We start from the raw sequence: 55,172 nt of genomic DNA, 5'->3' as shown, positions 1-55,172 counted from the left end.
ACCGCGTAGAAGCCGACGTAACCGAGGTCGAGCAAACCAGCTTGTCCCACAACGACATTGAGCCCGATCGCGATGATTGCGACCATGGCGAACTGCGCCATCGTGACACCAAAGCTAGTGCCCGGCGTGTTCACAAAACTTGGTGTGTACAAGGGTAATAACGCAAGAAGGCCGAAGGCGACGACCCCGAAGCCCCATTTCTGGACGCGGGACAGCCGGGCCCAGCGCTCTCGTAGCGCATCACCTGGCGCGAGCAGTGCTTGACGTAAGCGTTCTCGGCTCCGGACCCTGTCGTCGTCGCGATGAGTCATCACGCACGCGCCCTTCCGAGACTTTCGCCCAGTATTCCGGTGGGACGGAAGAGCAGGACGAGAACCAACAACACGAACGCCACCACGTCACGCCACTGGGTCCCGAAGACCGCCTGCCCGTAGTTCTCCATGACACCCAGGAGCAGACCGCCGAGCAGTGCGCCGCGAAGATTGCCGATCCCGCCGAGAACGGCCGCCGAGAAGGCCTTGATGCCGAGGACAAATCCCCCGTAGTAGATGACTCCCTGCGGCAGCTTCAGCGTGTACAGCAGCGCCGCCGCGCCGGCGAGCAAACCGCCGATCAGGAATGTGGTGAGGATGATCCGCTCGCGGGAGACTCCCATCAGCGTTGCGGTGGTTGGGTCTTGGGCGACGGCGCGGATCCCGCGGCCGAGCTTCGTGCGGGTGATCGCCAGGTCGGTCAGCACCGCGAACGCGATCGCCGCGAAGATGATGACGAGCGTGGTGTTGGTGACGGTGGCACCGAATATTGTGAACTGAGTCTTGGGTCGCACCAGCACGATCGGCTGCTGCGCGTTGTTTCCGCCGTATCCGTCGAGGATCTTCGGCAGAATGAAATGTACGAATTCCTGCAATACGAAAGACATTCCGATCGCTGTGATCAAGAAGGTCAAAGGACGGGCATTGCGGCGGCGAAGCGGCCGGTACGCCACCGCTTCGAGTCCCATGGCGGCGCCGCCGGACACCAGCATCGCGAACAGCATCGCGACGCACAGGTAGAAAACCGTCAGAACGGTGCCCTTCTGATATGCATTTCCGCTCGGGTCGAAACCCAGGATCATGTTGAGGCAGAAGTAGGCGCCGAACATGCCCAGCATGAAGATTTCCGAGTGCGCAAAGTTGATCAGGCGAAGTACGCCGAACACCAAGGTGTAGCCAACCGCCACCAAGGCGTAGATCGCACCCCAGGACAGGCCGTCGACTGTCAGCTGCCAGAAGCCGCGTCGAAGCCCTTCCAGATTGAAGTGGATGTTGGCGGCCGAGCAGGTGTACGCAGCGACGCACTCTTGGATCATTGGCCGGCGGACTCCCCGTGCATCCGGTTTACGTGAAGCTCGCCGACGCGATTACTGGACCTTGTAGATCCAGATCAGGGTGGTGGTGAGCTCCCCCGTATCTGACCACTGGTACTTGCGGGCCACTCCCTGGCCGTTGTACGTCTTGACGAAATCCAGCAGGTCGGCTCGGGTGACCTTCCCCGAGTCGATTCCCTTCAGCATGATCGTCCCGAGGTCATACCCTTCGGTGCTGTAGGTACCGGGTTCCTGGTTGAACTTCTTCGTGTACTCGTCCGCGAAAGTGCCGGTTGCGGGGCCGCATGGGCAGGACAGAATCGCATCCTTCGACGACTCTCCGGCCTGCTTGACGAACTCGGGGTCCTTGGTGCCGTCGGCGCTGACGAATGCCGCGGTCACCTCCCCGTTGCGAAGCTGCTGAACAAACGGCGCGGCCTGCGAGTAATAACCGCTGTAGAAGATGGCGTCCGGCGCGATGCCCTTGATCTGCGTGACGGTCGCCGACAAGTCCCTATCCTCTTTCTTGACCGAGATGTTGCAGCCGGAGTCTGCGACCGGGCCCAGCGTCTGACGTACGGCCTGCGCCAAGCCCAGACCGTATTCCGACCCGTCGTCGACGACACAGATCTTCTTGAACGCCAACGTGTTCTTGAGGTAATTCGCTACCGACGGACCTTGCACGCCGTCATTGGCAAGCCCCCGGAAGAAGGTCTTCCAACCGTTCGCGGAGAGCGTGACATTGGTTGCCGAAGCGGTCGCCGCCACCAAGCCGTTGTCGTTGAAAACGCTGCCTGTTGCCTTCGTCTCACCGGAGAACGCAGGGCCGACGAGACCGACGATGCTCGGGTCCGAGACGATCTGCGGCGCAATGCCACTGGCCTTATCCGGAAGGCCTTCCGTATCGAAACTCTTCAGCTGGACCTGGCAACCGGGATTGGCCGAGTTGTGCTTGTCGACCGCCAGCTTTACGCCGTTGATGATGTTGATACCCAGTGCCGAGTCCGGCCCCGTCAGTGCGCCGGCCATCGCGAGAGCGACCGGCTGACAGGTGGCCTTCCCGTCGCCGGCGGGGTCGGCCGCAGTCGCGCCGGTCTCGCTCTTGACCTCGCCGCCGTTCTCATCGATCTGGACCTGCTGCACGATCTTCAGCTGACCGTTCCCTGAACTCTGAGTGCCACCGCTACTGCTACTGGTGGGGCCACTGCTGCTGCTGTTGTTGCCCTGACTTTGTTTGCCGCATCCGGTCATGCCCACGGCGAGCAGTCCGACCGCACCCACAACAACAGCACTCCGCATCACGTGACCGCGCACGTGTCACCTCCAGATCAGATTCCTGTTCGGCGGCGCGCAAGCGCTCAGCGACCACCCAGCGTGTCCGCGCCCTCGGTAGAACATAGCCAACTGAGCGCGACACTGCGCGGTGTTGACCAACCAAAAGCGCGTCTCGGCGCATATTCGGCCTATCCGGCCGACGGCGCGTCCTTCGGCGTGTCCAGCGTCTCAAGCACCACTTCGGCGACACGCTTCATCGTGGTGCGGCGGTCCATCGCCGCCCGCTGGATCCACCGGAACGCCTCGGGTTCGGTCATCCCCTGCTTGCCCTGCAACAAGCCTTTGGCCCGTTCGACGAGCTTGCGGGTCTCCAGCCGGTCGGACAGCGAGGCGACCTCGCGCTCCAGTTCGGTGATCTCGCTGAAGCGGCTCACGGCGACCTCGATTGCGGGCACGAGGTCGGTGGCCGAGAAGGGCTTGACCAGGTACGCCATCGCGCCGGCCTCACGGGCACGTTCCACCAGCTCGCGCTGGCTAAACGCGGTGAGCACGACGATCGGCGCGATCCGCTTCGAGGCGATTTCCGCCGCCGCGTCGATGCCGTCGCGCCGCGGCATCTTCACGTCCATGATCACCAGGTCGGGCCGCAGCGACTCAGCAAGCTCCACGGCCTCTTGCCCGTCGCAGGCCTGGCCCACGACCTCATACCCTTCTTCTTTGAGCATTTCAGCCAAGTCGAGCCGGATGAGCGCCTCATCTTCGGCGATGAGGACGCGGCGCGGTGTCGGCGCATCCGCCGGTGACTCGGTCATGGCTGCCATTGTGTCGTGACTCGCGACGCGCGGCGACCTCGGGGCTCGGCATGCGCATCCTCTATCGTGGAGTGCTGCTCGCCCTCGTATCCCAACTGGCAGAGGAAACGGATTCAAAACCCGTACAGTGTGAGTTCGAATCTCACCGAGGGCACTCGTCACAGCAGCTCACCCGCTATTTTGGTCAGTGGCACAGCGGCTAACCGGGGAACCGTCCGCAGAGCGTGCGCAGTAATTTCAGCCGCGTCGTCGAAAGCGTCCGCAATCCGGCCCAAATCGTCGGGGAACAAATGGCCGTAACGGTCCAGCGTCAGCACCGCCGTCTTGTTTCGGGTCGGTCCATGTGCCGGTCACCTGATCGGACACTTGCTTGTTCAGCCAATGTTGCGCGTCGGTCTTCCGTGCGAACCCTTTGACATGCTCACGGCCCTGGTCATCGACATACCTTGCCCGCCAACGACTTCCCTTGCCGTGGTTCACGCTCGGCACCGTCTGGGTGTTGCCGTTCTCGTCGCGGACAGTCTTGGTCCAGCGGTCCTCGACGCCCGGCCATCGCGGACGGCATCGTGTGGGGAATCCCGCAGCCGCACAGCATCTTCGACATCCAACAAGACGCCACCGTGGTGGCTCATGATGGGAGTCCTCCGCCGAAGGACACGGCACTTCGGCGGAGGACCCGTCAAACGCTAGACGCGCGGGGGAACTGTTCCGCCAGGCGCAGACCCGCGAGCCCCATTCGCGTCGTTGCGCCGCCGCAGCCCCGCCAGACCCGCTAAACCGAGCAGGCCAGCAAGACCCCACAACCCATTGTTTCCGCTGTCATCGTTGTCGTTGTCCGCTGCGAGCGTCGTCGTCGACGTCGCTACCGGCGCAGCCGGTGCATCCGCGACCGGAGTGGCGTTAGCCACACCCATGCCGCCGAACATCAACCCCACCAAGGTGAGCGAAGTAGCAAGAATTTTGTGCATGGTCGTATTCCCCCAATTTCTAATGAGATTCCCTGCCAGTCACGGTCTCGGACTGGGGGAGCGACGAACGCCGCCAACGGCTTAATTACCCAAAAGGCAATGCCCCAAACCAAACCCAAACCACAGACAGACAGGACACACCATGACCACATGGGGACAAGGCTCCACCCGCGGCGGCCGCAAAGCCCGCGCCGCCGCACTAGAACGCGACGGCTACCAATGCCAACTCGACCACCCGGCTGCACCGGCCACGCATCTTTCGCAGACCACCGCGTGAACATCGCCAGCCGCGGAGTCACACGCACACAAGCCACCGACCCCGACGACCTACAAGCGGAAGATCAGGCAGGAGACAGCGGCCGCCGCGCCAAAGTCAACACCGAACGCCAAGCCGCAAACGGCTACCGGCGTCACCACATCCGGGCAAAATCACGTGACGATGGACACCAGCGCACCCGTGTGAACAACCCAGGCTGATTTAGTGATCGTGTCCGGGTTCGTAACGGCTCTTGGCCAGGACCGAGCAATCCCTGCCCCCCGGCCTCTTATCTGCTACCCGCGTGGTGCATCGTTCCAAACTCCGCACGCCACCCAGCACGATGACGGGGCCGGGGCACTGGGACTTAGTCTCGGCGGGCATGAATGCCAAGATGACGATGACCTGCTTCGCGTACAAATGGGAGTTATCCGCCGTCGGCTACTACCGGGGCATCTTGATCACAGCCGAGGCTGTGCAGGCGGACCCCGGCGCCTCCAACATCACGACAGCGCCCGACGGCTTCGGCTTCGACAAGCCCAAGAACAAGACATGACGGGCTTAGTCGAACTCTTCAACGCCAGGTGACGAGGCTAGAAGCGGCCTGACTGACAATTCGGCCAGGCGGTGGCCGGGAATAAATCTGACGGCCGAACGGATTAAGCTCTAACGATGGCCGCCGAGGTGAACGAGTCGGCAGCAGGCCCGATCGCACGGACCTTCTGTGGTCCGCCGATGCGCCTTCGCCCGCAGACCGAGGCTCGCAACCGGCACTATGCCGATCGCGCGAGGCGCAGCCGCAAGGTCCTCAACATCACCGCCGGGATCGCCGCCGTCGTCAGCACCAGCTTCTCGGTCATGCAGATCGTCACCGAGCCCGAACTATGGCGGATCTCGCTGATCAATCTCATCGCCGCCGCCATCTTCTTTTGTATTCCCGTGCTGCACAAGTACGGTGAGATGTTCTCCGCGCTGGTGCTGATCATCACCTCGTACGTCTCGCTCACGATCGTGACGTGGAGCGTCGGAACGGGCTCTGGTCTACAGTTCTACTTCCTCGTCGCTGCCACCGTGGCCGTCCTCGTGTTGGGCATCGAGCACATCCTGCTTGCGTGCACGCTCGTGGCGATCGGCGCGGCCATCGTCATCACGCTGCAATTCACCGTGCCAGTCGACACCGGTCTTCAGCCGCCCTGGGCGATTCCGGTCGGCTTCGTCGTGTCGGTCGTTTCGGCATGCGTAATGGTCGTCGCGACGGTCTGGTACGCGCTGCGAGAGATCGAACGCGCCGAGGAGGCAATGGAAGAGGAGTACTACCGCTCTGAGTCCTTGCTCGCGAACATCCTGCCCGCCACCATCGCGACCCGGCTGAAGAACCCTGCCACCACGATCATCGCCGACAAATACGACGATGCCTCGGTCCTGTTCGCCGACATCGCCGGCTACACCGCCCGGGCCAGCGAGTCGACACCCGCCGACCTAGTCGAGTTCCTGAATCGGCTCTACTCCGAGTTCGACCGGCTAGTCGAAAAGCACGGCCTGGAGAAGATCAAGACGAGTGGCGACTGCTACATCGTGGTCAGCGGTGTCCCCGAACCCCGTCACGATCACCTCGAGGCGCTGGCGTGCCTCGCACTGAACATGGCTCACGTGATCCAAGGCCTGGAAGATCAAGTCGGACAAGCGGTTCCGGTGCGGATCGGGATCGGCGTGGGTCCGGTGGTTGCGGGAGTGGTAGGCACCCGCCGGTTCTTCTACGACGTGTGGGGGGACGCGGTGAACGTCGCCTCACGGATGGAGTCCACCGGCGTCGAGGGCAGGATTCAGGTCCCCCACCAGGTATACGAGCGCCTCACGGACACCTTCCATTTCGAGCATCGCGGAGACGTCGAAGTCAAAGGCAAGGGCGTGATGCGCACCTGGTTCCTCGACGCTCAGCGCGACGACGACCCCGCCGAGAAACCGGCGTTCCTCCCGGCGTAGGCCGGCAGCTAGTACGCGGGCTGTTCAGCCGGCCGGCGGGGCGGGTGGAACTGCCCCGGGCGGCAGCGGCGCTGGCGGTGGCGGCGCCCACGCTGAATCGGGGAGATTCTGCCCCTCACCCACCGGGAGGGTCGTGCCCGGCGGCGGCGCTGTCCCCGGCAACGGCTCGGCGAGCTGCTCGTGCGGCATCTGGCCGAGCAGGCCGCCCTTGTAATCGCCCGACTGGAACTGGCCCCACAACCGGTGCATATAGTCACCCGGCGCGATGACCGCATTCTCTTCGCCGGGTGCGTAGTCCCTCACCGGTCCTTGTCCGGGGACAGAAGGCCTCTCGTACTGCGGCAGAAGGTACTGGTTGAACAGCGGGTTCAGGTTGACCGGAGCGCCAGCTGGGCCTCCCGGCGCCTGTGGTACCGAATTCTGCGACAGCACATACTCATTCGCCGTCGAGCCCGAGGTGTCGGGGAACGACTGCAGCCCGGCGATCGGGCCTGCGCCACCGCCGTTCTGGGCCAAACCCTGAAGGATGTTCACCTGAGGGTCGACGCCCGCCGGTGGGGCCGAAGGCACGTACTGCGCGCCGTTTCCACCGGCGAGCACTTCCGTGCCTTCCGGAATTCCCGGGTTGGGCACATCAGGCGGGGTGTCGGCGGCGGCCGTGGCCGCCGAGGCCAGTGCCCCGGCGACCAACGACCCCAAAATCGCCGCGCCCGCGACTACTTCTCTTGCTTCCCAGGTCTTTCCGCGACCCACGATCTAGACGACCTTGACGACGCCGTAGTACGCGACGATGTCGTCATTGTCGGCGGTCGAGCTCGTCAACACGGCGTAGGACCGCAGGAACGACTGGCCGACGCAACCGTCGATCTTGATGTGGATGTCGCGAAGCGTGACGCGCACCGGCGCCTTCTTGTAGGACTTCTTGTCCACCGAGACGTTGATGACCTCACCGGGCTGCGGGTGCACCTCGATCTGGCCCTGAATCGGGAACGTCAGGCCGGTCGGGATGTTGCCGATCGCCGTCGTCGTAATGCCAAGGCCGATCGAGCCGTTCAGCTTGACCGTGTTCAGCGAGATGCCGCAGCCGATCTGGTAGCCGGCTTCCAGCGTGCCACCCGTCAGGGTGCCCTTGCCGCCGCCCGTCACCGTGCCGGTGAACGTGCCGCCGGCGAGGTATTCACGGGAAGACAGCGCAGTGGTCAGTGGCGGGATCGCGAGCTGCGACTCGTCCTTGCCGACGACGTTCAGCGTCCAGCCGTCCGGGGAGTTCGCGATGCCCGGGACCTCGGACCCGACCGCGCCGGTGTCCGGCGGAGGGCCGGCGTCGGGATCTGGGTCGGCTGAAGCGAGCGGCGCCGCGCCTACAGAAATGAAGGTGCAGACAGCTGCCAGGGTGGCAAAACGGTTCATCATGCGTGAAGGCGCCTCTCGTGTTCTGTATTCAAGGGAACTGTCTGGTCGGATGATCAAGGGGTTATACGGCCTTCGTCACACCCATGTAGGTGACGACGTCGTCCGTGTTCTCGGTCGAGCTGGTCAGAGTTGCGTACGAGCGGATGAAGGATTGGCCGACGCAGCCGTCCACTTTGACGCGGAATCCGGTGATCGTGACGCGCGAGCTGGTGCCCTTGAACGACTTCTTGTCGACCGGGACGATCGTGACGGTGCCGGGCTTCAGACCGACCTTGATCTGGCCCTGCAGAAGGGTGCCACCGTACTGGCCGCCGAGGGCCAGGCCGGGCCCGAGGCCGGTGAGCGTGGGGGTGATGCCGACGCCGCCGAGAAGCTCGACCGGGCCGCCGACGATGCCGCAGCCGATGTAGTAGCCGGCCTCCAGCGTGCCGCCGCCCAGCTTTGTGCCACCGCCGCCGGTGACCGTGCCGGTGAATGTGCCGTCGACGAGGTACTCACGCGAGGACAGCGCGGTGGTCAACGGGGCAACCGGCTCCATCGACTCCTTACTGCCGGTGACGTTGAGCGTCCAGCCGTCCGGGGTCTTCAAAACGCCTGGAGGCGACGACGGCATCGGGCCGTTCGGCGGCTCTGAGACGGGCACTGGCGCGGGGGCTGGGTCGGGGTCGGCCATCGCCAGTGGCGCCGAACCTACCGGGAGCAAGAAGCAAGCAGCAGCCAAGGGGGCGAAACGGTTCAGCATCGTGTGATGGCGCCTCTCGTGTCCGTTACTAAGAAACTGTTCCCGTGGATCATTAGATGCACAGGTGTCTAAACGGTAAACAACACCACAACAGTTGACCCGCGATTTCTATCTAATCAGGGATCTTGCATGCTCTCGGGTCGCGCGGTAGGTCACGGCCCGGCATCGGCCCCCCACAGGTTCGACGTACAGTTTCTTAGGCTTACGCAGTCATTTTCTTAGGTTAGTGAACTCGATGGCCCGGCTGCGGACACCGCGCGTTCAAAATGCGTTCAGGTGCCAGACAACCTCCGCGACGACCATTCGGCCGCGGGGAGTTCAACTCATGCCGGGGAGGCATCAACTATCTTGGGCAGCATCATGACGACACATACGTACGGTCGCGCCTTGGCGACCTCACTTGTCATCTTCGGCATCGGGCTGGGATTCGCCCCCGCCGCATCTGCCGATCCCGCCGACGACGCCGATCCGGGCGCCGGGTCCGAGGTACGGGTGCCGGCTCAGGCAACATTCAGTTCGCCAGGCTCGGGCGACGCTACGCCGGAGGCAGTGGTGGCGTGTCAGCAGTTCGCCGCCGGACTGGACGTCGCGGCCACCAACTATTCGGATTTCGCCAACAACATCGCCGGTGACGCTCCGCCGAACTACGGAGATCCCATCGTCTCCGACAGCAATGTGACGGGCCGGACGGCGCTGCGCGCCGCTGCCGCAAACGCGATGGAGGCGGCGGGGACCCCGGGGCTGGCCCCCGAGATCGCCGGTCCGATGAATGCGTGGTCGGGCGGAGCCACCAGGCTGCTGATCCTCATGGGGGTACACGCCCCCGTCGACGCGATCAACGCAGCGGCGACTGACCTGAACAACAACACCACAGACGTGCAGATGGCGTGCGTCAACGCCGGCACGAAGGCCTGAGCGAACTAGAGCAGCTTCGACAAAAACTCTTGCGTGCGTTGGTGTTTAGGCTTACTGAGCACTTCGCGGGGATTGCCGCTCTCGACGATCACTCCGTCGTCCATGAACACCAGCTGATCGGCAACCTCGCGGGCGAAACCCATCTCGTGGGTCACCACCACCATGGTCATGCCTGCGCGCGCGAGGTCGCGCATCACCGCGAGGACATCGCCGACCAGTTCGGGATCAAGCGCGGATGTCGGCTCGTCGAAGAGCATGAGCTTGGGGTCCATCGCGAGCGCCCGCGCGATCGCCACGCGCTGCTGCTGACCACCTGACAACTGCGCGGGGTAGGCATCCGACTTTTCCGACATCCCCACCTGCGTCAACAGCTCACGAGCCGTCTCGCGGGCCGCGGATCGCTTGCCCTTCTTCACGTGGACGGGCGCTTCTGTGATGTTGGAAAGTGCTGTGCGGTGTGGGAATAGGTTGAAGTGCTGGAACACCATACCGACGTCGCGGCGTTGCCGTGCAGCGTCACGCGGCGGCAACTCGTACAGCTTGCCCCGCCGCTCGCGGTAACCGACGAGTTCGCCGTCGACGTACAGGCGGCCGGCGTTGACGGTTTCGAGGTGATTGATGCACCTCAGGAACGTCGACTTTCCGGAGCCCGAGGGCCCGATGATGCACAACACCTGACCACGCTCAACCGTGAGCGTGACACCCTTCAGCACCTTCAGGGCGCCAAAGTTCTTGCACACCTGTTCGGCGACAACCATCGCCGTCACAGATGCTCCTCGGTGACACCCTGTGCCTTCGCCAGGTTCTCCAGCTGCTTGGACGTCAGCTTCCGCGACGCACCTCGGGAGAAGTACTTCTCGAGGTAGTACTGGCCCACCATCAGCACGCTGGTGATTGCCAAGTACCAGGTGGAGGCGACCAGCAGCAATGGGATCGGCTGGTACAGCCGGACGCCGATGTCATGCGCACGGCCATAAAGCTCGAGCGAGAACGGCACCGCGGCCACCAGCGATGTGGTCTTGAGCATGCTGATGACCTCGTTGCCGGTCGGCGGAATGATCACCCGCATGGCTTGCGGAAGAATGGTGCGCCGCATCGTCATCCACCATGACATGCCGAGAGCCATCGACGCTTCTGTCTGGCCCTCTGGCACGGAACTGATTCCGGCCCTCATGATTTCGGCCATGTAGGCGGCTTCGTTGAGAGCAAGTCCGATCAGCGCCATCTGGAAGAACAACGCGAGACCGGCGATGTGGAGGTGGACAAATGTTGGGCCCCAAGGGATTCCGAACTGCAGGTTTGGGTACAGGACGGGAAACAGCCCCCAGAACACCAGTTGGACGTACACGGGGGTGCCTCGGAAAATCCAGATGTACCCCCAAGCGACCGATCTGAGGACATAGTTCGGTGATAACCGCATGACTGCCAGGGCGACACCCAGCACAACGGCGATCGCCATTGAATAGATGGTCAGCTGGAGGGTGTACCACGCGCCCTCGGCAACCGTTGGGTCGAAGAGGAATTTGCGATAGGTGTCCCAGTGGTACACCGGATTGGTTTTGGCGCCCCACAGGAACAGGCCGAGGAGGGCGAGGATGACCGCCGCCGCCACCCATCGCCACGGGTGCCGCAGCGGTACAGCGTTGATCGGCTGCGGCGTCGGCTCCTCCGCAGCCACAGTCAGCTGACGGCCCCGTTGATCGTGGGCTTGGGGATGGCACCTTTGTCAACGTTCCACTTGGCCAGGATTTTTTGGTACTCGCCTGTCTGCATGATGTGTTCCAGCGATTTCACGAGCGCCGGACCCAGTTTCGATCCCTTGGGGATAGCCCACCCGTACGGCGCATTCCCGAACTGCTCTCCTGCGGCCTCGAGCTTTCCGCCGCTGTTCTTGATCGCGTCTACGGTTACCGGGTAGTCGGCGGTCATCGCGTCGGCTTGGCCGACCGTCAGGGCGTTGGTCGCGGCGTCCTGCAGGTCGAACTTGAGGATTTCGATCTTCGGCTGGTTCTGCTTCAGGCACGCGTCGTTCTTCGTATTCAATTCGGTTTCCTGGATTGTGGCCGACTGCACGGCAACCCTTTTGCCGCACGGGTTGTTGGGATCGATCGGCGCTCCGGGATGCTGGGCCCACAAGGTCGACGTCGTGAAGTAGTCGACGAAATCGACCTGATTTTGTCGCTCCTTGGTGTCCGTGAACGACGACATCCCCATGGTGTACGTCGTACCGATCGACGGAATGATGTTGTCGAATTTCGATTCGCGACAATCCAGCGTCACACCAAGCGGAGCCGCGACGGCGTTGAGCAGATCCACGTCGAAGCCCACGATCTTGTTGTTGTCTTTCCACTCGTTCGGCCGATACGACGGGTCAACGCCGACGATCAGCTTCCCGGACTGCTTGATGTCGTCAGGCAACAGGTTGGCGACGTCGTCGACCTTGGCCGGCTTGGCGGCTGGGTCGCAGGGCGGCCCGTCGTAGCCTTTGGTGCTGCAGCCCGTCAGCGGCAGGGCCGCCCACATCGAGACCACCACTGCCACTCGCCATCCGCGTGAAATTCGCACGATTGCCTCCTCCTGCGTCTCGTGGGAACCCTACGGCCCGCGGGCGTTCACGGCGAGGCATCGATGTCGTTACCGAAATCCTTCTGCTTGCACCTGGGCTGTGATTCACTCATGCAATGACCGCACCGACCCCGCCCATACTCCTCAAGCACATGTGGAAAACAACCCTGGCCTCGGGAATCCTGTCGCTGATCCTTGGTATTCTCGTGCTCTGGCTTCCCGGAGCTTCGATCGTCGTGGCCTCAATTCTGTTCGGTATCTACCTCTTGATCAGCGGCATCGTTCAGGTGATCTTCGCGTTCAGCCTGCACGTGTCGGCGGGCGGCCGCGTCTTGCTCTTCATCAGCGGTGCAGCGTCGTTGATCCTCGCGGTGCTTGCGTTCCGCCACATCAACGACGCCGTACTTCTGCTGGCGATCTGGGTGGGCGTGGGCTTTATCTTCCGGGGCGTGTCGATGACGGTCTCGGCGATCAGTGACCCCGACATACCTGGCAGAGGCTGGGAGATCTTTTTCGGCCTGACCAGCCTGGTGGCGGGAATCTTCCTGCTGGGTTGGCCAATGGACTCGCTACCGGCACTCGTGTGGGCGGTGGGCGTCTGGCTCCTGGTGATTGGCGTGTTCGAGATCGTGTCCGCGTTCGGCATCCGGAAGGCGGCCAACAACGTCGCGTCATTAGTTGGAGCACGTACCCCGGCCTCGGAGACCTGACGCTGGTGACGGAGCCGACGAACGAAGCCGAGAAGCCACCGCCACCACCGATCCCGAGTTCTTTCCCTGCGTCGCCCGCGGATCCTGCGCAACCGCCGGCACCGCCCGGCGCTGTCTACCCGGCGCCCCCGCCGATGCCGTACGAATATCACACTGGCGCACCCGCCGCACCGCGCAATGGGCTGGGAACCGCGGCGCTGGTACTCGGGATCATCGGTCTGCTGGTCGGCTGGGTACCGATCATCGGCACAGCCATTGGAATCATCCTCGGCATCATCGCGATTGTGCTGGGAGTAGTCGGTCGTGGCCGTGCGAAGCGGGGCGAAGCCTCCAACGGCGGGGTGGCTCTCGGCGGCCTGATACTCGGGATATTCGCGATTGTCATTGCGATTGTTGCGTTCGTTCTTTTGTATCTGCTGTACAAGGAGGCCCGGGGCCCAGAGTTTCTGGACTGCGTAAACAAGGCCGGCGCCGACACCGCTGCTCAGCAACAGTGCCAAGAGCAGTTCGAGCGGAATCTGAGTTCGGTCTTCGGCATTCCAACGACGGCCGCTCGTTAGTCGAGCTGCAGCTGCCGCCGTCGGGGCACGAATTCCAGCGACAGCAGTACCACGAGTGCGGGCAGGACGTGGCGCGTTGACACCAGTGCGTAACGACGGCCGCCGAGCGCGTGGAACTTTCGAAGATAGCGGTAGAGCGACTCCAGCGCGATAACCGAGTCACCCATATGGATCACGGTGTAGAAGAACGTTTGTATCGGCCCCCGACTCGCGTCGTCGAAGATATCGGGGAACGCCGCGAAGGCAAGCGAGAGCCGTTGACCGCCAGCAGCTTTGGCCGCAGACATCATGTCGACGCTGAGCCGCTCGTCGATGCCATTGGGTGCGCCAGGACGGCGCCACGGCACGTCAAGCGTCACGTCGCGCCCACCGCCTGCAATTGCGTAGCGATGGAACCCTTGCACCTTGCCTGACTCGTCGCGGGCGATGATCACCTGGATGCCCGGATACCGTCGTTCCAGCGCCGCGTCGAGGATCATGGAAAACCCCCGCTCGGTGCGCGCGCCACTATGGGAGGCGAAGAGAACCTCCGCCAACTCGGCTTGCAAAGCGCAGTCGATGTCCTGCTCTGCGACCACCTCGGTGGTTATCCCGAAGTTGTGCGTGCGCTGCACGGCCTGACGCAGATTGCGGAACTTGCGCCCCACCATGTCGAATGAACCGAGATCGATCACCACGTCACGCCCGATCGGGACGTGAAGCATTCTCTGGCCCACCACAGTGTCGTTGCTCCACAACGCTGTTCGGCGCTCGCTGCAGCCCAACACCATGATGCGCCAGCCGCGAGCGTGGCACATCGCCACGAAATCAGCTATTAGCTGCGGAAACTGGTACTCGTCGCCGAGCGGATCACCACTCACCACAGCGAAACCGAAACGCGTCCGGTAGGCAAGCGCAGCCTTGGCGTCCGCACTGAAAAAGTAGGACTTCAGCGCCTGCATCGCGAACGGCGCCAACGGATCACCCTGTGTCGCGTTCACCAGACGCCAGACCCGGGGTAGCTCGCCCGGTTGCGGTCGTGCCGACGTTGGCCACATCAGCACCCAGGCCGCACCTGCGATGAGCAGACTGCCGAACAGGTCGTAGGACAGAATGTGGGCCGCCAGACCGACAATCAGCACCATCAAGGCGGACGTCGCATGCGCGGCGGTCACCGGACGACCGAGGAAAATCCCGCGCGCAATCAACGCCACGGCGGCGAGGATGGTCAGCGACCAGCCGAGCCGTCCCGCCGCGTCCCAGTCTGGATGGGCTCGGTCGCGGGCGAATAACACGACGAGCCAGCAGAACCCCGAGAGAACGGCGAGCGAACCGACCCACCGGGCCGCCGGCCTGTCGACGCTGACGACAACGCGTTCGCGGGCGGGGATTCTCGCGAGTTTGACCGGCTCGGACATCAGGTAGAGGGTACGCCCTGCGTAGCCTTCGAGCTGGGAAAGTGCTTAATTATCCCCTCCTGTACGACGGTCGCGATCGGGCTGCCCGTTCGGTCGAAAAAGTGTCCCATCCCCAGCCCGCGGGACTCGGCCGCCACCGGAGATGTCGTCGCATAGAGGACCCAGTCGTCGAAGCGCACCTGGCGGTGAAACCACACCGAGTGATTGACCGTGACGGCGAAGATGCGATCGAAACCCCAGGACAGTCCGTGCGTGGTGATGATCGAATCGAGCACCGTCGTATCCGAGGAGTAGACCAGCGCCGCGTTGTGCAGCACGGGGTCGTCGGGCATCACGCCGTCAGCTTTCATCCACACTCTGTTGTGCGGGAGCATGCCTCCCTTCTTCCGCAGGATCCACGCCGGGTCGTTCGCGTATCGCCATTCGATTGGCCGCGGCGCGCTGACGAAGGCGGGAACCACCTTCTCGTAGCCCACGAACAGCTCTCCGATCGGAGGTAGGGATTCGGGTGGCGGCACGTCGGGAAAGGCGGCGCCGTGTTCGAGCCCGCGACCGCCTGATAGATACGAAACCATTGCAGACGAAAGGAGTTTCCCGTCTTGTACGGCGTCAACCCGGTGGTTGGCGAATCGTCGTCCGTCACGCAGGTTCACGACGTGGTATTCGATGTCAGACTCAGGATCACCGCCGTCAACGAACGTCACGCTCAGTGCGGCGAGCGGCACTTCGGTGGTGACGGTCTCCGAAGACGCGACCAGCGACTGGGCCATCAGCTGGCCGCCGAATGTCCGGATCGGGGATTTGGCGGGGTGAGAACCTGTGAAGGTGTAGTCGTCGACGCGCTTCAGATCCAGGGTGGCGAGCAGTTGCTCGAAGTCCGAGGCGCCCACCGAATCCCCCTATAGATCTTCCTCTCCGATCCGGTGCACGTGGATCAGGTTGGTCGAGCCTACTGTGCCCGGTGGGGCGCCGGCGACGATGACCACCAGGTCGCCGCGCTTGTACCTGCCCAGTTCCAGAAGCGATTTGTCCACCTGGCGAATCATGCCGTCGGTGCTCTGCATGTGCGGCACGATGAACGTCTCGGTCCCCCACGTCAGCGCCAGTTGACTGCGCACCTCCGGCAGAGCGGTGAAGGCAAGCAACGGCAGAGGTGTATGCAGCCGCGCGAGGCGCTTTACGGTGTCGCCGGACTGGGTGAACGCCACCAACGCCTTGGCATCCAGTCGTTCGCCGATGTCACGGGCCGCATACGAGATCACCCCGCGCTTGGTGCGCGGCACATGGGTGAGAGGTGGCGCCGCCGTCGAGTTCTGTTCGACCGCCGCGATGATCCGAGACATTGTTTTGACGGCCGCGATCGGGTGTTTGCCCACCGATGTCTCTCCGGACAGCATCAGCGCGTCGGCACCGTCGAGCACCGCGTTGGCGACATCGGACGCCTCGGCACGGGTGGGCCGCGAATTTTCGATCATCGACTCGAGCATCTGAGTCGCGACGATCACGGGTTTGGCGTTTTCCCTTGCCATTTGGATTGCGCGCTTCTGTACGAGCGGCACTTCCTCGAGAGGCAACTCGACGCCGAGATCACCGCGGGCGACCATCACCGCGTCAAACGCCAGGACGATGGCCTCCAGGTTGTCAATCGCCTCGGGCTTTTCCAATTTGGCGATGACGGGAACACGCCGGCCGACGCGGTCCATCACGTCGTGCACGAGCTCGATATCGGCCGGGGACCGGACGAAGGACAGCGCGACGAGGTCGATGCCGAGTCGCAACCCGAATTCGAGATCCTGAATGTCTTTCTCGGACAGGGCCGGTACCGACACATTCATTCCGGGGACGGAGAGCCCTTTGTTGTTGGACACCGGCCCGCCCTCGGTGACCGTGCACACCACGTCGTCGCCCTCGACCCGTTCGACGAGCAGCCCGACCTTGCCGTCGTCGACCAGCAGGCGATCACCCGGCGCCGCGTCGTTGGCGAGCTGGGTGTAGGTGGTGGACACCCGGTCATGCGTGCCCTCGCACTCGTCGACCGTGATCCTCACGACGTCGCCGTTCGCCCAGAAGGCGTGCCCGGCCGCGAACCGCCCCAGCCGGATCTTGGGGCCCTGCAGGTCGCCGAGTATGCCCACGGCGCGGCCGGTTACGTCGGAGGCGGCGCGGACTCTGTCGTAGGACGCCTTATGGTCGGCCTGGTCGCCGTGGCTGAAGTTCATCCGGGCCACATCCATCCCAGACTCGACAAGCTCACGAACGGTCTCGTCAGAACTGGTAGCGGGCCCGAGTGTGCAGACGATCTTTCCGCGTCTATTCACGGATTCCGAGCATAGTCCCGCTGCGGATAACTGACAGCGAACGGTGCACTACCCGCCGTAAAGGGGTATGAGCGGAAAGCCCGGCAGATTGCGCGCCACCGTCCAGGCGAGGGTGGTCACCACGGCGACGACCGCGAGGGCGACGGTGATGGCCGGCTTCTTCGTGTGCCGACGCCACAGGATCCAGGCCAGCAGCGCCGGGATCCCGATGAGGAGGAACACGTTATCGACCACCGCGGCCCCGAGATGCGCGTGGAGCAGGTCATTTGTCATACGTAAGCCGCCACACGCCGGGCAATTCCATCCGGTGAGCACTTTGAACGGGCATACCGGGAACACTGAGGCGCGATTGTGTGGGTCGACGACACCGACGTACGCAACGGCCCCGGCAACGACTGCACCCGTTGCCAGGGACGCGTAGAGCTTTCGTCGGCTGGCGCCAGCCTCGGCCGTCATGGCTTCAGCATGCCACTGTTACCGGAAGCGGCCTCTCAACCTGGGGAATCGCCGACGCCGCTGAGATCTTTCGGACTCAGACTTCGCCCCGAGCTCGACCGCGGTCGTGGATTCCGCGGCTGACTGCTCTACCGGTCCGTCGTGTTCGTCTGCTGGTTCGGCGTCTTCGGCTGCGCCGTCGTCCGACTCAGCCTCAGCCGGTTCGTCTTTCGGGTCTTCTTTCGCGTCTTCGGTGTCCTCGTCGGCTGCCGCCTCAGGCTCGGCCTCACCAGCTTCGTCGTCCGCGTCTTCTGTGTCTTCTGTTGACTCATCAGCCGCGACTTCGGCTTCGGCCTCGACTGGCTCGTCGCCCGGTTCGTCGTCCGCGTCTTTGGTTACCTCGCCGGCTGCCGCTTCAGGCTCGGCCTCACCAGCTTCGTCGTCCGCGTCTTCTGCGTCTTTGGTGTCTTCTGTTGACTCATCAGCCGCGCCTTCGGCCTCGGCCTCGCCTGGCTCGTCCCCCGCGTCGTCGGCGACGTCATCATCTGCCGCCGCAGACTCGACCGGTTCGTCCTTCGCCTCTTCCTCAGAACCTGGCTCGGGCGAATCCTCAGCAGATTCCGAAGATTTGTCTGCCGACCCGGATTCGTCGGCCTCCCGATCGGTTTCAGCCGCGCTGTCGCCAACCGCTTCGTCGTCGTCCGCGGCCGCGGCAGCCACACCTGCCACCACACCGCTCGTCGACCCCGCGGCGACAAGCTCCTTCGCCCACGCGACCAACTCCGAATCCTTCTCCCCTAGTGCCTCTTTGGGCTCGTCAGGTTCTTCGGCTTCGGACTCGCCGCTGTCTGGTGCGCGAGGTTTGCCCGCCAACGTTTTCGGATCTTCACGCCCCTTCGGGGCCAACACGATGTACACAACTGCGCCGATGAATACGAAGGTCGACGTGAAGGAGTTGATTCTGATACCGGAGATCAGTGTGGCTTCGTCCGCTCGCAACCCGAGCGCCCGCAGTTCGATCAAGAACCGGCCCACACAATACAACGCAACATAGAGCGCGAATAGGCGACCGTGACCGAGCTTGAAAAGTTTGTCGGCGTAGATCAACAGCACGAAAACCAGGACGTTCCAGAGCAGCTCGTACAGAAAAGTCGGGTGCACGGGGTGTGGTTCGGCCAGCTGCCCCGTCGACACACCGTCCATCAGGCCGATGTTGCCTGCGGCATCGCGCCGCTCGTAAATCTCCAGTCCCCACGGTAGCGATGTCGGGCGGCCATACAACTCCTGGTTGAAGTAGTTGCCAAGCCGTCCGATCGCCTGCGCGAGCACAATGCCTGGTGCTATCGCGTCACCGAACGCCGGCAGCGGGATACCCCGGAAACGGCAACCGATCCAGGCGCCCACGCCGCCGAGCGCAACAGCGCCCCAGATCCCGAGGCCACCGTCCCAAATCCGTAGCGAGGCAAGGAAACCAGCGCCTTCGGGCCCGAAGTACTTGGGCCAGTCGGTGATGACGTGGTACAACCGGCCACCGATCAGGCCGAAGGGAACCGCCCACAGCGCGATGTCGTAGATGACCCCTTTTTCCCCTCCGCGGGCTACCCATCGTCGGTCGCCAATCAACAGGGCCGCGATGATGCCTGCGATGATGCACAGCGCATAAGCGCGAACCGGGAAATTCCAGTCCAACACCGGAATGTGAACGTGCCACACACCCTGGGGAGGGCTGGGGAACGACGCCAGCAACCTCGTCATGCCGAAATCCTCTGCCGCACTCCGTCAGCCAACTCCTCGGTCAGCGTGCGAAGCCTTGCGATCTGTCCATCGCCGAGCGCGGCCACCAATGCCGAGCCGACGATCACCCCGTCGGCATATGCCGCGATCTCCGCCGCTTGCTCCCTGGATCTCACGCCCAGCCCCACTCCGACCGGAATGTCCGACACCCCCTTCACCCGCTGCACCAACTCGGGGGCGGCGTGCGATACCGCGTCCCGCGCTCCGGTGACGCCCATAGTCGAAGCCGCATAAACGAACCCACGCGAGGCCTCCACTGTCGACGCCAACCGCTGTGGCGTCGACGAGGGCGCCACCAGAAAGATCCTGTCGAGCCGATGATCATCCGACGCGGCCAGCCATTGCCCGGCTTCTTCGGGAATGAGGTCTGGGGTGATCATGCCCAACCCGCCTGCCGCCGCCAAATCCCGGGCGAATGCGTCAACACCGTAATGCAGCACCGGATTCCAGTACGTCATCACCACCGCGCGCCCCCCGGCGTCGCTGATCGCTTCCACGGCCTGCAGTGAATCGCGTACGCGTACTCCACCACGCAACGCGACTTCGGTCGCTGTCGCAATGGTGGGTCCGTCCATCCCCGGGTCGGAATACGGAATTCCGACTTCGATGATGTCGCAACCCGATTCGACCAGCGCGGTCATGGCGTCGATCGACGTCGCCACGTCGGGGTACCCAGTCGGCAGATAGCCGATCAACGCGGACCGATCATGCTGGCGGCACGAAGCAAAGAGCTCTGCCAGCCGTGCGGGTTCAGCCACGTGCGATGTCCTCGTCGTCGAGCAGGCCGAACCACTTCGCCGCGGTCGCGACGTCTTTGTCGCCGCGCCCCGACAAATTGACGATGACGATTCCCCCGGTTCCGATCTCGGCCGCCAACGGCAGCGCTCCAGCCACAGCGTGGGCCGACTCGATGGCGGGAATGATGCCTTCTGTTCTGCACAGGACGCGGAATGCATCCATCGCCTGGGCATCGGTGATCGGGCGGTATTCCGCGCGGCCGATATCCTTGAGGAGCGCATGCTCGGGGCCGACGCCCGGATAATCCAATCCTGCTGAAATCGAGTGGCTTTCGATCGTCTGGCCGTCTTCGTCCTGCAGCAGATAGGAGAACGACCCCTGGAACGCGCCCGGTGACCCGCCGGTGAAAGTTGCTGCGTGCCTCCCGGTCTCCACGCCGTCGCCGGCAGCCTCGAAGCCGATCAACCGCACACCCGGCTCGTCGATGAAAGTGTGAAATATGCCGATCGCGTTGGATCCCCCGCCGACACAGGCGGTCACCGCATCGGGCAATCGGCCTGCCTGAGAGAGGATCTGCGCGCGCGTCTCCAACCCGATCACGCGTTGAAAGTCGCGGACCATCATTGGGAACGGATGCGGCCCGGCGGCAGTGCCGAAACAGTAGTAGGTGCTGTCAGCGTTGGTCACCCAGTCGCGAAATGCTTCATTGATCGCATCTTTGAGGGTTTTCGAGCCTGACGTCACCGGGATGACGTCGGCGCCCAGAAGCCGCATCCGGGCAACGTTGAGCGCCTGCCGGTTCGTGTCGACCTCGCCCATGTAGATCACACACTCAAGGCCAAGCAATGCGCACGCGGTCGCGGTCGCGACGCCGTGCTGGCCCGCTCCGGTCTCGGCGATCACACGGGTCTTGCCCATCTGCTGCGCGAGCAGCGCCTGCCCGAGAACGTTGTTGATCTTATGGGAACCGGTGTGATTGAGGTCTTCGCGTTTCAGGTAGATCCGCGCACCGCCGGCGTATTCGCTTAGCCGAGCCGCCTCGTAGAGCGGCGAGGGCCTGCCACTGTAATGCGTCTGCAGCCTGTCGAGTGTGTCGAGGAATTCCTGGTCGGCGCGCGCCTTTTCGTAGGCCGCGGTGACCTCCTCGATGACAGCCATCAGCGCCTCGGGCACGAACCGCCCACCGTAGACGCCGAAATGCCCGCGGGAGTCCGGATCATGCGCAGTCGGCTCGGCGATCGCCGAGCTGGACTTCGGCAGGTCGGTGATGGTCGGGTCGTGGTCCAACGGGCTCATCGGATGAACAACTAGCGGGCCGATCTCGGACACGACGGGTGGGTGCCTGCCGTCACCAGGTCGGCCACTGCGCCGCGCGGATCGCCGCTGGTGACCAGGCCCTCCCCGACCAGAACCGCGTCGGCTCCGGCACCGGCATACGCCAACAGGTCCGCCGGACCACGAATACCCGACTCCGCAATGCGAATCACGTCTGTCGGCAGGCCAGGCGCGATGCGCGCGAAGCAATCACGGTCGACCTTGAGCGTCTTGAGATCTCGCGCATTAACGCCGATCACCCGCGCTCCGGCCTGCAACGCCCGATCTGCCTCTTGCTCGGTGTGGACCTCGACCAGCGCAGTCATCCCGAGAGACTCGGTGCGGTCGAGCATCGCCGCCAGCACCTGCTGCTCCAGCGCCGCGACGATCAGCAGCAGCATGTCCGCACCGTGCGCCCGCGCTTCGTGGATCTGGTAGGGCTTGATAATAAAGTCCTTGCGCAACAACGGAATCGACACTGTGGCGCGAACCGCGTCGAGGTCGTCGAGTGAGCCGCGGAATCGTCGTTGCTCGGTGAGCACACTGACGATTCGTGCGCCGCCCTCCTCATACGCGCGGGCGAGTTTCGCCGGGTCGGCGATCGCCGCCAACTTACCGCGCGAGGGGCTGGCTCGCTTGACCTCCGCGATCACGCCAATGCCCGGTTCACGCAACGCGGCCATCACGTTTCGCGATGGCGGAGCTTTTTCAGCAGCGGCTTTGACCTCGGCCAGCGGCACGACCGACTCACGTGCGGCAACGTCGGCACGAACTCCGTCGAGAATGGAGTCGAGCACGTTTGCCGAATCCATGCGGGTCGGCTCCTTCCTCCGCAACCTAGCCGACATCCGGTCGAACATCGAAAGGGTAGCCGCCGTGCGGTTGCCGCCCCTCACCGACCCTCGCTACCCGAATCGGTGGTTGGGTCACTGCCCTCGTCGAGCGCGTCCCACATCACCCGCTCCGACATCGTCTCGTCGGGGGTCCCGCGTGCCGCCACAGTGCTGCGGCGGGTCGTGCGTGACGCGTACTTGTCCGAGGCCGCCGGGCCCGTGACCGCGACCCGCGTCAGCAGCACTGCGGACGTCAGCGTCATCACCGCGGCGGCCAGCGTCAGCACCGCGCCCCACGGCTCACGGGAACTGCCGATCAGCGAGACCGCCGGCACGTCGGTGAGATGGGCCGCCCTCGGGGCGACGTCAGGCGTCGTCCACAGCGTGATCGCCAGGTACGCGCAGCCCGCGCTCACCAGCGCCACCAGCACGGCGAGTATCCGCAAAGGCCATCGCCGCACCGCCAGCGCGGCGACCGCCGCAGCCAGCAGCAACACGGCAAACGGAATCAGCGCGGTGGACCACGCCGCACCGGTCAGGGTCGTCACGCGGGGCTGGCCGAGGCCCTCGGACGACGTCAGCACGACCCACGGCACCCTCGAGGCCGCCCACAATTCGATGGCCGCCAGCACCAACAGCAGCTGCGCAGCGCGGATCACGGAGATTTGAGCGTTTCAGCGGCCGCGATCGCGTTCAGCACGGTTTTGGCTTTATTGGTGGCCTCCGTGTGCTCGTACGGGCCATTGGAGTCGGCGACAACCCCGCTACCGGCCTGCACGTAGGCGGTGCCGTCACGCATCAGTGCGGTGCGGATGGCGATCGCGAAATCGGCGTTGCCTGCGAAGTCGAGGTAGCCGACCACCCCGCCGTAGAGCCCGCGACGGGTCTTTTCGACCTCCTCGATCAGCTCCATGGCGCGGACTTTCGGGGCACCTGACAGCGTGCCGGCGGGGAAACACGCAGTGAGAGCGTCGAGCGCGGTCCGGCCCTCGGCGAGGCGACCGGTGACCGTCGAGACCAGATGCATCACGTGGCTGTAGCGCTCGATGTGGCTGTAGTCGTCGACGCGCACCGTGCCCGGCACGCAGACCCGTCCGAGGTCGTTGCGTCCAAGGTCGACCAGCATGAGGTGCTCCGCGCGCTCCTTCTCGTCGGCCAGCAGCTCCTTTTCGAGGAGGACGTCTTCCTCCTCGGTCTCGCCGCGCCATCGCGTGCCCGCGATCGGATTCGTGCTTGCCCAGCCGTCTTTCACGGTGACGAGCGCCTCAGGGCTTGAGCCGACGATCGAAAAGTCCAGACTGCCATCGTCTTTCGGGATATGCAGGAGATACATGTACGGGCTTGGATTGGACGCCCGCAGTATCCGGTAAACGTCGATCGGCTCGACATGGGTGTCCATCTCGAACCGCTGCGACGGGACGACCTGGAATGCCTCCCCGGCCTCGATCTCGCCGACGAGGCGGTCGACGATCTCCGCGAACTCCTCTGGCGTGCGTTGCGAGCGGTGCAACGGTTCTGGGCGGTCGAAGGTGGCGACGGTGGAGGGCAACGGCTGCCCGAGCGCCGTGGTCATCACGTCGAGCCGCGCGACCGCGTCGTCGTAGGCCCAGTCGACGCGTTCGTCGGTGCCGTTCCAGTTCACCGCGTTCGCGATCAGCGTGATGGTGCCTTCGTGGTGGTCGACCGCGGCGACGTCGGTGGCCAGCAGCAGAACCATGTCGGGCACGTGCAGGTCGTCGACCGCCAATTCGGGCAGCCGCTCCAGCCGCCGCACCATGTCGTAGGCGAAGAAGCCCACCAGGCCGCCTGTCAGCGGCGGCATACCGGGCACGGGAACCGAATGAAGCAGGTCCATCGTGGCGCGCAGCGCGTCGAGAGGGTTGCCACCCCTCGGCGCGTCCGTCGGCGCCGCGCCGATCCACGCAGCTTGGCCATTGCGCACGGTCAGCGCCGACGGCGCCCCGGCGCCGATGAACGACCAGCGCGACCAGGACCGCCCGTTCTCAGCGGACTCCAGCAGGAATGTGCCTGGCCGATTGGCGCCCAGTTTCCGGTAGGCCGACAGCGGTGTCTCGCTGTCGGCAAGGACCTTGCGGGTGACGGGGACGAACCGGTGCTCGTCGGCCAGCGCGCGAAACTGCTCGCGCGTGGTCGTCACAGTCAGGTCGGCGGTCGACGTCACGTGAGTATCTTCCCACCTTGCGGGTATGCGCCCGGCCGGGCGTAGCGTGTTCACTCATGAAACGTGGTGACCTAGTCGAAGAGTTCGAACTTCCCGATCAGACCGGCACACAGCGCACACTCAGCGAGTTGTTGGCCTCAGGTCCGGTGGTGTTGTTCTTCTATCCGGCCGCGGGCACAACCGGCTGCACCCGCGAGGCGTGCCACTTCCGGGATCTGGCAAAGGAATTCGCCGACGTCGGCGCATCGCGGGTTGGTATCAGCACGGACGCGGTGGCAAAGCAGGCGAAGTTCAGCGAGACCAACAACTTCGACTACCCGGTGTTGTCCGATGCTGACGGCGCCGTGGCCTCGTCGTTCGGCGTGAAGCGTGGCTTGCTGGGCAAACTGATGCCGGTGAAGCGGACGACGTTCGTGATCGACACCGATCGCCGCGTGCTGGAGGTGATCTCGAGCGAGGTCAATATGAACACGCATGCGGACAAGGCGCTGGAGGTCCTGCGGGCGCGTCAAAGCGCGTAGCTCAATCCTCTTCGGCGAGCAGCACGTCGGTGTCGAAGCAACTGTGATCCCCGGTGTGGCACGCGGCCCCCACCTGATCGACTTCCAGGAGCACTGTGTCGCCGTCGCAGTCCAACCGGACCGAGTGCACGTGCTGGGTGTGGCCCGACGTCGCTCCTTTCACCCAGTGTTCCTGCCGCGAACGCGAATAATAGGTCGCCTCACGGGTTTCCAGCGTGCGAGCCAAGGCGATGTCGTCCATCCAGGCGACCATCAGCACCTTGCCGGTGGCTCGCTCCTGGGCGACCGCGGCGATCAAACCGTTCGCGTCGCGTTTGAGCCGCGAGGCAATGTCGGCGTCGAGTGTCATCGCTGCCGTCTCCTCTTCGCGCAAGCGCTCATCGCACTGTGATCCCTTCTCCCGCCATCGCCGCCTTGACCTGCGTGATAGTCAGCTCCCTGAAGTGGAAGACACTTGCGGCGAGCACGGCGTCGGCTCCTGCAACAACCGCGGGAGCGAAATGTTCCACCGCGCCCGCGCCGCCGCTGGCGATGACGGGCACCGTGACGGCGGCGCGCACCGCGCGCAGCATCGGCAGATCGAAGCCGGCCTTGGTTCCGTCGAAATCCATGGAGTTGAGCAGGATTTCGCCTACTCCCAGGTCAGCGCCGCGCTGAGCCCACTCGATGGCGTCGATGCCTGTGCCATTACGTCCGCCGTGAGTCGTGACTTCCCAGCCCGAGGCCGTCGACGCGCCGCCGTCGGGGACCGTGCGCGCATCGACGGACAGCACGATGCATTGCGAGCCGAACTGCCGGGACAATTCGGCAAGCAGCTCCGGGCGTGCGATCGCGGCGGTGTTGACGGACACCTTGTCCGCACCCGCGCGTAGCAGCGTGTCGACATCGGCGACCGACCGGACGCCGCCCCCGACTGTGAGAGGAATGAACACCTGGTCCGCGGTGCGGCGCACCACATCCAGCATCGTGGCCCGTCCCGAGGACGAAGCGGTGACGTCAAGGAAGGTCAGCTCGTCGGCGCCTTCCGCGTCGTAGGCGGCTGCCAGCTCGACGGGGTCGCCGGCGTCGCGCAGATTCGCGAAGTTCACGCCCTTGACGACCCTGCCGCCGTCGACGTCCAGGCACGGGATGACACGAATTGCGACGTCGGCCATCAGTAGTCACCCGGATCGCCGAGATCGCGCAAGATGTCCAGAATCTGTGCGTGACAACGCGCGTCGCCAGCAAGCACCGACCCCGAGTGCGACGACCAGGCATTGCCGGCTATGTCGGTGACGACGCCGCCCGCGGCACGCACCAACGCCACACCGGCAGCGTGGTCCCAGACCTTTCCACCGAAACTGATTGCACCACCTAGGTTTCCGGCTGCAGCCCACGCTAGGTCGATGCCGATGGCGCCATGAATGCGGATACGCGACGACACGCGGCTGAGGTGTTCGACGACCGCGAGCCGATATCGACCGGGCAGCCGACCCCGCGAGTCCACATTGAAGGTGCCCAGGCCGACGACCGCGTCGGCTAGTTCAGAGGGCGCCAGTGGCGCGAGATCCACACCGTTGCAGCGCAAACCCTGTCCGACGATGCCGGTCAACCGTTCATTGGTGAACGGCATCCAGGTGAGACCGGCTACCGGTTCACCGTCGCGCATCAGGCCCAGCAGGATCGCCGCCAGCGGCAGTCCGGCAGCGTAGTTGAACGTGCCGTCGATCGGGTCGAGGATCCACACCAGGGGCGAATCGACGTCGGCGCCGCCGAACTCCTCGCCGTGAACCTTGATTCCGGTCGCGGACGTCAACGCTGCACCGACCTCACGCTCGATAGCAAGGTCGACCTCGGTCGCGAAGTCGTTGCCTTTCTTGCGAACTGCCGAGTCGGCACCGCGGCCTTCGACGAATCGTGCCGTTGCCATATCGAGGATCGCGGCGGCCTCGGCGACCAACGTGCTCAGGTCGCTGTCGTCTGGCGACATGCCCGGCTACCGCCTTACCGCTGCGAGCGCCTGCGGCAGTGTGAATCGCCCCGCGTAAAGCGCTTTTCCGACGATCGCGCCCTCGATTCCGATCTCGGTGAGGGTAGCGATCGCCTGGAGGTCGTCGAGGCTGGAGACTCCGCCCGAGGCAATCAGCGGTGCGGCGGTGCATTCCGCGACACCGGCGAGCAGGTCCAAGTTAGGGCCATTGAGGGTGCCGTCCTTGGTGACGTCGGTGACGACGAAGCGTGAACAACCTTCTCTGTCAAGGCGTTCCAAGACAGTCCAGAGGTCGCCGCCGTCGGTCTCCCAGCCACGGCCGCGTAGGCGGTGCTCGCCGTCGACGATCTGCACATCTAACCCGACCGCTACCTTCTCGCCGTGCTCGGCGATGACCTTCGAGCACCACGTCGGGTTCTCGAGTGCCGCGGTTCCGAGATTGACTCTCGCGCAACCCGTTGCGAGCGCGGCCCGCAACGACTCGTCGTCACGGATACCGCCCGACAGTTCCACACTGACGTCGAGGGTGCCGACGACGTCGGCGAGCAGTTCCCGGTTCGAGCCACGCCCGAACGCCGCGTCGAGGTCCACGAGGTGAATCCACTCGGCGCCGTCGCGCTGCCAGGTCAAGGCGGCGTCAAGTGCCGAGCCGTATTCGCTCTCGCTGCCGGCTTTCCCCTGCACCAGGCGAACCGCGCGGCCCTCGACGACATCGACGGCGGGCAGCAGGATCAGCGGGCTCATAGGCCCCGCACCCAGTTGCTCAGCAAAAAGGCACCGGCGTCGCCGCTCTTCTCCGGGTGGAACTGCGTGGCCGCGAGGGCGCCGTCCTCGACGGCAGCCAGGAACGGGACGTGATGACTCGCCCAGGTCTGCACGGCGTCGCTGTTGCCCTCCCAGCGCTGTGCCGCATACGAATGCACGAAATAGAACCGGGTATCGGCGTCGAGGCCGTCGAACAGCCTGCTGCCGACGCCGGCCTGGACGACATTCCATCCTATGTGCGGGATCACCGGCGCGTCCAAACGGGTTACGGCGCCGGGCCATTGGCCGCAGCCCGCGCTTTCAACACCGAACTCAACCCCACGATCGAACAGGATCTGCATCCCCACGCACACGCCAAGCACCGGACCCCTGGCCTTGAGCCGCTCGGCGATGATCTTCTCGCCGCCGATCGCGCGCAGGCCCGTCATACACGCATCGAACGCCCCGACTCCGGGCACCACCAAACCGTCGGCGGCCGCCGCGGCGCCGGGATCTGCGGTGACGTCCACCGTCGCCCCTGCCCGCTCCAGCGCGCGCTGCGCTGACCGCAGGTTGCCTGATCCGTAGTCAAGCACCACCACGGATTTAGTTGTCACAGCGTGCCTTTCGTGGACGGCACGCCACTGACGCGGGGATCGGCTTCGACCGCTTGGCGCAATGCTCGCGCCACTGCCTTGTACTGGGCCTCGGTGATGTGGTGCGGGTCGCGCCCGTAGAGCGTGCGGACATGCAACGCGATGCGGGCGTTCATCGCCAACGACTCGAAGACGTGCCGGTTGACCACGGTGTGGTAGGGCACGCTGGAACCGGCAATCGTGAAGTGGCGCAGGTGATCCGGTTCACCTGTGTGAACGCAGTACGGACGGCCTGAGACGTCGACGGCGGCGTGCGCGAGGGTCTCGTCCATCGGGATGTACGCGTCGCCGAAGCGGCGGATGCCAATCTTGTCGCCCAGCGCCTGTCCCAGCGCCTGGCCGAGCACGATCGCGGTGTCCTCGATCGTGTGGTGTCCCTCGATCTGTACATCGCCCTTGGCCACAACGGTCAGGTCGAAACTGGCGTGGCTACCGAGCGCGGTGAGCATGTGGTCGTAGTACGGCACACCGGTGTCGATGTTGGTGGTGCCGGTTCCGTCCAAGTCGAGCTCGACGACGATGTCGGACTCTTTGGTAGTGCGCTCGATCCGCGCACGACGGTTCTCGGTCATGATGCTCCTATCCCGGCGAGCTGGGTGGACACCAGGCGTGAACTGGCGGTCAGGAAAGCGTCGTTCTCGTCGGGAAGCCCCACGGTGACACGCAGATATCCGGGGATACCGACGTCGCGAATCAGGATGCCTGCGTCCAGATAGCGCTGCCACGTCGCGGCCGCATCGGCGAATTCACCGAACAACACGAAGTTCGCGTCACTTGGGACGACACGAAAACCCATGACGCTCAGCGCTTCCATCACGCGTTCGCGTTCGGCGATCAGCGCTGCGACGCTGGCCAGCGTCTCGTTGGCGTGCCGCAGCGCGGCGCGCGCGGCGGCCTGTGTGGTCACGGACAGGTGGTAGGGCAGCCGCACCAAGAGCATCGCCTCGATCACCGCGGGCGCCGCGATCAGGTAGCCGAGCCGGCCACCGGCGAACGCGAATGCCTTGCTCATCGTGCGCGTCACGACAAGCTTCGTCGGATATTCGTCGATCAGGCCGATCGCACTTGGCGCCGAGGAGAATTCGCCGTAAGCCTCATCGAGGATGAGGATGCCGGCGCCCATCGCATCGAGTAACCGACGGAGGTCGTGCAGTGTGACACTTTGAGCGGACGGATTGTTGGGGCTTGCCACAAACACCACATCGGGACGGTGCTCGACGATCGCGGCCACCGCCGTTTCGGTGTCAAGGCCGAAGTCCTCCGCACGCCGGGCCTCCAGCCAGCGGGTCTGCGTGCCGTCGGAGATGATCGGATGCATCGAATACGAGGGCACGAAGCCGATCGCGCTGCGGCCTGGTCCGCCGAACGCCTGCAGCAACTGCTGGAGCACCTCGTTGGAACCGTTGGCCGCCCAGAGATTTTCGACCTCGACACCCACGCCGGTCTGGCGGGTGAGGTATGCCGCGAGATCACGGCGCAGCGCCACGGCATCCCTGTCGGGATAGCGGTGGAGGTTCACGGCCGCGTCGCGCACCGACTCCGCGACGTCGTCGACCAATGCCTGGGTGGGCGGATGCGGATTCTCGTTCGTGTTGAGCCGCACCCGCACATCGAGTTGTGGCGCGCCGTACGGCGACTTGCCGCGCAGGTCGTCACGCAAGGGCAGGTCCTCCAGCGTGACCTTCTCTCCGGGAATGCTCATCGCTGCGCCTCGAACCGTCTGCGTACCGCCTCGCCGTGCGCGGGCAGATCCTCTGCCTGCGCGAGCGTGATCACATGACCGGACACGTCTTTCAGCGCGGCTTCGTCGTACTCGACCACGTGGATGCCCCGCAGGAATGTTTGCACCGACAATCCGCTCGAGTGCCGCGCGCACCCCGCCGTCGGAAGCACATGGTTGGACCCCGCGCAGTAGTCGCCGAGGCTCACCGGCGAGTATGCACCCACGAATATCGCACCGGCAGAACGGATTTTCGCGGCCACGACGGCAGCGTCTGCCGTCTGGATCTCCAAGTGTTCTGCAGCGTAGGCGTTCACGGCCCGAACACCCGCGTCGATGTCGTCGACGAGCACGATTGCCGACTGGCGCCCGGTGAGCGCGGCCGTTACCCGCTCCCGATGCTTCGTTGTCTCCAGTTGAACCACAAGCTCTTTCGAGGTCGCGTCCGCGAGCTCCTGACTGGGCGTCACCAGTACGCTGGCGGCCATCTCGTCGTGCTCGGCCTGGCTGATCAGGTCGGCGACGACGTGGGCTGGGTCGGCGGTGTGGTCGGCGAGAATCGCGATCTCCGTCGGCCCCGCCTCGGCGTCGATGCCGACCTGCGAGCGGCAGATCCGCTTGGCGGCAGTGACATAGATGTTGCCCGGCCCGGTGATCATGTCGACGGGTGCCAGCTCGGCTCCGTCAGTGTCCGTGCCTCCGTAGGCCAGCAGCGCGATCCCCTGCGCGCCGCCGACCGCCCACACGTCGTCGACACCGAGCAGCCGGGCGGCGGCCAGGACGGTCGGGTGCGGCAGCCCGCCGAACTGCGCCTGCGGCGGGCTGGCGATCACCAGCGACTCGACGCCCGCGGTCTGGGCGGGCACGACGTTCATCACGACGCTGGACGGATAGACCGCGTTGCCTCCCGGCACATAGAGCCCGACCCGTGCCACCGGGACCCAGCGCTCGGTGACCGTGGCGCCGGGACCGAGCCTGGTCGTGGTGTCGGTGCGGCGCTGGTCGGCGTGCACCGCGCGAGCCCGCTCGATCGCGACCTCGAGCGCCGCGCGCACGTCGGGAGACAGTGCGGCCAGAGCCTCGTCCAGACGCGCCGCCGGCACCCGCACGGTGGCGGGCCGGATCCTGTCGAACGACTCGCCGTACTGCAGCGCCGCCTCGGCCCCGCGCTCGGCGACCGCGTCGACGATGGGCCGCACCTTCGGGACCACTGCGTCGACGTCCACGCCGCCCCGAGGCAGCGCAGCCCGCAACTGCGCCACGCTCAGCGAGCGGTTGCGCAGGTCGATCCGGGTCATCTCGATCGTGGCCATTACGTCGATTGTCCCTGATCGGAGTATCTGAACGAAAATCAATTGAATTGGGCCGCGACTCGTGGGCAGACTCCGGCAATGAGGCCGGAAGTGTGGTGGGCATTCCTCGGGGCGGCGATCGCGATCAGCGTGTCCCCCGGCGCAGGGGCGATTCAGTCGATGGCGACGGGCCTCGCGCACGGCGTACGCCGCGGATACTGGAGCATCGCAGGTCTGGAGATCGGCCTGATGATGCAGCTGGCCGTGGTGGCACTGGGGCTCGGCACGGTGCTCGTGGCCTCTGCGGCGGCGTTCGCGGCGGTGAAGTGGGTGGGTGTGGCCTACCTCGTCTATCTGGCGGTGCGGCAGTGGCGGACCGCGAGCGTTGCGTTGACCGAGCAAATGATCAGACCCGACGGCGGCCGGCTCTCGCTGCTGCTGCGTGGCGTTCTCATCAACGTGACAAATCCAAAGGGGCTGGTGTTCCTGATCGCCGCATTGCCGCCTTTCATCGAGGCGTCGTCGCCACTGCTGCCGCAGTACACCACCATCGGCGCCACGATGGTCGCCGTCGACCTGGTGGTGATGGGCCTCTACGCCGGCATGGCCGCACGGCTTGTGCGGCTTCTACACACCGCCAAGCGGCAGGCGGCGTTCGGCCGCGTCTTTTCCGGCTTCTTCGCGACGGCGGCGGTGGCCCTGTCGCTCATGCGCCGCGCGTCGGCGTAAGGCGCTGGACCAACTCCCGGTGGCCGGGTCCCGCCAGCCGGGACAGCGCGACAGCGCGGCCGGTCAGGACCAACAGGATCGCCTCGATCGGGCCGGTGACGACGATGCCGCAACCGGCCGACCAGTCAGCGTCACTCGCCACAAAACGCATGTCGCTGAACCTACGCTTCGTCCGGAACGGAAACCCCATGGCCCAGACCGTTTCCGCGCCGGCAGCCGCGGCCTCGATCGGCATCTGGCGCTCTAACCCGAGCGGGATCGCGATGTCCTGCCCGTGCACAAGCACGTCGAACAACGCGTTGCGGTAGTTCGTGTATCGCGGCAAACGCCGCGAGCCCGCATACGTCCGCAGCTCGCCGGCGAGGTCGACACCCGACTCGGCGTGCCGGACGGCCATGTCCTGGTTGGCTTTGTTGAAACGTCCGCCCGCACGCGCGGCTGCAATGGCGAAAGCCCACACCGACGGCTGCGCCAGCAATGCGACATGAGCAGCTACGTCGCGAACACGCCATTCGCCACACAGCGATGCGGTGTTCAACTGCTCGTCGGTCAGTGACTTCACGATGTCGGCGAGACCGAGGCGCTCCTGTTCGATTGCGCGCCAAGTTTTTTCACGGTCCATGTGGCTCGTCACCTGATCTCACACGCGGGTGAAGACGGTCTTGGCCGTCATCGAGGGCCACACCTGCGGTGCGTCTTCCCAATCCGCTACGTGTTCGACGACCGGTGCGAGATCGCAACCCGTCGTGAGGACGTCGAGAATCTCGGGAATCACCGCGCGCGCGTTGACTCGGCCCGTCACGAACCGGACACCGCGCGTGTACATCGGCAGCAGCGGCATCTCGACCTTGATCTGGGGGTAGACGCCGGTGTCGGTGCACACGCCGTCGGCCCACGTCGCGCGCAATGTGGCCGCGAGCAGCGCCGGGTCGGCCGAGGTGTGCACCGTCACCGGATAGGGCTCCCAGGATCGGTCCGGTTTTGCGCGGTCGTGCACGACAGCACCCAGTTTCTCGGCGGCGGCAAGCCGGTTCTTGTCGGTGTCGACATAGTCGACGTGGGCGCCGATCGCCGATGCGAACGCAGCGGCATACACACCGATCGACCGCCGACCCACGACGAGAACTCGTCGATCCGAAGGGTCTAGCGCATCAAGCTCGGCGCGGTACGGGCCAATTGCGCGCCATCCGTCGGGAATGTTGTCCGAAAGCGACGCGATGGCAACGGGATCGACGGGCTGCGGTATGGGAATGAGCATCGCGTCGCCGTGCGGCACCGACACCAGATCGGACATAAAGCCGCCGCCGTCAAGCCCAGCGAGCGGGGCCATGCCATACATCGCCATCAATGGATGCGTACCGCAGGAACCCGTCGCACCACGCAGACACTCGCGGCACCGCCCGCAGCTGATCTGAAACGGCACCACCACCCGGTCACCCGCCCGCACCGTCGTCACGGCGTCACCGACGGCCACCACTTCCGCCACCCCCTCGTGGCCCACGGCGTGTCCCGGCGGCATCGGCAACATGCCTTCCGCCACTGCCATGTCGAGATCGCAGCACGCCACGGCAACGGGCCGAACGAGCGCCTGTTCCGGCGACGTGATCGTCGGCTCCGGCGCTTCTCGCCAGGCATATCTTCCGGGCTCGACGAACATCAACTGCCGCATAGGTGTGATTCTTGAATGACCTTTCTAGTATTGTCAAGGGCATGCCCCGCCCCGACCGCAGCCGCGCCGCGCTGATCGAGACCGCCGGTACCCTGTTTCGCCGGCAGGGATACGCCGCGACGGGCCTCAACCAGGTCCTCGACGACGCAGGCGTGAAGGCCGGATCGCTGTACCACCACTTCCCCGGCGGCAAACAGGCGCTCGCCGCCGCCGTGGTCGAGACGGCCGGAGCCGACATCGAACGGATCCTTCGGACAGCGCTCGCACAAGAGGTCCCCGTGTCGGCGGTCGTCGATCAATGGGTGGAGCTTCTCGTTGCCGGTCTCTCGGCAGATTGTCGCGACGGATGCCCTGTTGAGCCGATCGCGACGGAGTCGGTGCACGCGAGCGAGCTGATTCGCGGTGCCGCGGCGCGGGCTTTTGACAGCTGGTGTACGGCGATCACACAGCGACTCTGCAGGGACGGGTGGGGCGACGAACGCGCGAAAGAGGCTGCCCTCGCAGTTGTTTCGGTGATCGAAGGTGCGTTGATGCTGTCACGCACGACCGGAGATGTGGCCGCGCTCAACGCCGCGCGGGCTGCCGTTTCGGCCATCCTCGGCGCCGACTGACGGACGACGAGCGTGCGCAAAGTACGCACAATTGCGGCGTGTCGCGCAGCAGACACGCCCGCTCGCGGAAAACGCCGCGCTTAGAAATCCAAACCGACGTCGAGCACCCGCACGGAGTGGGTGAGCGCGCCAATCGCGAGGTAGTCGACGCCCGTCGCGGCATACTCGTGGGCGTTATCCAGCACCAGGCCGCCGGATGACTCCAGCTTCACAAGCGGGGCGCGTGCGTCGCGGCGTTGCACCGCGATCTGGGTCTGCCAGACCGGAAAGTTGTCCAGCAGGACGAGTTCCACCGGCTCCGCCAGTACCTCGTCGAGTTGGTCGAGCGAGTCCACCTCGACCTCACAGGGTAGGTCGGGCGCGGCGGCCCGGACCGCCCGCAGCGCGGCCACCACGGATCCGGCCGCAGCGACGTGGTTGTCCTTGATCAGTGCGGCGTCGCCCAATCCCATGCGGTGGTTCTGTCCGCCGCCGACGCGAACCGCGTACTTCTGCAGCGCGCGCAGCCCGGGCAGCGTCTTGCGGGTGTCCCGGATTGTCGCGGTTGTGCCGGCAACCGCATCGACCCAAGCGCGGGTCGTCGTGGCGATACCCGACAGGTGACACACGAGGTTCAGCATCGTGCGTTCCGCCGTCAGCACCCCTCTGGTGTCGCCGTGAACGCGCAGAGCTACTGCCCCGGCGTCCAGCCTGTCCCCGTCCGACGCCCTGTCGAGCACCTCGTACCCGCCCATTCCGAGCACCTCGTCCAGCACGAGCAGTGCCACCCCCACTCCCGCGATGACACCGGGCTCCCTGGTGACCACTGCAGCAGTCGTCGTCGCACCGGCCGCCACGGTCGCCTCGGTGGTGACGTCGGGGCCGTACCGGAGGTCCTCATCGAGGGCGCGGCGGATCGCCGAGCGCGCCTCAGCGACCTCGTTTTCGGACAGGTGCATCAACCGCAGGCCCCGGCAGGCACCTGTGCGTCGACGACGACGCGCCCGTCGGATGCGAGGCGGGCAGTCGCGCTGCTGGCCTGTGCCGGATCGGTGTCCGGGTAGTCGTCTCGATGGTGGCAACCGCGAGTCTCGGCGCGCGCAAGTGCCGCGGCGACGACGGCTTGCGCGGTCACCGTCAGGGCAATGTCCTCGGCGTCAGTGTTGGTGAGCGCAGCGCGCGGCGGGGCCGCCTGAAATGCGGCCTCCGCCCCGGTCAGTCCGTCGGCGTCGCGCACGACCGATGCGTGCGCGGACATGATGTGCTGTAAATCGTTGCGGGCCAATGCTGTACGAAGCGGCAGCACCGGGGCCACTGCGTTCACGCGCCCTCTGCTCAGCGCGTGTGCGGCAGCCCTGCGTCCCGCGCGGCCGCCGACGACCAAGCCTTCGAGCAGGCTGTTGGACGCCAGCCGGTTGGCACCGTGCATTCCAGTGCGCGCCACTTCGCCCGCCGCGAACAGACCGGGTAATCCTGTGCCGCCCTCGACGTCGGTGACCACGCCCCCACAGCTGTAATGCGCTCCCGGCACGATGGGGATCAAGTCTTTCGCAGGGTCGATTCCCGCCGCCCGGCACGCGGCGGTGACCGTGGGAAATCTGCGGGCCACATCGGTCACTCCCCGAGCGTCGAGATAGGCACACCGGTCGCCCGATTCGCGCAGCCGGGCGTCGATCGCGGCGGCTACCACGTCACGGGGTGCCAGATCACCCATCGGATGCACACCCGCAGTGATCGAAACACCGCGGGCGTCAAGGAGGCTGGCGCCTTCGCCGCGCAGGGCCTCGGTAATCAGCGGTCTGCGGCCGCCGACGCGCTCGTCGAAAAGCATCGTCGGGTGGAATTGGACGAACTCGACGTCACTCACCGGGACACCGGCCCACAACGCCAACGCGATTCCGTCGCCCGTCGAACCCTCGGGGTTGGTGGTGGCCTGGTACAGCTGGCCCAGACCGCCCGTGGCAAGGATTACCGCGGGGGCGTGCACCACACCGATGCCGTCATCGTTGATGACCTGCACCCCGGTGATGCCGTCGACGTCGCAAAGCAATTGCACGGCAACATGATTGTGCCGGATATCCAGCTTCGCGGCAGCGTGGTTCAGTGCGCGCTGCACTTCGGCGCCGGTGGCGTCACCGCCCGCGTGCACGATCCGCCGCCTGGAATGTCCGCCTTCACGAGTCAAAGCCCACTGGCCTGGGGTGGCCTCGTCGAAACGCGCTCCGGCGGCGACCAATTCGGTCACCGCGCGATACCCGTCGGCAACGATCGACCGCACTGCATCGGGGTCGCAGAGACCCGCCCCTGCCGACAGTGTGTCGTTGACATGAGCCTCGACAGAGTCCTCGGTGCGCGGAAGCACCACCGCGATGCCGCCCTGTGCGTAGAACGTCGCGGTGTTGGCCGCCTTGCTGAGCACCATCACCGTGCGGCCTTGGCGTGCCGCGGCAATCGCAGCAGCGAGACCCCCGACCCCGGTGCCGATCACGACGACGTCGGCACGCTGATGCGTCGATGAGCCGCTTGCGCGAAGAGAAGATACTTCCGATGAGCCGCGCGCGCGAAGAGAAGACAAGCGAGTCATTCCCCACCGCCCGGCTGGCCGATTTCGATCATCCGCTGCACGCTGCGGCGGGCCAGCCGCGCGATTTCCGGATCGACATCCACTTCGTCGACGCCATTGCGCAGGCAGCGCAACAACGCGGCCGGCGTGATCATCTTCATGTACTTGCACGACGCCCGGTCGTTAACCGCGCGGAAGTCGACCCGCGGTGCGGCCTTGCGCAATTGGTGCAGCATCCCGACCTCGGTGGCCACGAGCACCTCCCGGGCGCTGGTGGCGCGGGCCGCCTCGAGCATGCCGCCCGTCGACAGGATCTTCACTCGATCCGCGGGCACCGCGCCCTCTCCGGCGAGATACAGCGCAGAGGTCGCGCAACCGCATTCAGGGTGCACGAAAAGCTCCGCGCCGGGATGGGCGCGGGCCTGGGCGGCGAGCTCGTCGCCGTTGATGCCGGCGTGCACGTGACATTCGCCGGCCCAGACGTGCAAGTTCTTGCGTCCGGTCACGCGCCGGACGTGTGCGCCGAGGAACTGGTCGGGGCAGAACAGCACCTCGCGGTCCTCGGGGATCGATGCAACGACGTCGACGGCATTGGCCGACGTGCAGCAGATGTCGGTGAGCGCTTTGACGGCCGCGGTGGTGTTGACGTAGGACACCACGACAGCGCCGGGATGTTCGGCCTTCCATGCCGCCAGGTCATCGGCGGTGATCGACTCGGCCAGCGAGCAACCCGCACGCTGGTCCGGAATCAGCACGGTCTTGTCAGGGCTGAGGATCTTGGCGGTCTCGGCCATGAAGTGCACGCCGCAGAAGACGATCGTCTGCTCGGGCGCCTCGGCCGCGATTCGCGAGAGGGCCAGCGAGTCCCCGACATGGTCGGCGACATCCTGAATGGCCGGCACCTGGTAGTTGTGGGCGAGAATTGTCGCGTCGCGCTGCTTGGCCAGCCGCCGGACCTCGGCCACCCACTCGGCGTCCGGCTCGACGCCGGTGTATGCGCCCTGCGGCGGGCCCCCAGCCAAGCCCGGTTCAGAAAGGAGCGTCATCGCCGCCTCCTGTGGTCAGGTTTTCGACTTATAATCGAAAACATGCCAAATTCTAGCACCGCGCACGAGGTGCTGGCGGTCGTGTTCCAGGTTCGCCAGCTAGGCACACCGAACCCCGAGCTCAGCGTTCTCTTGTGGGAGCGCGCGATGAATCCGCAGCGTGGCGCCTGGTCCTTGCCGGGTGGACGGCTACGAAACGACGAAGACATGACCAGTTCAATCCGACGTCAGCTGGCCGAGAAGGTCGACCTGCGTGAGATTGCTCACCTCGAACAGCTGGCCGTGTTCTCGGACCCGGCGCGGGTGCCGGGCACTCGGACCATTGCGTCCACCTTCCTCGGCCTCGTGCCCTCCCCGGCCGTACCTGCCCTGCCGCCCGACACCCGGTGGCATCCGGTCAGCGCGCTGCCGCCGATGGCGTTCGACCACGGCCCCATGGTTACCCACGCCCACAGCCGTCTGATCGCCAAGATGTCCTACACCAACATCGGATTTGCCTTGGCACCAAAGGAATTCGCGCTTTCCACGCTCCGCGATATCTACGGTTCGGCGCTCGGCCACCAGGTCGACGCCACTAACCTGCAACGAGTGCTCGCACGACGCAACGTCATCACGCGCACCGGAACGATCGCCCGCAGTGGACGCAGCGGCGGCCGTCCGGCCGCGCTCTACCGCTTCACCGACTCCCAGTACCGCGTCACCGACGAGTTCGCCGCGTTGCGTCCGCCGGGCTGAGTTCTGCCAGGCAGAACCTGCATTGCCGTCCCGGACAGGCAATCCCGAGACCAGATACGGCACCCTTGTGGCACGATGCAGGATCATCCGATGGGGGCACACATGGCAGATGACGGACCGCCAAGCGCCGGGTCTGAGAGCGCCGGCCAGCCGTCCGACGGCGGCGCCGAGACCGATCTTCCTGCCTACCAACAACAGCTTCCGGCCGGGTACCTCCCGCCGTCGCGCTTCGGCGCCGGATACACGCAGCCTTTCGCGGACCCGCAATCGGCGGCGTATTCACAACCCGCCGCGTACGCACAGCCCGCGACGCACGCGCAACCCCCCGCCTATCCGCAGGCAGCTCTGCATCCGCAGGGGTACCAGATGGCGCCGATGGCCGGTACCCTTCCGCCGGGCTACATTCCGGTACCGCAAAGACCTCCGCGCCCAAGCCCGTTCGCATGTGTGCCGCGGTCCGACTGGATTTTCGATTCGGCGGCGATTGTCGGACTGATCCTCGCCCTGATCCTGCCATGGACCGCGGCCGGCCATGGGTACAGCCGACCCGAGGTCATCGCCGGGGTGGTGCTGGCCCTCTGCGCGATCGTCCTGCCCTACCTGAGCCGCACGAATCTCTTCGGGCCGTCCTGGACACCCGGCAAGCTCAGAGTGGCCAAGCTATTGACGGCCGGCCCGCTCGCGCTCTGCGCGGCAACATATTTCGTCGTCGATGCGATCCTCGGTGGAATCCACGTGGGGGTGACCGAGTTCGCTCTGGCCCCCGGAGCGTGGATCGCGACAGCGGCCGCGACACTAGCAGCCCTGCCTCGGCGTTCTGATCTGATCGACACCGCAACACAACGCAGCGCTCAACTCTGGGGGCGGATCCTTTCTGCCGTATGCGTCGCGCTCATCGCGTGCGCCATGCTGGCTGTGCTGCTCGTGCTCCTCAACACCTACCGTTCACTGCTCAACGTGATCTCGTTGCGGGCCATGGTGTTCCTGCCCGTGGTGCAGACACTCCTGTTCGGCGCGTGGGTCGTCGCGGTCTGGCGCGTGGCGAACCGGGCGGCGCGGGGCGATGCCGCACGACGTCTTGCTCTGGGCGCTGCGGGCGCAGGCGCGCTGTTGTGGGCAATCCTCGCGGGGGTCGGCCACTTCACCTTCGGCACCGCCGAGTCGCTGAACCTGCCATTCTGCGGCATCACGCTCACGATGGTTGCGGCACTTGTCGCGCTGTCACCGTCGCTGAATCCGCCAGCCATGCAGCGGGATACGCAGACTTGGCTCGGTGCGGTACGCATTATGTTCGGTCTGGCGCTGGTAGCGGACATCCTCGTCCTTGCGCAGGTGGTAGTCGACGTCACATTGACCGGGTCGCTGAGTGCGGGGGTACTCAGTACCGCAGTGTGCGCGGGAGTTGCTGCGGTGGCGTCAGATTGGGCGCGACAACGCATCGACGTCAATCCGGCATATAGCCGCACAGCTGTTCTCATAGCGGCAGGAATTCAGGGGGCAGCAGGGATAGCCCTGATAGTGATACTGGGCCTCAGCTGGCATTCCTGGGAAGCGGCGACAGGCCCTCTGGTGATCGCGGCTGTTGCGCTGCCTATCGCCGCGGCGGCATTTGTTACGGTCCCGGCATCGATGCGCGCGTTTTTTCCTAAACCTGTTCGCCCACAACCGGTCCCACCGATGCCGCCGATGGGCTGGCCCCCTATTGGGCCCGTGTTCGCCGACCCCGCAACCGTAGCAGCTGACCCGTCGACGCCGCCGCAGGTGCTCTACGCGCTCGCGCAGCAGAACGTCGCGCTGTGGCCCTACCTCGCGGCCAACCCGGCAACGCCGCCGGATCTTGTCCAGCACCTGCGATTGTCCCCCGACCCCGCGGTACAGGCGGCGCTCCGCGTCCGTTATCCATGACCCCAGCACTCCATTCTCGATAAACCCCAAGGAATCTCCGTGAGTTGGCAGCCCCCTCCCGCTACCGGCCCGATGCCGGTGGCGCCGCCCTTGGCCCCCTACCCGGCTGCGGCCGCGGGGTACATGCCGCCGCAACCCGCGGGCCGTCCTCCGATAGTGCGATGGGTGGCAGGGCTTTTGGTGTTTGCGGTCCTCGTCGCCGGCGGCGTTATGCTTCACCGCACCGTACTGGCACGATTCTTCGGTGGGGCGGCATCGCCCGAGGAAGCCGTGAGAGCCGCGATCGAGGCGATCGAAAACAACGATTGGCGCCAACTCGCGCTGATGCTCCCCCCTGACGAGGTCGCCGGGTACGCGGATGTCCAGCAGCAGAGCGAACGAATCATGCGGGCGATTGGCGACGAGGCTGATCTCAACAACCTGTACGGCAACCAGGGAGTGCATGTCAACGTCGAGAACCTCGAGCTGAGCGCCCACGACCAGCAGACCGAGCTCGCCAAGGTCAGCATCGAAAACGCCGACATAGCAGTGTCTTTCGACACCTCGAAAATGCCCGACTGGATGCGCAAGGATTTCGAGAGAGACAGAATGTCGTTCGACAAAGCCACTGTCAAGATCCGCGGAGCCACCGTCGGAAGCACTGTCACGACAAACGGAAAAACCGAGACGCAGCGCGACACGACGGTGCGCGTCGGCGGTCGTACGCAGCCGCCGTTTGTGATGGCCGTCGAAAGAGACGGCAGCTGGTACGTCAGTCCCACCTTCACCGGCCTCCAGTACGCCTCAGAAGAGGCTGGTTACGAAACCTCTCCGCCCAGCGTCGCGCCCGGCTTCGATTCGCCCGCCGCAGCGGCCGACGGACTGCTCAATGCGATTGCTAAAACCTTTCAGACACATGACATCTCCGCGATCGCCGACGCTGTCGGTGGAGTGGAAGGCAGAGCGCTTCAGACGTATCGGAAATTCATCAATTCCCGGCTCTTGAAGTCAGACAGGTCGCAGGTGGAGTCCATTGACACGAGCGGCAGCAAGTTCAGTCTGCTCTCCGTCAACGGCGATACCGCAAGGGTTCGCCTGGACCGAGTCCGCTTGGCGGCCACCACCGATGGGCAGACAGGTGAATTCGACTGGGACGGCAGCTGCCTGCGAGTCACGGGACAAGCTGACAACGGGCAGTACTGTCTCAGCGACACGAAGGCGAAGATATTCAAGCCGCTCGTCGACCGGTTGAACTATGTCGTGGCGGTGCGCGCAGACGGTGGTTGGAAGATCAGCGCCCTGCGCACGGTGTTCAGCTGGTTCTCCGATGTGCTCAGCTGGGTCGGCGATAAGGAGCTCGCCATCATCAAAGCGCTTGTTCACCACGACATGACAGAGTTCACCAAGTCGACCCAGGTGGCCGGCACCGTCAATCTCGACGGCTCGACGAGCGTGTCGATCGAACGAATGGGCCCGTATATCGACGGCGGGTACGCCCTCGTCGACGTTCCCAACCCCAAGGGCAAGGAATTCACGGTCTCCTGCCACAGCAGTGGCGGCAATTGCGACGTGCTCACGACGTTCAGCCCGTCCGGGGAACCCCAGTCTCCGTACGCAGGCGGCAAGCCGGGCACCTATAAGGCCCTGGTGTTCGGGCCGACCGGCGAGGTCGAAGTCGCCGTCGAGACATACTGACGCAGGATTCGTGTGATACAGGTCACAAAGAGGTAAGGGGTCGGCGTGTGCGGCGTCGGGTAGCCAGACTGGACTCTTAAGGTCTTCTTAAGTAAGAATGCCCAGTGGCACGTGAGGAGTGTTCATATGGAGGCTGCCAGGCTGGCCACAACGACCGGTGCTGAGTGGATCGGCCACGCGCCCCACGAGGACGTCCAGCGCGGGCGTCCGAGGCTTCCGGAAGACGATCGCTTTTATGTTCCTCCGCCCGGCTTCGAGCACGCGGCGCCCGGCACCGTGCTGCGGTCGCGCGATGTCGAACTCGCGTTCATGGGCCTGATCCGGCAGAAGTTCACCGCCACCCAGCTGCTGTATCGCAGCACCGACCGGACCGGCTTGCCCGAGGCCACCGCAACGACAGTGCTGGTGCCCGCCGAACGAGCGCCGGGAAACCTCTGCCCCGTTGTCTCCTACCAGTGCGCGATCGACGCCGTCGCCTCCCGATGCTTCCCCTCGTATGCGTTGCGGCGCGGATCGTTCGCGCTCGGCGCGCTGGCGCAGCTTGAATTTCTGCTCATCGCTGCCGCCCTGTCGGAAGGCTGGGCCGTGTCCGTGCCGGATCATGAAGGCTCACAAGGCATCTGGGGAGCTCCGTACGAGCCGGGTTATCGTGTTCTCGACGGTGTGCGCGCCGCACTGCGCTGCGATCGACTCGGATTGTCGGCGTCGGCGCCGATCGGGCTGTGGGGATATTCGGGAGGCGGCCTTGCCTCGGCATGGGCCGCAGAAGTGTATGCCGACTACGCCCCGGAATTGAACGTTGTCGGCGCTGTACTCGGTTCTCCCGTGGGCGATCTGGGCAGCACCTTCCGTCGGCTCAACGGCACGTTCTTCTCGGGGCTACCGGCGATGGTGGTCGCTGCGCTCAGCCGGGTGTACCCGGAGCTGGACCGTGTGATCAAGCGTCACGCCACCGACGACGGCGTCGCATTGCTGGACTCGCTGCAGCGGATGACGACGATGGAGGCCGTCATCCGCATGGCCAACAAAGACATGGACTCCTATGTGGACCGTCCGCTCAACGAGATTCTCGACGAGCCGGAGGTTCAATTCGTCTTCGACGACATCAAGCTGGGGACCGCGGTGCCCGGCGCGCCCGTGCTGATCGTGCAGGCCGTCCACGACAGGATCGTGTCGGTCGACGACATCGACGAGCTGACGGAGAGTTATCGCGCCGGAGGTGCTGCCGTCACCTATCACAGGGACATGTTCAGCGAGCACATGCTGCTGCATCCGATGTCCGCGCCGATGACATTGCGCTGGCTGCGAGACCGATTCGCCGCCCGGCCGCTGACCGAGAACATCGCCCGCACAACGTGGCCGACAATGTTCAACCTGTCGACGTACAAGGGCATGATCAAGCTCATGTCGATCGCCGGGCGTGTCCTCACCGGCAGGACGTTGCACCGCGAACCGCTGTCTACGGCCGACGCCGGCTGACCCAGACGGTGAGCTAACCCACCGTCTGGGCCACTGAGGGCACGACGCCAAGGTCGTCGTCCGGCGATCCTGCGGCGATGATCGCATATGTCAGGGCGGCGACGGCTGACGGCAGCAGCAGCCCCGCGATCACCTGGACGGGTGAATGACCGAAGAACACCGCAGGTGCCTCGGTGACGTAGTGGACCTTGTGATCGGCGGGAACCGACGCGAAGTCCGTGTGGCCGTAGCGAAGTCGAACAAGTCCGGCACCTACGCCGGCCGCCGTGCCCGCCGCAGCCACACCGCCGGTGACCAGCCCGATTACCATCGCGGGCCCGCGAGCCGACCGCCACTGCCACATCAGAACGGCACTGACGACGGCCACGACGAACAGCAAGCCGGCCATCATCACCGCGGAATCGAAGAAGTGCTCCGCATCGTTGCGGACGTAGCCGTGCAGCAGTTCGCCTGCCCGCGTCCACCCGACGACGCCGGTGGCCGGCGGGGCAAGCACTGCCCAGATCCCACCCGCGACTACGCCGGCCACAGCCATCCCCGCTGTGACCGCTATCCCTTGCCGGACCTCTCTGGGCAGGTTAGGGGCCTTCACGGTTGCCTCTCCTGGTCAGTCGAGTCCGACGTCCCATGCCTCGAACATTGTGCAGACCACCCGTCGGGACGCACCTGCACGGTCATCCGCCGTCCGCATTCGGCGCAATAGCGTGGCGGCTCCAAACCAAGCTGCGCAGCCGCCGGGACCGAGGTGCCCGCCGCCTCGCCGGTGTAGACGTTGAACTTGGCCACTGGAACAGCGTCTCTTACAGCGTCGCGTTGAGCGCTTTGATCGGCATCTGGAGGTTGTCGAGCAGCTCCAGGTCGGCCTCGGCCGGGCGGCCCAGCGTGGTCAGGTAATTGCCGACGATGACGGCGTTAATGCCACCGAGGATCCCCTGCTTCGCGCCCAGGTCGCCGAGTGTGATCTCGCGCCCGCCTGCGAACCGAAGCATGGTGCGGGGCAACGCCAGCCGGAACGCGGCGACGGCCTTGAGCGCTTCTGACGCGGGCAGCACGTCGAGGTCACCGAATGGTGTTCCCTGCCGCGGATTGAGGAAGTTCAGCGGCACCTCATCAGGCTCCAATTCGGCCAGCTGGCAGGCGAACTCGGCTCGCTGCTCGAGCGTCTCCCCCATGCCGAGAATGCCGCCGCAGCAGACCTCCATACCCGCGTCGCGCACCATCGACAGGGTCGCCCAGCGTTCCTCCCACGTGTGCGTCGTGACGACGCTGGTGAAGTGCGACCGAGCGGTTTCGAGGTTGTGGTTGTAGCGGTGGACGCCCATCGCCGAGAGCTGGTCCACCTGCTCTTGGGTCAGCATTCCCAGTGAGCAGGCGATCTGGATGTCGACCTCGTTGCGGATCGCCTCGATACCCGCAGCGACCTGCGAGAGCAGCCGCTCATCGGGCCCGCGCACCGCAGCGACGATGCAGAATTCGGTGGCGCCGGTCTTAGCCGTCTGCTTCGCAGCTTCCACGAGGCTGGGGATGTCCAGCCACGCGCTGCGCACGGGCGAGCTGAAAAGGCCCGACTGCGAACAGAAGTGGCAGTCCTCGGGGCAGCCGCCGGTCTTGAGGCTGATGATGCCCTCAACCTCGACCTCCGGGCCGCACCACCGCATCCGCACCTCGTGGGCCAGGGCCAGCAGATCATCAAGGCGGTCGTCGGACAACCGCAGGACGGCGAGCACCTGATCCTCAGTGAGGCCCTTGCCATTTTCGAGCACCTGCTCGCGGGCCACTTCCAGGATGTCGGTCACGCTGCGCCCTCCGATTCTTGAACGGTGTTCAGGCTAGGGTAGCTGCGTGCAGCTGCACAAATTCGACGTGGTCGATGCCGCGACCGCGCTTTTGGACACGTACGGCATCGCCGACTTGACCATGAGGCGCCTGGCCCGTGAGCTCGATGTCAGCCCCGGCGCGCTGTACTGGCACTTCCCCAGCAAGCAAGCCCTGCTCGGCGCGGTGGCCGACCGGATTCTGGAACCGATGCTTCGCGACAGTGCCGCCGACGGATGGCGCGAACGGATCGTCGCGGTGGGCTCGTCGCTGCGCGAGGCCCTGTTGTCCCACACCGATGGCGCCGAACTGGTGTCGGCCACCTTCGCGGCAGGGCAGTCCGAGGCGATGACAAAGGTGGTCGGGCAGTTGGCCGCGGCCGCCGCGGACGCCGGCGTCGCGCCCGGCAAGGACGACGTGGCTGCGCGATCTGTCGTCTACTACGTCCTGGGCTTCACGGCCGACGAACAATCGCGTCTGCAGTGGGATGCGGCGGGAGCCCTGCCCGATGCGCAATCCGTCCTGGCGACGGATCCGAGCGCCAGGTTCGCATTCGGGCTCTCGCTGCTTGTCGACGGGATTGCACACGCGCGCGCGGAGTTCGGCGCCAGCGCGGAGAATTCCGAGTAGCCGCCGCAGCTCGAATCTCATCCGCCACTCGCGTCTCTCGGCGCGTGATGTGGGCGTCTAGTGCGCGACACTGCGCCGATTTCTGCACCAGGGTCGTGGTTCCGCGAAATCAACAGCCCTAGCGCAGAAATCGACGTGTTGCGCGTGCTACTGAATCAGGTGCTCGGCGCGGTGGTTTCCGTCCCAGTGGCGTAACCCGACGAAGCCACCCTGCAAGTCGCGCGTCACCGTACGGATATTCAACGCCGACCGAAGTTGCGCCTGGTCGACCCTTCGCGCCAACGTCACATGCGGAGTCCATTGCCCCACAGCGGTGTTCGGCGCCGGGCCCGGCGACAGGTACTCAGCGCACACACGCATCGCTTCTGCGTGCAGATCGAGCAATTCAGTTGACGGAACGACGGATCGCACCAAGGTGAAAGGCTCGCGCCCGAACACCATCGGGGCCCCGATGACACATGACACGGGCAGCCGGCGCAACAGCGGCCGCAAGTCCTGATCGGCGTCCGTCGAGATGCCGTCGGCAACGATCAACGTGGCGTGAGGCCTGCTCGTCGGCCCCGGCGCGCGCAAGCCGGCGTCGGAGAGGCTTTCCCACACGCGCCGGAGCACAGACTCAGTGTCGGGGTCGAGCAGCAGCTCGATCGAGTGCACCACTGTTGATTTGCTCCTCGCGTCCGCACCTCGTCACCGGGCCAGGTCTGCCAGCCAGTCCCGGTCCACCACCGACGCACTCAGCTGCTCGAATTCCGCCTGCCTCATCCTCGCCGCGCCCGCAGGCAGCACCGCCCGCAGCTCGGCCATCTTCGCGAGTTTCTCGCGGTTGCTCAGCTCGGCGGGACCCGGTGTCGTCGGCCATGAACCGAGAACCAAGCCTGCGCACGAAACACTATGCGTATCAAGTGCTTCCAGCGTGAGGGCGGTCTGGTTCAGGGTGCCGAGCCCGGGAGAAACCACCACGAGCACGGGAGCATGGGCGTCGTGAGCCAGATCCCGCAGCGTCACGCCGCCCTCGCCGAGTTCGACGAGCAATCCCCCGGCGCCTTCGATCAACGTCAACTGGTTCGAGTGATCGATGGTCCGCACGAGCACGTCGAGCTCAACACGATTCGGCAGCGGCAGCCGTGCCAATTCCGCTGCTGCAGCCGGCGCCAACGGCTCCGGGTAGCGCCACGACCCGACCACCCTGTCAACGCCGGACAACCGCGTCACCTCGGCGAGGTCGTCGTCGCCCCCGGTGGTCCCTGTCTGCACCGGCTTGCACACCACGACGTCGATGCCGGCCAGCCGCGCGGCACACGCGAGCACGGCGGTCGCCACGGTCTTGCCGACGCCCGTGTCGGTACCCGAGACGAATACGACGCTCACGCCCGCACGGCGCCGAGAACGTCGGTCAGCACGCGCTGCGCAATGTCCATCTCCTCGCCGGTGAGGGACGCGCGTGCCGTCAACCGCAACCTCGAGGTCCCGTGCGGCACCGACGGCGGCCGGAAGCACCCCACCCGCACACCGCGGTCAAGGCACGCCGTCGCCGCGGCCAGTGCCACCTCGGGTGCACCCAGGATCACCGGTACCACCGCAGATTCCGGTCGGTCGGCCACGCCGCAGGTGGCGGCGAGAACTGCGGCGTTTCGCCGAACCCTCTGCGGCAGTTCGGGGTCGGCGATCAATACGCGTAGTGCCGCAAGCGCAGCCCCCAGCGCGGCGGGCGCGAGCCCGGTGTCGAAGATCATCGGGCGCGCCGCGTCGATCAGGTGCTCTCGCACGGCGGGCGGACCGAGAACCGCGCCGCCCTGACCTCCGAGAGCCTTCGACAGCGTCGTCGTCATCACCACGTCGGGCGCGCCGGCGAGACCTACTTCGTGCAGGAGCCCCCGGCCACCCTCGCCGCGCACCCCCAAGCCGTGGGCCTCGTCGACGATCAGCAGCGCGCCGTGCCTGCGGCACACGTCGTGCAGCGAGAGAATCGGGGCCAGAGCGCCGTCGGCGGAGAACACAGAATCGGTGATGACGACAGCGCGGTCTTCATCGCGCGCGGCCAATGCGGCGTCGACGGCGTCGACGTCACCGTGCGGCGCCACCACTACCCGCGCCCGCGACAGCCGGCACGCGTCGACGAGCGAGGCGTGGCTGCGCTCGTCGGACACCACCAGTGCCCCCGGTCCGGACAGCGCGACGACGGCAGCCAGGTTGGCGGTGTAGCCCGACGAGAACACCAAAGCCGAAGGGGCGCCCACGAACTCGGCCAACTCGTGTTCGAAGTCCTCGTGCAGCTCGGTGTTCCCGGTCACCAGCCGCGAGCCGGTCGACCCGGCGCCCCAGGTGCGTGCCGCGGCCACGGCGCCGTCGATGACGCTGGGATGTTGCGACAACCCGAGATAGTCGTTGGACGCGAGGTCGATCTCGGCGCCGACGGGCGGCCGGGTGCGCAACGAGCGGCGCAGCCCGGCATCGCGGCGCTGCTGCTCGACCTCGTCGAGCCACGCCAGCGGTGTGGTGGCGATTCGGCTCTTCATCTGGGCGTTACCCTACGGAACTCGCAACCGCCACCATCGCCGAGGTGATCTGGTCGATCTCGGCTGGCGAGCAGATGTAGGGCGGCATGACATAGATGAGGTTGCGGAAGGGCCGCAGCCACACACCATGATCGAGCGCGACGGGCGTGGCCACCGCGAGGTCGACCGGATGGCGCATCTCGATCACCCCGATGGCTCCGAGCACCCGGACATCCGTCACGCCGTCGACTGACTGCGCCTTCTCCAGCCCTCCACTCAGGCCTGCCTCGATGTCAGCGACACGGGTCCGCCAATCCTGGCCGAGCAGCAGTTCCACCGACGCCACCGACACCGCGCAGGCCAGCGCATTGGCCATGAAGGTCGGGCCGTGCATCAGTGCTCCGGGCTCGCCTTCGCTGATGGTCTGCGCTACGTGGGCGCCGCACAACGTCGCCGCCAGGGTGAGGTAACCGCCGGTCATGGCCTTTCCGACGCACATGATGTCGGGCGTGACGCCCGCGTGGCCGGCAGCGAACAGTTCCCCGGTCCGCCCGAATCCGGTGGCGATCTCATCGAAGATCAGCAATACCCCATGCCTGCGGCAGGCGGCGCGCACGTCGATCAGATAGCGCGGGTCATGAAATCGCATACCGCCCGCGCCTTGCACCACAGGCTCGACGATCACCGCCGCGAGCTCGTCGGCGTGCCGCGCGAGTTGCTCCTCGAATGCGGCGCTGTACGACGGCTCGTATGAGGTAGGCACCTGCGGTGCGAACACTTGCCGCGCCAGGACATCGGTCCACAACGTGTGCATGCCACCCTCTGGGTCGCAGACGCTCATCGGCGTGAACGTGTCGCCGTGGTAGCCGCCCCGCCACGTCATCAGCCGGTGCTTGGCCGGACGGCCCAGGCTGCGCCAATACTGCAGCGCCATCTTGACGGCGACCTCCACGGACACCGAGCCGGAGTCGCTGAAGAACACGGTGTCCAGCCCGGCCGGCGTGATGTCGACGAGCAGCCGGGCGAGGCGAGCTGCGGGTTCGTGGGTCAGGCCGCCGAACATGACGTGGTTCATCGTCGCGAGCTGGGCGGTGATCGCAGCATCCAGCACCGGGTGACCGTGGCCGTGGATCGCTGTCCACCACGAGCTCATCGCATCGATCACCTCGACCGGTCCGCCCTCGCGCACGACGGTCAGCCGCGACCCACGCGCGCCGACGGCGACCACCGACGGAAGCGCACCCGGTCCCGCGGGACTGTAGGGATGCCACACGTGCGCGGCGTCGATCGCGCCGATTTCCTCGGGCGTCAATGCAGCCATGGAGATCGAGCCGAAAAACTCACAGGAATGCAGCGTAGTGCAGCGATTCTGGCGAGCCCCTGGACGTTTGCTCGACACGCTGTCCACACCATGTGCGTGGCGCACCGCTTGGGTAGATTGACCTCGACCATGATCACCCTCACGCGCACACGTTCAGCCCCGGGGCCTGCGCTGCGGGCTGTGCGCGACGCACCACCGAGTTCCCGCGACAATCCGTCCTATCGCCACGATCTCGACGGGTTGCGCGGAGTCGCGATCGCACTCGTCGCGGTGTTTCACGTGTGGTTCGGCCGTGTCTCCGGCGGTGTGGACGTGTTCTTGGTGCTGTCGGGTTTCTTCTTCGGCGGACGTCTGCTGCGCACCGCCCTGACACGCCATCCGTCACTGTCGCCGGTGCCGGAAATCGTCCGGTTGGCGCGGCGGCTCCTGCCCGCGCTTGTCGTGGTGCTGGCCGCGTCGGCCGTGCTAACGGTTCTCATCCAGCCGCAGACCCGCTGGGAGGCTTTCGCCAACCAGAGCCTGGCAAGCCTTGGCTACTACCAGAACTGGGAGCTGGCGCACACCGTCTCGAGCTACCTGCGTGCCGGTGAGGCGGTCAGTCCGCTGCAGCACATCTGGTCGATGTCGGTGCAGGGCCAGTTCTACATCGCGTTTCTCGCCCTCGTTCTGGCGTTCACGCTGCTGTTCGGACGGTGGCTCCGCCAGTATCTCCGCCGCGCGTTCGTGGTCCTGCTGGCCACGCTCACACTCGGGTCGTTCGCGTTCGCGATCTATGCCCACGAGCTCAACCAGGCGACGGCGTACTACAACAGCTTCGCCAGGGCGTGGGAGCTGCTGCTCGGCGCGCTGGTCGGGGCCCTCGTCCCGTATGTGCGCTGGCCGTTCTGGGCGCGCACCGTGGCGGCCACCGTCGGTGTCGGAGCGATTCTCTCGTGCGGAGCGTTGATCGACGGGGTGCGGCAGTTCCCCGGTCCGTGGGCGCTGGTGCCTGTCGGTGCCACGGTCTTGGTGATCCTCGCCGCGGCCAACCGGAATCTCGACCCCGAATCACCCGACGCCACCCCGCTGCCCAACCGGGTGCTGGCCTCGGCGCCGTTCGTCGCGCTCGGGGCGATGGCGTATTCCCTGTACCTGTGGCACTGGCCGCTGCTGATCTTCTGGCTGTCCTATAGCGGCCACAATCACGCCGGGCTCGTCGACGGTGCGGTCATCCTGATCGTGTCGGTCGTGCTGGCCTACCTCACCACGCGGTTCGTTGAGAACCCCCTCCGATATCGCGCCTCAGCGACCAGACCGCGGACCGTGTCGCTGCGCCGCGGGCTGCCCCGCCCTACGATTCTGCTCGGATCTTTCGTCGCACTCCTCGCGGTGGCGTTGACCGCAACGTCGTTCACGTGGCGCGAGCACGTCATCGTCCAGCGAGCAAGCGCCAAAGGGCTGGTCGGGTTGTCGACGAAGGATTACCCAGGCGCATTGGCCCTGACGTCCGGAGCGAACCCCCAGAAACTGCCGATACGCCCGACGGTGCTCGAGGCGAAGACCGATCTACCCGAGACCACCCGCGATGGGTGTACCAGCGACTTCGGTGATCAGCAGATCCACACGTGCGTCTACGGCGACAAGAACGCCACGCGCACCATTGCAATGGCCGGCGGCTCGCATGCCGAACACTGGATCACCGCGCTCAACGTGCTGGGGCAAACCCACCACTTCAAGGTCGTCACGTATCTGAAGATGGGCTGTCCGCTGTCCACCGAAGCGGTACCGACGATCGTCGGCGACGACATCCCGTATCCGCAGTGCCATGAGTGGGTGTCGGCCGTGATGGACAAACTCGTGGCGGCCCGTCCTGACTACGTCTTCACTAATTCCACCAGGCCGCGGTTCGGCGACATCGGCGACGAGATGCCGCCCAGCTACGTCGGCATCTGGGAGATGTTGTCGCAGTACGGAATCGGCATCCTCGGCGTGCGCGACACCCCGTGGTTCGTGCGCAACGGAATCTCCTTCGAACCGGCCGACTGTCTCTCCGACGGTGGGACGGCGACGTCGTGCGGCATGAATCGCTCCGATGTACTCGAGACCCGGAACCCGACACTCGACGCGGTCGACCAGTTCCCGTTGCTGCGGCCCATCGACCTCAGCGATGCCGTTTGCCGGGCGGACATCTGCCGAGCGGTCGAGGGAAATGTCCTGGTGTACCGCGATTCTCACCACCTGTCTGCCACCTACGTCCGCACGTTGACCGACGAGCTCGGGCGCCAGGTCGGTGCGGCGACCCGCTGGTGGTGAACGGTCGATGACGACCGAGCAGACATAGCCCGCGGCATCACGTCACGCCCGATAGGGTCGGATGATGGCCGCGGCTGAGAAGAAGCCACACCCTGCACCAGTGCTCGCGACGGTCTGGCCCGGCACCCCATATCCGCTCGGCGCGACCTTTGACGGCGCAGGCACCAACTTCTCACTGTTCTCCGAATGCGCCACCACGGTCGAGCTTTGCCTGATTGCCAAGGACGGCACCGAGCAACGGATCGAACTCGACGAAGTCGACAGCTTCGTGTGGCATGCATACCTTCCAGCGATCACCCCGGGGCAGCGCTACGGGTTCCGCGTCGACGGCCCGTGGAATCCCGCGGCCGGACAGCGGTGTGACCCGAGCAAGCTGTTGCTGGACCCGTACGGCAAGGCGTTCGACGGTGAGTTCACCCAAGGCCCGTCGCTGTTCTCCTACGACACGACATCCGACGACGATTCAGCCTCCGGCGAGCGCACGATGATCGACTCGCTCGGACACACGATGACCAGCGTTGTGGTGAACCCCTTCTTCGACTGGGGCTCCGATCGCGCGCCGCGCCGGCCGTACCACGAGACGATCATCTATGAAGCCCACGTCAAGGGCATGACCCAGACCCACCCGGCGATCCCCGAAGAACTCCGGGGCACCTACTCCGGACTTGCCCATCCGGCGGTGGTCGAACATCTGCTGTCGCTGAACGTCACCGCGATCGAACTGATGCCGGTCCACCAGTTCATGCACGACTTCCGACTGCTCGACCTCGGCCTTCGAAACTACTGGGGCTACAACACGTTCGGGTACTTCGCGCCCCACAACGCCTACGCGTCATTTCGTCAGCCAGGCGCCGCCGTGGCCGAGTTCAAGAACATGGTCCGGCTCTATCACGAAGCCGGCATCGAGGTGATTCTCGACGTGGTTTACAACCACACCGCCGAGGGCAATCAGCTGGGACCCACGATCAACTTCCGCGGCATCGACAATGCCCACTACTACCGGCTACTGGACGAGGATTTGCGCTACTACAAGGACTACACCGGCACGGGTAACAGCCTCAACGCGCGCCACCCGCACACCCTCCAACTCATCATGGACTCGCTGCGCTACTGGGCCCTGGAGATGCACATCGACGGCTTCCGGTTCGACCTCGCGTCCACTCTGGCGCGGGAGCTGCACGATGTGGACCGGTTGTCGGCATTTTTCGATCTCGTCCAGCAGGACCCGGTGGTCAGTCAGGTCAAGCTGATTGCCGAGCCGTGGGACGTGGGCGAGGGCGGCTACCAGGTCGGCAACTTCCCCGGCCTGTGGACCGAATGGAACGGCAAGTACCGCGACACCGTCCGGGACTACTGGCGCGGCGAGCCGGCGACGCTTGGCGAATTCGCGTCACGGCTCACCGGGTCATCGGACCTCTACGAGGCCACCGGGCGCCGGCCGTCCGCCAGCATCAATTTCGTCACCGCACATGACGGCTTCACGTTGCGCGACCTGGTCTCCTACAACAAGAAGCACAACAAGGCCAACGGCGAGGACAACCGCGACGGCGAGAGCCACAACCGGTCGTGGAACTGCGGCGTCGAGGGCCCCACCGATGACCCCGAGATCCTCGAACTCCGCTGTCGCCAGATGCGGAACTTCCTTGTCACGCTGATGGTTTCGCAGGGCACCCCGATGATCGCGCACGGCGACGAGATCGGCCGCACGCAGCGGGGCAACAACAATGTCTACTGTCAGGACTCCCCGCTGTCGTGGATGGACTGGTCACTGACGAAGACCAACGCCGACCTGTTGGAGTTCACCCGTACGGTGACCACGCTGCGCAAGAGACATCCGGTGTTTCGCCGCCGCCGGTTCTTCGACGGCCGACCCACCCGCAACGGCGCCCAGGTCCGCGACATCGCATGGCTCACGCCGTCGGGCAAGCGGATGACGCTCGAGGACTGGGACAGCGGGTTCGGCAAGAGCATCGCGGCGTTCCTGAACGGGGAAGCGATATCAGAGCCCGACGCTCGCGGCTTCCGCGTTGTCGACGACTCTTTCCTGCTGTGTTTCAACGGCCACGATGAGGAACTCGATTTCGTTGTGCCCGAAGGGCGGTACGGCAGCGAGTGGAGTGCTTGCCTCGATACCGCTGACCCGCGGGGGGAAACCGATCTGACCGCACTCGCCGGCGAGAAGATCACCCTCGAAGCCCGGTCCGTGATCGTGCTGCGCAGAACAGCGTGACAGACAACGTCCCTGTCGTCTCGACATATCGGTTGCAGATGCGTGGCGACGCACTCACTTTCGCCGATGCGCAGGACGTGTTGGACTATCTCGACGACCTCGGTGTCAGCCACGTCTACCTGTCGCCGATCCTGACCGCAACGCAAGACTCCGCGCACGGCTACGACGTCACCGACCCAGCCACCGTGTCTCGCGAACTGGGCGGCGAGAACGGACTCGCCCGTCTGTCGGAGGCCGCGCGCGCACGCGGGATGGGTCTTGTGGTGGACATCGTCCCCAACCACCTCGGCGTTGGCGATCCCATGCAGAACGCGTGGTGGTGGGATGTGTTGCGGCACGGCAGGGAATCGCAGTTCAGCACGTTCTTCGACATCGACTGGGCACCCGACAACGGCGTGGAGGGCAAGCTGGCACTGCCCGTGCTGGGTTCCGACGACGACGTCGCCGACCTGACTGTCGACGGAGACGTACTGCGGTTGGGTGATCTCGTGTTCCCGATCGCGCCGGGCACCGGCGAGGGTTCGGGGCCCGATGTCCACGCG

General features: G+C 65.4%; 58 protein-coding genes, 1 tRNA gene and 2 pseudogenes (1 of these 61 only partly in view). 19 read left to right on the top strand and 42 right to left on the bottom strand.

From position 1 onward, the window contains the following. The 4 genes and pseudogenes from QOH60_RS20020 to QOH60_RS20005 all read right to left on the bottom strand — a co-directional run. Nucleotides 1-311 (bottom strand): annotated as a pseudogene (locus QOH60_RS20020) (branched-chain amino acid ABC transporter permease); the annotation flags it as partial. After that, entirely contained in the window at nt 311-1,348 is a 1,038-nt protein-coding gene (locus tag QOH60_RS20015) for a branched-chain amino acid ABC transporter permease (RefSeq protein WP_526423596.1), read from the bottom strand. The gene QOH60_RS20015 and the pseudogene QOH60_RS20020, both read right to left, overlap by 1 nt. Nucleotides 1,349-1,399: 51 nt before the next feature. Continuing rightward, the gene (locus tag QOH60_RS20010) at nt 1,400-2,659 is read right to left on the bottom strand and encodes a branched-chain amino acid ABC transporter substrate-binding protein (protein WP_526423594.1); all 1,260 of its coding nucleotides are present in this window, start codon (nt 2,657-2,659) and stop codon (nt 1,400-1,402) included. Nucleotides 2,660-2,808: 149 nt separating this feature from the next. Beyond that, nucleotides 2,809-3,432 carry a two-component system response regulator PdtaR gene (locus tag QOH60_RS20005; protein WP_526423592.1) on the bottom strand — a complete coding sequence of 208 codons (624 nt, stop codon included), beginning with the start codon at nt 3,430-3,432 and terminating at the stop codon, nt 2,809-2,811. A gap of 80 nt (nt 3,433-3,512) precedes the next feature. On the opposite strand from QOH60_RS20005, the gene QOH60_RS20000 reads away from it, so the two are divergent. Both QOH60_RS20000 and QOH60_RS19995 read left to right on the top strand, forming a co-directional pair. Next, a tRNA-Leu gene (locus tag QOH60_RS20000) sits at nt 3,513-3,586 on the top strand. Continuing rightward, nucleotides 3,561-3,635, top strand: a pseudogene (locus QOH60_RS19995) (hypothetical protein); the annotation flags it as partial. The gene QOH60_RS20000 and the pseudogene QOH60_RS19995, both read left to right, overlap by 26 nt. Nucleotides 3,636-3,669: 34 nt before the next feature. Here QOH60_RS19995 and QOH60_RS19990 read toward each other — a convergent pair. After that, nucleotides 3,670-3,912, bottom strand: a complete 243-nt coding sequence (locus tag QOH60_RS19990) for a hypothetical protein (RefSeq protein ID WP_526423590.1) — start codon at nt 3,910-3,912, stop codon at nt 3,670-3,672. A 206-nt stretch (nt 3,913-4,118) separates the two neighbouring features. After that, nucleotides 4,119-4,400, bottom strand: a complete 282-nt coding sequence (locus QOH60_RS19985) for a WGxxGxxG family protein (RefSeq protein ID WP_526423588.1) — start codon at nt 4,398-4,400, stop codon at nt 4,119-4,121. Between the two features lie 142 nt (nt 4,401-4,542). On the opposite strand from QOH60_RS19985, the gene QOH60_RS19980 reads away from it, so the two are divergent. From QOH60_RS19980 to QOH60_RS19970, 3 genes are all read left to right on the top strand, one after another. Then, nucleotides 4,543-4,677 carry a hypothetical protein gene (locus QOH60_RS19980; protein ID WP_526423586.1) on the top strand — a complete coding sequence of 45 codons (135 nt, stop codon included), beginning with the start codon at nt 4,543-4,545 and terminating at the stop codon, nt 4,675-4,677. A gap of 361 nt (nt 4,678-5,038) precedes the next feature. After that, the gene (locus QOH60_RS19975) at nt 5,039-5,212 is read left to right on the top strand and encodes a hypothetical protein (protein WP_526423584.1); all 174 of its coding nucleotides are present in this window, start codon (nt 5,039-5,041) and stop codon (nt 5,210-5,212) included. Nucleotides 5,213-5,328: 116 nt separating this feature from the next. Then, entirely contained in the window at nt 5,329-6,639 is a 1,311-nt protein-coding gene (locus QOH60_RS19970) for an adenylate/guanylate cyclase domain-containing protein (protein WP_526423582.1), read from the top strand. A gap of 24 nt (nt 6,640-6,663) precedes the next feature. Here QOH60_RS19970 and QOH60_RS19965 read toward each other — a convergent pair whose 3' ends face one another. The 3 genes from QOH60_RS19965 to QOH60_RS19955 form a co-directional block, all read right to left on the bottom strand. Beyond that, the gene (locus QOH60_RS19965) at nt 6,664-7,392 is read right to left on the bottom strand and encodes a hypothetical protein (RefSeq protein ID WP_526423580.1); all 729 of its coding nucleotides are present in this window, start codon (nt 7,390-7,392) and stop codon (nt 6,664-6,666) included. A 3-nt stretch (nt 7,393-7,395) separates the two neighbouring features. Next, nucleotides 7,396-8,052: an MspA family porin gene (locus tag QOH60_RS19960; RefSeq protein WP_526423578.1), complete on the bottom strand. Its 657-nt coding sequence runs from the start codon at nt 8,050-8,052 to the stop codon at nt 7,396-7,398. A gap of 61 nt (nt 8,053-8,113) precedes the next feature. Further along, nucleotides 8,114-8,794 carry an MspA family porin gene (locus QOH60_RS19955; protein ID WP_526423576.1) on the bottom strand — a complete coding sequence of 227 codons (681 nt, stop codon included), beginning with the start codon at nt 8,792-8,794 and terminating at the stop codon, nt 8,114-8,116. Between the two features lie 387 nt (nt 8,795-9,181). Here QOH60_RS19955 and QOH60_RS19950 point away from each other — a divergent pair, with 387 nt between their 5' ends. Continuing rightward, on the top strand, nt 9,182-9,709 hold the full coding sequence (locus QOH60_RS19950) for an Rv2240c family protein (RefSeq protein WP_526423574.1): 528 nt from the start codon (nt 9,182-9,184) through the stop codon (nt 9,707-9,709). 5 nt (nt 9,710-9,714) lie between these two features. On the opposite strand, the gene QOH60_RS19945 is transcribed toward QOH60_RS19950, so the two are convergent. Genes QOH60_RS19945 through QOH60_RS19935 form a run of 3 tightly spaced genes read right to left on the bottom strand, consistent with a single transcriptional unit; the run spans nt 9,715 to nt 12,232 of the window. Then, nucleotides 9,715-10,467: an amino acid ABC transporter ATP-binding protein gene (locus QOH60_RS19945; protein WP_526423604.1), complete on the bottom strand. Its 753-nt coding sequence runs from the start codon at nt 10,465-10,467 to the stop codon at nt 9,715-9,717. Between the two features lie 5 nt (nt 10,468-10,472). Next, complete coding sequence (locus tag QOH60_RS19940; RefSeq protein WP_526423572.1) at nt 10,473-11,387, bottom strand: amino acid ABC transporter permease; 915 nt, start codon at nt 11,385-11,387, stop codon at nt 10,473-10,475. 2 nt (nt 11,388-11,389) lie between these two features. Continuing rightward, nucleotides 11,390-12,232, bottom strand: coding sequence for an ABC transporter substrate-binding protein (locus tag QOH60_RS19935; protein ID WP_526423602.1), 843 nt, complete (start codon nt 12,230-12,232; stop codon nt 11,390-11,392). Nucleotides 12,233-12,390: 158 nt separating this feature from the next. On the opposite strand from QOH60_RS19935, the gene QOH60_RS19930 reads away from it, so the two are divergent. Together QOH60_RS19930 and QOH60_RS19925 are read left to right on the top strand one after the other, a co-directional pair. Continuing rightward, nucleotides 12,391-12,984, top strand: coding sequence for an HdeD family acid-resistance protein (locus QOH60_RS19930; RefSeq protein WP_526423570.1), 594 nt, complete (start codon nt 12,391-12,393; stop codon nt 12,982-12,984). A 5-nt stretch (nt 12,985-12,989) separates the two neighbouring features. Next, on the top strand, nt 12,990-13,544 hold the full coding sequence (locus tag QOH60_RS19925; protein WP_526423568.1) for a DUF4190 domain-containing protein: 555 nt from the start codon (nt 12,990-12,992) through the stop codon (nt 13,542-13,544). Here the strand turns inward: QOH60_RS19925 and QOH60_RS19920 are convergent. The 10 genes from QOH60_RS19920 to QOH60_RS19875 form a co-directional block, all read right to left on the bottom strand. Continuing rightward, nucleotides 13,541-14,941, bottom strand: coding sequence for a phosphatidylglycerol lysyltransferase domain-containing protein (locus QOH60_RS19920; RefSeq protein WP_526423566.1), 1,401 nt, complete (start codon nt 14,939-14,941; stop codon nt 13,541-13,543). The two genes, QOH60_RS19925 and QOH60_RS19920, sit on opposite strands and share 4 nt — an antisense overlap. Continuing rightward, nucleotides 14,941-15,831: an acyl-CoA thioesterase II gene (locus QOH60_RS19915; RefSeq protein ID WP_526423564.1), complete on the bottom strand. Its 891-nt coding sequence runs from the start codon at nt 15,829-15,831 to the stop codon at nt 14,941-14,943. Before QOH60_RS19915 ends, QOH60_RS19920 begins: the two co-directional genes overlap by 1 nt. Before the next feature lie 9 nt (nt 15,832-15,840). After that, on the bottom strand, nt 15,841-17,259 hold the full coding sequence (gene pyk, locus QOH60_RS19910) for a pyruvate kinase (protein ID WP_526423562.1): 1,419 nt from the start codon (nt 17,257-17,259) through the stop codon (nt 15,841-15,843). Between the two features lie 48 nt (nt 17,260-17,307). Next, nucleotides 17,308-17,715 carry a DUF2752 domain-containing protein gene (locus QOH60_RS19905; protein ID WP_526423560.1) on the bottom strand — a complete coding sequence of 136 codons (408 nt, stop codon included), beginning with the start codon at nt 17,713-17,715 and terminating at the stop codon, nt 17,308-17,310. A gap of 18 nt (nt 17,716-17,733) precedes the next feature. Then, nucleotides 17,734-19,449 (bottom strand): prolipoprotein diacylglyceryl transferase, encoded by a 1,716-nt coding sequence (gene lgt, locus QOH60_RS19900; RefSeq protein ID WP_526423558.1) that lies wholly within the window; start codon nt 19,447-19,449, stop codon nt 17,734-17,736. Next, the gene (gene trpA, locus QOH60_RS19895; protein ID WP_526423556.1) at nt 19,446-20,246 is read right to left on the bottom strand and encodes a tryptophan synthase subunit alpha; all 801 of its coding nucleotides are present in this window, start codon (nt 20,244-20,246) and stop codon (nt 19,446-19,448) included. Before trpA ends, lgt begins: the two co-directional genes overlap by 4 nt. After that, on the bottom strand, nt 20,239-21,522 hold the full coding sequence (gene trpB, locus QOH60_RS19890) for a tryptophan synthase subunit beta (protein WP_526423600.1): 1,284 nt from the start codon (nt 21,520-21,522) through the stop codon (nt 20,239-20,241). The genes trpA and trpB overlap by 8 nt, the downstream gene beginning before the upstream one ends. Nucleotides 21,523-21,533: 11 nt before the next feature. Next, nucleotides 21,534-22,352 (bottom strand): indole-3-glycerol phosphate synthase TrpC, encoded by an 819-nt coding sequence (trpC, locus tag QOH60_RS19885; RefSeq protein WP_526423554.1) that lies wholly within the window; start codon nt 22,350-22,352, stop codon nt 21,534-21,536. A gap of 80 nt (nt 22,353-22,432) precedes the next feature. Continuing rightward, nucleotides 22,433-23,032, bottom strand: a complete 600-nt coding sequence (locus QOH60_RS19880; RefSeq protein WP_526423552.1) for a TIGR02234 family membrane protein — start codon at nt 23,030-23,032, stop codon at nt 22,433-22,435. Then, a complete protein-coding gene (locus tag QOH60_RS19875) occupies nt 23,029-24,555 on the bottom strand; it encodes an anthranilate synthase component I (protein WP_526423550.1) in 1,527 nt (508 codons plus the stop codon). Before QOH60_RS19875 ends, QOH60_RS19880 begins: the two co-directional genes overlap by 4 nt. A gap of 56 nt (nt 24,556-24,611) precedes the next feature. On the opposite strand from QOH60_RS19875, the gene QOH60_RS19870 reads away from it, so the two are divergent. Then, nucleotides 24,612-25,076, top strand: coding sequence for a peroxiredoxin (locus tag QOH60_RS19870; protein ID WP_526423548.1), 465 nt, complete (start codon nt 24,612-24,614; stop codon nt 25,074-25,076). Nucleotide 25,077: 1 nt separating this feature from the next. Here QOH60_RS19870 and hisI read toward each other — a convergent pair whose 3' ends face one another. The 8 genes from hisI to hisD are packed head-to-tail and all read right to left on the bottom strand — an operon-like array spanning nt 25,078 to nt 31,478. Continuing rightward, nucleotides 25,078-25,425: a phosphoribosyl-AMP cyclohydrolase gene (gene hisI, locus QOH60_RS19865; protein WP_526423546.1), complete on the bottom strand. Its 348-nt coding sequence runs from the start codon at nt 25,423-25,425 to the stop codon at nt 25,078-25,080. A 28-nt stretch (nt 25,426-25,453) separates the two neighbouring features. Next, the gene (hisF, locus tag QOH60_RS19860) at nt 25,454-26,230 is read right to left on the bottom strand and encodes an imidazole glycerol phosphate synthase subunit HisF (RefSeq protein ID WP_526423544.1); all 777 of its coding nucleotides are present in this window, start codon (nt 26,228-26,230) and stop codon (nt 25,454-25,456) included. Further along, nucleotides 26,230-27,045, bottom strand: coding sequence for an inositol monophosphatase family protein (locus tag QOH60_RS19855; RefSeq protein WP_526423542.1), 816 nt, complete (start codon nt 27,043-27,045; stop codon nt 26,230-26,232). Before QOH60_RS19855 ends, hisF begins: the two co-directional genes overlap by 1 nt. A 6-nt stretch (nt 27,046-27,051) precedes the next feature. Next, nucleotides 27,052-27,789, bottom strand: coding sequence for a bifunctional 1-(5-phosphoribosyl)-5-((5-phosphoribosylamino)methylideneamino)imidazole-4-carboxamide isomerase/phosphoribosylanthranilate isomerase PriA (priA, locus tag QOH60_RS19850; protein WP_526423540.1), 738 nt, complete (start codon nt 27,787-27,789; stop codon nt 27,052-27,054). After that, the gene (hisH, locus tag QOH60_RS19845) at nt 27,786-28,406 is read right to left on the bottom strand and encodes an imidazole glycerol phosphate synthase subunit HisH (protein WP_526423538.1); all 621 of its coding nucleotides are present in this window, start codon (nt 28,404-28,406) and stop codon (nt 27,786-27,788) included. Before hisH ends, priA begins: the two co-directional genes overlap by 4 nt. Beyond that, entirely contained in the window at nt 28,403-29,017 is a 615-nt protein-coding gene (gene hisB / locus QOH60_RS19840; protein WP_526423536.1) for an imidazoleglycerol-phosphate dehydratase HisB, read from the bottom strand. Before hisB ends, hisH begins: the two co-directional genes overlap by 4 nt. Next, nucleotides 29,014-30,147: a histidinol-phosphate transaminase gene (locus tag QOH60_RS19835; RefSeq protein ID WP_526423534.1), complete on the bottom strand. Its 1,134-nt coding sequence runs from the start codon at nt 30,145-30,147 to the stop codon at nt 29,014-29,016. Before QOH60_RS19835 ends, hisB begins: the two co-directional genes overlap by 4 nt. Further along, complete coding sequence (gene hisD / locus QOH60_RS19830) at nt 30,144-31,478, bottom strand: histidinol dehydrogenase (RefSeq protein ID WP_526423531.1); 1,335 nt, start codon at nt 31,476-31,478, stop codon at nt 30,144-30,146. The genes QOH60_RS19835 and hisD overlap by 4 nt, the downstream gene beginning before the upstream one ends. Nucleotides 31,479-31,556: 78 nt before the next feature. Between hisD and QOH60_RS19825 the strand changes: the two genes are divergently transcribed. Further along, nucleotides 31,557-32,186, top strand: a complete 630-nt coding sequence (locus QOH60_RS19825) for a LysE family translocator (protein WP_526423529.1) — start codon at nt 31,557-31,559, stop codon at nt 32,184-32,186. Here QOH60_RS19825 and QOH60_RS19820 read toward each other — a convergent pair. Then, a complete protein-coding gene (locus tag QOH60_RS19820) occupies nt 32,164-32,808 on the bottom strand; it encodes a maleylpyruvate isomerase family mycothiol-dependent enzyme (protein ID WP_526423527.1) in 645 nt (214 codons plus the stop codon). The genes QOH60_RS19825 and QOH60_RS19820 overlap by 23 nt on opposite strands. An 18-nt stretch (nt 32,809-32,826) precedes the next feature. Next, nucleotides 32,827-33,855, bottom strand: a complete 1,029-nt coding sequence (locus tag QOH60_RS19815; protein WP_526423525.1) for an alcohol dehydrogenase catalytic domain-containing protein — start codon at nt 33,853-33,855, stop codon at nt 32,827-32,829. Nucleotides 33,856-33,896: 41 nt separating this feature from the next. On the opposite strand from QOH60_RS19815, the gene QOH60_RS19810 reads away from it, so the two are divergent. Then, nucleotides 33,897-34,466 carry a TetR/AcrR family transcriptional regulator gene (locus QOH60_RS19810; protein WP_526423523.1) on the top strand — a complete coding sequence of 190 codons (570 nt, stop codon included), beginning with the start codon at nt 33,897-33,899 and terminating at the stop codon, nt 34,464-34,466. 80 nt (nt 34,467-34,546) lie between these two features. Here QOH60_RS19810 and nadC read toward each other — a convergent pair whose 3' ends face one another. From nadC to nadA, 3 genes are read right to left on the bottom strand one after another with little or no spacing between them, the layout of a single operon-like run. Further along, nucleotides 34,547-35,404, bottom strand: a complete 858-nt coding sequence (gene nadC / locus QOH60_RS19805; RefSeq protein WP_526423520.1) for a carboxylating nicotinate-nucleotide diphosphorylase — start codon at nt 35,402-35,404, stop codon at nt 34,547-34,549. Further along, a complete protein-coding gene (locus QOH60_RS19800; protein ID WP_526423518.1) occupies nt 35,404-37,029 on the bottom strand; it encodes an L-aspartate oxidase in 1,626 nt (541 codons plus the stop codon). Before QOH60_RS19800 ends, nadC begins: the two co-directional genes overlap by 1 nt. Continuing rightward, nucleotides 37,026-38,054: a quinolinate synthase NadA gene (gene nadA, locus QOH60_RS19795; RefSeq protein WP_526423516.1), complete on the bottom strand. Its 1,029-nt coding sequence runs from the start codon at nt 38,052-38,054 to the stop codon at nt 37,026-37,028. Before nadA ends, QOH60_RS19800 begins: the two co-directional genes overlap by 4 nt. A 42-nt stretch (nt 38,055-38,096) precedes the next feature. Between nadA and QOH60_RS19790 the strand changes: the two genes are divergently transcribed. From QOH60_RS19790 to QOH60_RS19775, 4 genes are all read left to right on the top strand, one after another. Beyond that, nucleotides 38,097-38,789: an NrtR DNA-binding winged helix domain-containing protein gene (locus tag QOH60_RS19790; protein WP_526423514.1), complete on the top strand. Its 693-nt coding sequence runs from the start codon at nt 38,097-38,099 to the stop codon at nt 38,787-38,789. Between the two features lie 102 nt (nt 38,790-38,891). Continuing rightward, entirely contained in the window at nt 38,892-40,694 is a 1,803-nt protein-coding gene (locus tag QOH60_RS19785; RefSeq protein WP_526423512.1) for a DUF7937 domain-containing protein, read from the top strand. Nucleotides 40,695-40,733: 39 nt separating this feature from the next. Continuing rightward, the gene (locus QOH60_RS19780; RefSeq protein ID WP_526423510.1) at nt 40,734-42,368 is read left to right on the top strand and encodes a hypothetical protein; all 1,635 of its coding nucleotides are present in this window, start codon (nt 40,734-40,736) and stop codon (nt 42,366-42,368) included. Nucleotides 42,369-42,494: 126 nt separating this feature from the next. Then, on the top strand, nt 42,495-43,847 hold the full coding sequence (locus QOH60_RS19775) for a lipase family protein (RefSeq protein WP_526423508.1): 1,353 nt from the start codon (nt 42,495-42,497) through the stop codon (nt 43,845-43,847). Nucleotides 43,848-43,860: 13 nt separating this feature from the next. Here the strand turns inward: QOH60_RS19775 and QOH60_RS19770 are convergent, their stop codons facing one another. The 3 genes from QOH60_RS19770 to bioB are packed head-to-tail and all read right to left on the bottom strand — an operon-like array spanning nt 43,861 to nt 45,643. Next, the gene (locus tag QOH60_RS19770) at nt 43,861-44,439 is read right to left on the bottom strand and encodes a DUF2567 domain-containing protein (RefSeq protein ID WP_526423506.1); all 579 of its coding nucleotides are present in this window, start codon (nt 44,437-44,439) and stop codon (nt 43,861-43,863) included. After that, nucleotides 44,436-44,633 carry a biotin synthase auxiliary protein BsaP gene (gene bsaP / locus QOH60_RS19765; protein WP_526423504.1) on the bottom strand — a complete coding sequence of 66 codons (198 nt, stop codon included), beginning with the start codon at nt 44,631-44,633 and terminating at the stop codon, nt 44,436-44,438. The genes QOH60_RS19770 and bsaP overlap by 4 nt, the downstream gene beginning before the upstream one ends. A 14-nt stretch (nt 44,634-44,647) precedes the next feature. Then, the gene (bioB, locus tag QOH60_RS19760; RefSeq protein WP_526423502.1) at nt 44,648-45,643 is read right to left on the bottom strand and encodes a biotin synthase BioB; all 996 of its coding nucleotides are present in this window, start codon (nt 45,641-45,643) and stop codon (nt 44,648-44,650) included. Nucleotides 45,644-45,689: 46 nt separating this feature from the next. On the opposite strand from bioB, the gene QOH60_RS19755 reads away from it, so the two are divergent. Continuing rightward, a complete protein-coding gene (locus tag QOH60_RS19755; RefSeq protein ID WP_526423500.1) occupies nt 45,690-46,292 on the top strand; it encodes a TetR/AcrR family transcriptional regulator in 603 nt (200 codons plus the stop codon). 147 nt (nt 46,293-46,439) lie between these two features. Here QOH60_RS19755 and QOH60_RS19750 read toward each other — a convergent pair whose 3' ends face one another. The 4 genes from QOH60_RS19750 to bioA are packed head-to-tail and all read right to left on the bottom strand — an operon-like array spanning nt 46,440 to nt 50,108. Then, nucleotides 46,440-46,949, bottom strand: coding sequence for a 2'-5' RNA ligase family protein (locus QOH60_RS19750; RefSeq protein ID WP_526423498.1), 510 nt, complete (start codon nt 46,947-46,949; stop codon nt 46,440-46,442). Between the two features lie 30 nt (nt 46,950-46,979). Next, a complete protein-coding gene (bioD, locus tag QOH60_RS19745) occupies nt 46,980-47,660 on the bottom strand; it encodes a dethiobiotin synthase (RefSeq protein ID WP_526423496.1) in 681 nt (226 codons plus the stop codon). Then, complete coding sequence (gene bioF / locus QOH60_RS19740) at nt 47,657-48,808, bottom strand: 8-amino-7-oxononanoate synthase (RefSeq protein ID WP_526423494.1); 1,152 nt, start codon at nt 48,806-48,808, stop codon at nt 47,657-47,659. Before bioF ends, bioD begins: the two co-directional genes overlap by 4 nt. A 7-nt stretch (nt 48,809-48,815) precedes the next feature. After that, a complete protein-coding gene (bioA, locus tag QOH60_RS19735) occupies nt 48,816-50,108 on the bottom strand; it encodes an adenosylmethionine--8-amino-7-oxononanoate transaminase (protein WP_526423492.1) in 1,293 nt (430 codons plus the stop codon). 129 nt (nt 50,109-50,237) lie between these two features. Here bioA and QOH60_RS19730 point away from each other — a divergent pair, with 129 nt between their 5' ends. From QOH60_RS19730 to treY, 3 genes are all read left to right on the top strand, one after another. After that, nucleotides 50,238-52,400, top strand: a complete 2,163-nt coding sequence (locus QOH60_RS19730) for an acyltransferase family protein (protein ID WP_526423490.1) — start codon at nt 50,238-50,240, stop codon at nt 52,398-52,400. A 64-nt stretch (nt 52,401-52,464) separates the two neighbouring features. Then, the gene (glgX, locus tag QOH60_RS19725; protein ID WP_526423488.1) at nt 52,465-54,630 is read left to right on the top strand and encodes a glycogen debranching protein GlgX; all 2,166 of its coding nucleotides are present in this window, start codon (nt 52,465-52,467) and stop codon (nt 54,628-54,630) included. A gap of 38 nt (nt 54,631-54,668) precedes the next feature. Continuing rightward, on the top strand, nt 54,669-55,172 hold the start of the coding sequence (gene treY, locus QOH60_RS19720) for a malto-oligosyltrehalose synthase (protein ID WP_526423598.1). The gene runs 1,752 nt beyond the window's last position; 504 of the gene's 2,256 nt are visible here — the first part of the coding sequence; the start codon lies at nt 54,669-54,671; its stop codon lies beyond the right edge, outside the window.

The organism is Mycobacterium sp., from assembly GCF_032159765.1.
Classification (GTDB): Bacteria; Actinomycetota; Actinomycetes; order Mycobacteriales; family Mycobacteriaceae; genus Mycobacterium.
The sequence above is the reverse complement of the archived record's forward strand: the minus strand, read 5'-3'. Positions and strand labels throughout refer to the sequence as shown.

What these genes read in the sequence shown, in the direction of transcription:
- QOH60_RS20015 (WP_526423596.1), bottom strand. Translation starts at nt 1,348, where the DNA reads ATGATCCAAGAGTGCGTCGCTGCGTACACCTGCTCGGCCGCCAACATC.
- QOH60_RS20005 (WP_526423592.1), bottom strand. Translation starts at nt 3,432, where the DNA reads ATGACCGAGTCACCGGCGGATGCGCCGACACCGCGCCGCGTCCTCATC.
- QOH60_RS19985 (WP_526423588.1), bottom strand. Translation starts at nt 4,400, where the DNA reads ATGCACAAAATTCTTGCTACTTCGCTCACCTTGGTGGGGTTGATGTTC.
- QOH60_RS19980 (WP_526423586.1), top strand. Translation starts at nt 4,543, where the DNA reads ATGACCACATGGGGACAAGGCTCCACCCGCGGCGGCCGCAAAGCCCGC.
- QOH60_RS19975 (WP_526423584.1), top strand. Translation starts at nt 5,039, where the DNA reads ATGAATGCCAAGATGACGATGACCTGCTTCGCGTACAAATGGGAGTTA.
- QOH60_RS19970 (WP_526423582.1), top strand. Translation starts at nt 5,329, where the DNA reads ATGGCCGCCGAGGTGAACGAGTCGGCAGCAGGCCCGATCGCACGGACC.
- QOH60_RS19960 (WP_526423578.1), bottom strand. Translation starts at nt 8,052, where the DNA reads ATGATGAACCGTTTTGCCACCCTGGCAGCTGTCTGCACCTTCATTTCT.
- QOH60_RS19955 (WP_526423576.1), bottom strand. Translation starts at nt 8,794, where the DNA reads ATGCTGAACCGTTTCGCCCCCTTGGCTGCTGCTTGCTTCTTGCTCCCG.
- QOH60_RS19945 (WP_526423604.1), bottom strand. Translation starts at nt 10,467, where the DNA reads ATGGTTGTCGCCGAACAGGTGTGCAAGAACTTTGGCGCCCTGAAGGTG.
- QOH60_RS19935 (WP_526423602.1), bottom strand. Translation starts at nt 12,232, where the DNA reads ATGTGGGCGGCCCTGCCGCTGACGGGCTGCAGCACCAAAGGCTACGAC.
- QOH60_RS19930 (WP_526423570.1), top strand. Translation starts at nt 12,391, where the DNA reads ATGACCGCACCGACCCCGCCCATACTCCTCAAGCACATGTGGAAAACA.
- QOH60_RS19920 (WP_526423566.1), bottom strand. Translation starts at nt 14,941, where the DNA reads ATGTCCGAGCCGGTCAAACTCGCGAGAATCCCCGCCCGCGAACGCGTT.
- QOH60_RS19905 (WP_526423560.1), bottom strand. Translation starts at nt 17,715, where the DNA reads ATGACGGCCGAGGCTGGCGCCAGCCGACGAAAGCTCTACGCGTCCCTG.
- lgt (WP_526423558.1), bottom strand. Translation starts at nt 19,449, where the DNA reads ATGACGAGGTTGCTGGCGTCGTTCCCCAGCCCTCCCCAGGGTGTGTGG.
- trpB (WP_526423600.1), bottom strand. Translation starts at nt 21,522, where the DNA reads ATGAGCCCGTTGGACCACGACCCGACCATCACCGACCTGCCGAAGTCC.
- trpC (WP_526423554.1), bottom strand. Translation starts at nt 22,352, where the DNA reads ATGGATTCGGCAAACGTGCTCGACTCCATTCTCGACGGAGTTCGTGCC.
- QOH60_RS19870 (WP_526423548.1), top strand. Translation starts at nt 24,612, where the DNA reads ATGAAACGTGGTGACCTAGTCGAAGAGTTCGAACTTCCCGATCAGACC.
- hisI (WP_526423546.1), bottom strand. Translation starts at nt 25,425, where the DNA reads ATGACACTCGACGCCGACATTGCCTCGCGGCTCAAACGCGACGCGAAC.
- hisF (WP_526423544.1), bottom strand. Translation starts at nt 26,230, where the DNA reads ATGGCCGACGTCGCAATTCGTGTCATCCCGTGCCTGGACGTCGACGGC.
- QOH60_RS19855 (WP_526423542.1), bottom strand. Translation starts at nt 27,045, where the DNA reads ATGTCGCCAGACGACAGCGACCTGAGCACGTTGGTCGCCGAGGCCGCC.
- priA (WP_526423540.1), bottom strand. Translation starts at nt 27,789, where the DNA reads ATGAGCCCGCTGATCCTGCTGCCCGCCGTCGATGTCGTCGAGGGCCGC.
- hisB (WP_526423536.1), bottom strand. Translation starts at nt 29,017, where the DNA reads ATGACCGAGAACCGTCGTGCGCGGATCGAGCGCACTACCAAAGAGTCC.
- QOH60_RS19835 (WP_526423534.1), bottom strand. Translation starts at nt 30,147, where the DNA reads ATGAGCATTCCCGGAGAGAAGGTCACGCTGGAGGACCTGCCCTTGCGT.
- hisD (WP_526423531.1), bottom strand. Translation starts at nt 31,478, where the DNA reads ATGGCCACGATCGAGATGACCCGGATCGACCTGCGCAACCGCTCGCTG.
- QOH60_RS19825 (WP_526423529.1), top strand. Translation starts at nt 31,557, where the DNA reads ATGAGGCCGGAAGTGTGGTGGGCATTCCTCGGGGCGGCGATCGCGATC.
- QOH60_RS19820 (WP_526423527.1), bottom strand. Translation starts at nt 32,808, where the DNA reads ATGGACCGTGAAAAAACTTGGCGCGCAATCGAACAGGAGCGCCTCGGT.
- QOH60_RS19815 (WP_526423525.1), bottom strand. Translation starts at nt 33,855, where the DNA reads ATGCGGCAGTTGATGTTCGTCGAGCCCGGAAGATATGCCTGGCGAGAA.
- QOH60_RS19810 (WP_526423523.1), top strand. Translation starts at nt 33,897, where the DNA reads ATGCCCCGCCCCGACCGCAGCCGCGCCGCGCTGATCGAGACCGCCGGT.
- nadC (WP_526423520.1), bottom strand. Translation starts at nt 35,404, where the DNA reads ATGCACCTGTCCGAAAACGAGGTCGCTGAGGCGCGCTCGGCGATCCGC.
- QOH60_RS19800 (WP_526423518.1), bottom strand. Translation starts at nt 37,029, where the DNA reads ATGACTCGCTTGTCTTCTCTTCGCGCGCGCGGCTCATCGGAAGTATCT.
- nadA (WP_526423516.1), bottom strand. Translation starts at nt 38,054, where the DNA reads ATGACGCTCCTTTCTGAACCGGGCTTGGCTGGGGGCCCGCCGCAGGGC.
- QOH60_RS19790 (WP_526423514.1), top strand. Translation starts at nt 38,097, where the DNA reads ATGCCAAATTCTAGCACCGCGCACGAGGTGCTGGCGGTCGTGTTCCAG.
- QOH60_RS19785 (WP_526423512.1), top strand. Translation starts at nt 38,892, where the DNA reads ATGGCAGATGACGGACCGCCAAGCGCCGGGTCTGAGAGCGCCGGCCAG.
- QOH60_RS19775 (WP_526423508.1), top strand. Translation starts at nt 42,495, where the DNA reads ATGGAGGCTGCCAGGCTGGCCACAACGACCGGTGCTGAGTGGATCGGC.
- bioF (WP_526423494.1), bottom strand. Translation starts at nt 48,808, where the DNA reads ATGAAGAGCCGAATCGCCACCACACCGCTGGCGTGGCTCGACGAGGTC.
- bioA (WP_526423492.1), bottom strand. Translation starts at nt 50,108, where the DNA reads ATGGCTGCATTGACGCCCGAGGAAATCGGCGCGATCGACGCCGCGCAC.
- QOH60_RS19730 (WP_526423490.1), top strand. Translation starts at nt 50,238, where the DNA reads ATGATCACCCTCACGCGCACACGTTCAGCCCCGGGGCCTGCGCTGCGG.
- glgX (WP_526423488.1), top strand. Translation starts at nt 52,465, where the DNA reads ATGGCCGCGGCTGAGAAGAAGCCACACCCTGCACCAGTGCTCGCGACG.